Source organism: Agarivorans sp. QJM3NY_33 (genome assembly GCF_050870865.2).
Classification (GTDB): domain Bacteria; phylum Pseudomonadota; class Gammaproteobacteria; order Enterobacterales; family Celerinatantimonadaceae; genus Agarivorans.
Window position 1 is genome coordinate 4,412,438 of record NZ_CP194039.2, and the last position, 56,580, is coordinate 4,469,017.

Sequence of the window (56,580 nt, forward strand, 5' to 3'; positions counted from 1 at the left end):
ACCCTACCGAGCTGGACCTGCAACAAAAGTCAGGCGATGACAAACAAGCTTTGCCGGCCCAACCCGAAAACATTATTCCGATAGTTGTTGGCAACGATCCGCTCTCGAGCAAAACTCAGAAAAATTTAGCCGAGCCGCCCCCAGAGCAAGCGACATGGGGACCGCTTCATTTACTCAATACCGAGCTCTCACCGAACAGCAAAGCCACCCTAGATTGGTTTTCCGGTCACCTGCCTGGTGGCTTCGAAATGGCCACCCCGGTCGTGGTATTGCATGGTAAAGAAGCAGGGCCAACCGTATGTTTAACTGCCGCGATCCATGGTGATGAGGTCAACGGGGTTGAAATTGCCCGCCGAGTCGTACAAAACCTAAAACCAGAAAATCTCAAAGGCAGCATTATCTCGGTTCCAGTGGTCAATATTGACGGACTATGGCGCAAAGATCGCTATATGTCAGACCGACGTGATCTTAACCGCGCCTTTCCTGGTAATGCTAACGGCTCAACCGCCTCTCGCGTCGCTTATAGCTTATTTACCAGCATTATCCGTCACTGTGACAGTGTCATTGATCTGCATTCTGGCTCAATGTTTCGGGAAAATGTGACCCAATTACGGGCCGATATCACTCTAACTTCGGTTGCGGAATTAACCAAACAATTTGGTGCGGTTTCGGTACTACAAAGCATTGCTCCCCCAGGCAGCTTACGTGGCGCAGCAACCGCCGCTGGGATCCCCGCGGTGGTGATGGAAGTGGGAGGTCCTTTCACCGTTGATGTAAAAATGGTTGAAACTGGCGTCAAAGCGCTACGCAGTTATTTAAGTTCCATCGGTATGTTGCCGCGCTCTTTCTTTTGGTCTTCACCACAACCGGTATTTTATGCCTCCGAGTGGCTGCGCTCTCGCCAAGGCGGGATCCTGATAAACAAAGTCAACCTAGGGCAAAAAGTAAACAAGGGGCAACTGTTAGGTGAAATTAGCAACCCGATTAATAATGAAATCGAGAATCTATACGCACCTTTCAATGCCGTCGTTCTTGGCCGTGCTCAGGACCAATTTGTCAGCGCTGGTTACGCTGTGTTTAACCTTGGTGAACGCCGAAGCATAGAAGCTCTTGAACAACAGGGTGAACAAGTGAAGAAAAAAGTTGTCGAGAATAATGCGGAACAGATGGGGCTAACACCCAGCCTAAACCAGAATGATGCCACCCCCCAAGTTACAGATGATGAGGCGACCACGCTGCCACCTAAACCCGAGAGCCCCTCGCGGCCAACACCAACGGGGCATCAAATCCCCGATATGGATGATGTTCCAGAAGATTAGCCAAGCCTTATCAAGGCGAGCAATAGCCAAGAATTCTTTTAAGGAGTAATCACGATGACCCAAGAGGCTTTAATCAAACGCTGCACATGGTGTGGTGACGCCCCAGATTATCAACATTATCACGACCATAGCTGGGGGCGGCCAGTTTATGACTCAAAAGAACTATTTGCTAAGCTCTGTTTAGATGGACAACAAGCCGGTTTGTCGTGGATAACCATTCTGCGTAAACAGCAAAACTACTATCAAGCCTTTGCTCAATTCCAACCAGACAAAATCGCTCAATACCAAGACCAAGACTGCGCCCGCTTAATGGAAAACAAAGGGATCGTACGCAATAAGCTTAAGATTAATTCCATTATTAAGAATGCCAGAGCCTATTTAGCGATAGAGGCACAAGGCCAAACTTTTAGCGACTATATTTGGAGCTTTGTAAACGGCAAAACCATTGTAAATCGCTATACCCATATGCAAGACATTCCAGCTGAAAGCCCAGAATCACAAGCAATGTCGAAAGCCTTAAAAAAAGCAGGATTTAATTTTGTTGGACCCACGATTTGTTATGCCTTTATGCAAGCGGTGGGTATGGTGAACGATCACCTGGTGGATTGCCATGTCTATCGAGAGTGTGTCGAGTTAGCCAAACGTTAAGCTGCTTCATACTGGCCAGAAGATGTTATAGCAATCTAATTAATTTACCGATAATCAGCCAGGAAGTGCAGTAGCTAGTGGCTCTAATGACAAGATACATCACGCAGTTAGCGGTGATCTAGGCTAGCAAAAATAGACCAGTAATGGTTAGATTAGTATTCGATGGGCTGCTCATCAGTCATCAATACGGTGAGTCGTAAGTGATTCGACCAAGGGCCTTATTCGCTCGCTGTTGAGCGCATGTGACTGGTTTCAGTCAATCTAAATAGAAGGTGATTTAGGCCACCCTGAACGGGGAAGCTTTCGCCTGATCGGCGATGATCTCTGTGTGACAATTATTGAGTGTTAGTATAACTGAACGAAGTCTTACAAATTAACGAGTTAACTCCGCGAAACGTTGTTCTTCAGTCTTTTTGTTTTGTAAGTAGCTTAATGCCACCAAACCCATTAATTCCATCATAATTTTTCTCTCTTTAGTAAAAGTTTAACTCAGTTGATCAACCAGATTAACGATTCAGTTGCTTAACACTGGCGTCATCGTGTTTTTTGTAACCTAGGTAGCTAAGGGCGACCAATCCAAATAAATCGTACATAATATTTTCCTTTTGCTTGTAAATGACTAGCGATTACGTTGCGCTTGGCTTTGTTGATTATTGTTTGCTTGTGATTGTAATGCGTAAAATAAACCAAATAATTCCATAATATGTTCACCTATTGTTTTGTTTGCTTCAATCTTAAAAGTCGCTAACTATGTAAAGTGTTTTTGTTAGTAACTTTCTCTCTTGGGATTAATATTATGCGACACAGCACACAATTAACATTACGTTTTTTCATTTTAGGATTACTAAATTTCACTTTAAGTAATTAAATTACCAAAAAATCATTTGAAAGGCTTTCCAAACCACAGCGCAGAGCGAATTTGTGAAAATTGTTAACTATTGTTTGATAAAAAATTTCGCAAGTATTTTCTTAAACCGTTACAAATGAGAAAACTTCGGTATGCTAATCCACTAACCGTCACTGCTATATAAGGGAGAAACGATGCAGGCAATACAAGCGCAATTCCATGGCGACCAACTGAAGCTCAATCAACTGCCAGACCTTGTTGCAAATCAACAACAAGTGCTAATCTCAGTCAAGGCTGCTGGGGTCAACCCAGTAGATACTTATATCGTAGCCGGTAGTAATAACTACACCGCCAACTTCCCACACACGCCTGGAAAAGATGCCGCAGGCGTGATCATTGCCGTGGGTGCTGACGTCACAGGCCTAAGTCCAGGACAACGAGTTTATTGCGCAGGAACACTCAGCGGTGCTAGCGCTGAACAGTGCTTGGCCAGCCCGCAACAGGTTTATCCTCTATCGAATCACTTAAGCTTCGAACAAGGTGCCTGTTTAGGTACACCATATGCTACAGCTTGGCGAGCTCTGTTTATTCGAGCCCATGCTCAAGCCGCAGAAACGGTGTTTATTCACGGCGCGAGCGGAGGCGTGGGGCTCGCCGCAATTCAACTCGCCAAAGCTGCGGGTTGTCGGGTTTTTGCCAGCGCTGGCAGCGAAGCCGGTTTAGCACTACTCAAACAACAAGGTGCCGATGTGGTGGTAAACCACCATCAAACGCAACACTACCAACAACTGCAACAAGCCGGTGGGGTGGATGTAATATTAGAGATGCTAGCCAATCAAAACTTAGGCGATGATCTACCGCTACTCAATGCAGGAGGACGCGTGGTTGTGATCGGTAGCCGAGGCAGTGTAGAGATTAATCCTCGAGATCTCATGGCTCGAGATGCTTGTATTATGGGAATGGCCTTAGCGCACGCCGATAGCGCACAGCTAAAACAGATCCATACGGCCCTTTATGCAGGTGCCGAAGCGGGATTTGTTCGCCCTGTGATAGGACAAAGTTTTGCTTTGGCCGAAACCAGCGCCGCTCATCAAGCCGTGATGCAAGCAGGCGCTCACGGCAATATTGTGATCGACACCCAGCAGACTAAGGATACCGTTAGTCACCAGTAACTCGACGACATAAATAGCCCGTCTCTCAATGGGTCCCGCTGCGACCACTCTCGATGCGCAGCGGCTCTAGAAATAAGGTAAACCTTGAGGGCTATTTTATAGACTCGAGGCGTGAGGCGAAAAAGTAAGCCTAAGAAATATTGCTTCCCCTACTCCCTCGACAACCAAAATCTGTTGATCCTTGGAATAACATGAGTGATGAAGGATCAACAGCCCAAGTCAAGTTCATTCTTTCTTCGCCGCAATTTGTTTATACATCAAACCAGCACAAACCGCCCCAACGAGTGGCGCAAGCCAAAACAACCATAATTGACTTAAGGCAATCCCACCTTCGATTAAGGCAGGCGCAGTGCTACGAGCCGGATTCACCGAGGTATTACTCACCGGAATAGATATTAAATGGATTAAAGTTAATCCCAAACCAATCGCCAAGGGTGCGCCCCCCACTGGTGCACGCTGATCAGTAGCCCCTAAAATGATGAATAAAAACATAAAGGTCATCACTATTTCACAAATAAAGGTTGCGACTAAACTATAGCCTCCTGGTGAATGCAGGCCGTAACCATTACTCGCCAAACCATGGCTAGCCAAATCATAATCAGCGCTACCACTGGCAATCAAGTACAAAATAATTGCGCCCACAAATCCGCCAAGTAACTGGGCACAAATATAAGGAAATACATCAAACTTAGAAAAACGCCCTGCCACCATTAAACCGATGGTGACCGCAGGATTAAGGTGACAACCAGAGATATGCCCAATGGCATAAGCCATGGTGAGAACGCTCAGACCAAAGGCTAGTGATACCCCAACCAGGCCAATCCCTACCTCAGGAAAAGTCGCCGCTAATACAGCACTACCACAGCCCCCTAAAACCAACCAAAAAGTACCAATCCCTTCTGCAACTAAACGATTGAATAACGGCATGTTTGCTCTCCTTTTCAAACATAGGCTTCACAGTAGCAACTTGCCACTGTCGCCTAAATATAGGCCACTCCTGCCAAGCCTACCGAGTTTTTACTCCCCTGCCCGTTCAGTTCGATACAGTTTCTCGCTTAACAGATACAAGACGAGAGAAATCGAAACAAATACAAAGAACTAAAAAAACACAACAGTAAAGACAAATATAAAAAATATAGCTACCATTGCCACACTTTAATCCGAAAAATAATTCATTAATAGGACGTTTATGTTTAGAACTTATATTTTAGCGGTTTACATCACCATACTCACTATTCCTACTGTCTATGCAAGTGAATTTAACTTTGAACTGAATGATGATGCCTTCAGAGCTGGTTTTACCAGCGCGATAGGGCCTGCAGCTGAGGTGTCGGCAAACTATATGTACTCTCGACCTGAAGGCGATTTAGCAGAGCTAGGGATCAAGGCAACCCACCAGCAGGACAATCATAAATTTGCAATTGGCACTAAGTTCAACAAATTGTGGGCAAATCATCACGCGAACGCGCATGCCGTAACCATTGGAGGAAACTACGCCATTCTCATTGCCCCAGATTTAACAATTTCAGGAAGTGCTTACTACGCACCTTCGGTGTTAGCCAGTCATGAATTAAGTCGTTACTACAACTTAGATGCAAGAGTGGCTTATTCGCTGATGCCCCATGCTAACGTGTACTTAGGTTACCGTAGCATTCAGTTTCACTATCGTTCTGCAAACGATTTAAGCTTTAATAAAGGTTTCTATATCGGCGCAGTAATTAAGTTCTAGTCCTCAGAGGCCTGTTATGTTCAGCTCTGAGATGAAAAACAGGCCAAGTGCGACGCCATTCCTGATGTTTCTTGATTCACCATCTAGTCCGTATCTATCTAGCCACAGCGCCTTCACTCGCGCCTAGCTCTTTTCAGCGTCGACAGTGAAGCAGAGCCCCCAAAACAAATGCCATAGCTTTAAAATTCAAGCAAAAGCTTGTAGAAGGGATAATAAAATCAAAAAGGCGTTATAAATTGAAATAAATAACCCTAAATCAACTTTATTAAACCATAACTCGCAAACACTCACTCAGCAGATCTCCTTATACTTTGTTCATCACTCTCCACTTGAGAATTTTAAATGAAATTACCATTTGCCATATTTCGATTAATTAGCCGTCAGCGCACTCTCTTGCCTCGCGCTGGCGGTCCATTGGGCTAAATTCATTCAATTCAACTGTAGAGATAAATCATGTCCACTTTTAATTATAAAAAATACCAAGCCTTTCAGAAGGTTCACTTACCTAATCGACAATGGCCCAATAACAGTATCAGTCAAGCACCACAGTGGTGTAGTGTGGATCTTCGCGATGGCAATCAGGCCTTGATTGAACCGATGTCGGTGGAACAGAAAAAAACCTTGTTTGCGCTTTTGGTGAAGCTCGGCTTTAAACAGATCGAGGTTGGTTTTCCTGCCGCATCAACCACCGACTACGATTTTGTGCGATGGTTAATCGAGACCAATCAGATCCCGGAAGATGTCTCCATTCAAGTATTAACTCAGGCCCGTTCGGGCTTAATCGAGCGCACATTTGAAGCACTAGCCGGAGCGAAAAACGCGATTGTGCACCTCTATAATTCAACCTCGAGAACACAGCGCGAGAAGGTATTCAAACTGGATAAAGCGGGTATCATTAACATAGCCGTCACTGGTGCAAAAGAACTACAGCGGCAGGCCGAATGTTACCCGGAGACTAATTGGCAATTTCAATATTCACCTGAAAGCTTTACTGGAACCGAACTCGATTTCTCGGTGGAAATTTGTAATGCGGTGGTTGCCCAGTGGCGTCCTTACACCAACAATAAAATAATCATTAATATTCCAGCCACAGTTGAAATGTCGATGCCTAATGTTTACGCCGATCAAATAGAATGGTTTATCCAGCACATCGACCATCGCCAAGATCTCGTGATTAGCCAGCATACCCACAATGACCGCGGCTGTGGGATCGCCGCAGCTGAATTGGGGCAACTTGCCGGAGCCGACCGAGTGGAGGGCACCTTACTCGGCAATGGCGAGCGCACCGGAAATATGGATATCGTGACGATGGCAATGAACCTATACAGTCAAGGGATAAATCCGGAGTTGGACTTGGCTAATATCGATGAAATAGTACAAGTGGTCAAACACTGTACCCAGTTGCCAGTACATCCACGTCATCCCTATGTTGGTGAATTGGTATTTACCGCTTTCTCTGGCAGCCATCAAGATGCCATTAAGAAATGTTTAGAACAGCAGCAAGCTGGCGCGCCTTGGGATGTGGCCTATTTACCGATCGATCCTAGTGACTTAGGTAGAGATTATCAGGAAGTGATCCGTATCAATAGCCAATCAGGCAAAGGCGGGATCGCCTATATCCTTGAGCGAGACTACGGCATTCAACTGCCTCGTTGGGCGCTCATTGAGTTTAGTGCAGTGGTACAACAAGACGCCGAAAAAACGGGTGAAGAAATCACCCCAGAAAAAATATGGCAGCTATTCCAGCAGACTTATTTAAAGCAAAGCCATGCCTATCAACTTGGCCACTACCAAATCAGCTACCAACAGCAAGAACATTTACAGGTTGTATTACAACGGGATGAGCAAACCTGCAGGATTGAAGCCAATGGCAATGGCGCACTGGCCGCCTTTGTCAACGGACTACAGCAGGAATTTGGCTTCACTATCGAGGTTCTCGACTACACTGAACATGCCTTAAGTAGAGGAGCTGAAGCGGAAGCGGTATGTTACATTCAAACTAAGATCGCGAATAAACGCTATCTTGGGGTCGCCATCGATAAAGACATTCTCACCGCAAGCTTAAAAGCGATGTTATGTGCCTTAAATCAAGAGCTGAGCATATCCGCTCAGCTGGAAATGGTCTAGTTAGCTGCGCCATCTGATGTACGCTCAGCCATAAGACTTAGTGGTGATGCCCACCCGCACCGTGGGCATGACCATGCGCCAATTCTTCAGCGCTTGCTGGACGAGCCTCAATTAATTTGATAGCAAAGTCGAGATGTTTACCCGCGTAGGGATGATTGGTATCAACGGTCGCCATAAACTTCCCAACCTTAACCACGGTTACCTGACGAGGGCCTTGCTCAGTTTCCAAGAGCGCAGCCATCCCAGCTTTCCAATGCTTAGCGCCTTGCAAGTGTTTTACCGACACGCGCTGCTTTGCATTTTCATCACGCACACCGTAGCCATCTTCAGGCGCCAAACTTAGCTTGATTTCTGCGCCAGCTTCTAGGCCTTCTAAGGCCTGTTCAATCGCAGGAATCATCGAATTATGGCCGTGCAGGTAAGCGACCGCATCTTGGTCGGTCGCTTCCAATAACGCGCCGTCGGTTTCATGCAGAGTATATTCAAAACGCACCACACTATCTTTTACAACTTTCATGGTCTTCTCTCAAGATGGAAATGTTGCGCTACTACAGCAGAATCGGCGGAGTTTGCCAAGTATTATAGTTATCTTAGGGAAAATGGAAGTAAACAATAGCGAAACGTATTTGTGTACAGCTCAACAAATTAATGTATAACTATTGACCAGCATTCACCGATCAGCCAGTATATTCATAGGAAGCCTATACAATGTCGTAAATCAACAAGGAGGTTACTACCGAGAGAAGTTGATTGTGAGTATAGATAGCAGCATAAACACCCCAGACGATTACAAATTTCAGTGCTCTACATCTAACGAGTTAGCTGAAGCCCTATTTTCTCTACATTCCCTCCCTAGCCAAGCGAATATCGATGAATTGGCTCAACTGAGTTTACAAGTCAGACAATTAAGCCCAGTAAAGCAGCTCAAGCGACTGCATCATGCAGCAGAGCAACAACAACTATTTAAGTGCTTCACTGCTAGTCCTTGGTTTTTTCAAGAAGGTGCCGACTATTTATATCGCCCAGAGCTATTGCTGAATGCGCCACTGACTCAAGTAATTTTGTTGCTTAAAGAAACCTTAGGTCATCGCCATTGGCACAACTTATTACAAATGGCACATCCTCATTATGTTCCGCAGTTACTGGCACGCTTACGTCAATTTGCCACGGATTGTTCTAGGGATTGACACACAAATGTAGCTAAGCCATCAAACCCTCCCAAGTGTGGTAACAAGGTGATGTTTAAGCCCGCATGACTTGCTTCAGCTTGCTGAATAATTCTTGGTAAATCATTCACCACATGCGTACCCGCAGCCAAAAAATGAGGATATAAGGTAATGTTAACAATACCGGCAGCGACACACATATTGATCTGCTGACTAATTGATGGTTCGACTAATTCTAAAAATGCCGCATGAGTTTGCTGATAGCTAGGCAGCTGCCCTGCCATTTGAGCCGCTAAGTCAATCACTTCTTGATTCGATTGCTGACGGCGGCTGCCATGAGCGACAACTAATAACGCTTTCATATACTTCCTTAATTTAGAATTCAACGATGCCAAAGATTCATCACCGCCAGAAAGAGATACCCAATAATACCAATCTGATTCACTATATGAACAACTTATTGCGTAGAATAAATCTGCCGATAACGAGGCATCGAATGCAGTAACTAGTGGCTCTAATTACAAAATACATGACGCAATTAGCGGTGATTTAGGCCAGCAAAAATCAACAAATAATGACTTAGATTGATATAAGCCTTCACTGAAATAAACAGAAATGCCAATGCAGCTAAGACAGCTAAGACAGCTAAGACAGCATGACTATATTGGAAAAGGTCGTGGAGAGGAAAGTCTAAAGGAGAGCGGTGAGAAAAGAAACACTAGCCCTTAAAGGGCTAGAGCTAGGGGTTAAACTTTCGAGATCCATCATCAGCACTTAAAGCTTTATGGAGCGCTATTGGCTTAGCGGCCTAAGCTAGATACCGCTCGTCGTGACGAAAATGTTTTTATCTCGAACAAAAATCAAGCACGAAAGCTCAACATGCCCTAGTGTCAAAGCGCTATTATTTAACAGCTTCTTTTAAAGCTTTACCAGCGACGAACGCAGGTACATTAGCAGCAGCAATTTGGATCTCAGCACCAGTCTGAGGATTACGACCGGTACGTGCTGCACGGTGGTTAACTTTGAATGTACCAAAGCCGATTAGCTGAACTTGATCGCCTTCTTTAAGTGCGTCGGTCACAGCACCTAAAGTTGATTCCAAAGCCAATTTAGCTTGAGCTTTTGATAGGTCAGCTTTTTCTGCAATCGCATCAATGAGTTCAGTTTTATTCATAATATCTAAATCCTTTACGTTCGTTTAAATAATCCAGCTTCACTTTAAGAGAAAAAAAAACCCTGCGCAAAGAATTTTTCCACTTTCACGCCTTATTTGACGGGGCTTTAACCAATTTATGCGTAAATAGTCACAAAATCATCCATAATCTTGGCGACGACACCATTTAATTGTCTTCTAAACAGATCCCCAGATTACTCACACCTTGGTTCAACGCGAAGGTTTTCAAAATTTCTACCCCCGATTTCCCTTTCTCTAAATGGTCGATCATATCCAGTAAATCAGTTTGAAATTCTAGCTCTTGTTGGACTAAGTCTTGCCGCAGCATCGCATCTTCATCGAGTTCCCCCAACTGCAATTCTAAGAGGCTCAAAACACTCGCTAAGGAAGTCTGACTAGCTTGTTCTGCTTCCTGGCCTGTCGGCTCAAGTAAACAACTCAATAAGCATTCAACCACCACACAACAATCTAACGCTGGATATACTCCATACATGTCAAACAATTGAGGATCTGGGATCAGCGTTTCGAAGCGCTCTCGCTGAACCGAAAAGTTAATTTTAGTTTGCGGGTGCAAAGCACTTTCCCAAAATAACGCCAGTAAACGACGAAAATCAGCCTCATGAACTTGTTCTGTCGCCTGACAAAACAATAAATAATTAGGCGACATTCGCTGAAGTAGGGCCAAACAATATAAGGATTGCTGCTTAGTCGATAACTTCGCTAAGCGGTCGAGATCACAAGGGGTTAGCATTATTTGCTCCACACTAAGTAAAACGATTAAGGTCATCAAATGCTGATTAGCTTACCATCAACCGCCCTGGTTCACTAAATTTTGAGCCCCCGGTGAGGCTCGATAATACAGATGACAATAAGAAAATATGAGCTGAAAATCATCCGCAGAGGAATTGACCTAGCCACTTCTGAAAGCGTAATTTTTTGCGATATGCCCCTTGGGACATAAAATATGCAGCAAGCCCGCAAGCGATGAGCTCGTAACTGAACGGAATAAATGGCTAGGAGATTAACTTAACAACTCAGACCAAATATTGAGAGCGACTATTTGGTAAATTGCTAGTTTTTGCAAGAGTATAAAAAACAATGAACCGCGATAGTCACTCGCGGTTCATCTACGGTGGAATAGATTTATTCCCCTCCATCATCAAAGGCAATTTGCTTCTCTAAGTCAAAAGCCGCGAAAGCCCGGTCTCCTAAAGAGTTCAGAACCTTCACCTCACCTTCCAAAATAGCGATAATAATCTTCCCAGCTTTCTTTTCGTTAGGGATAACCACTCGACCTTTTTCACTCTGACCTAAATCAGACAAAACCTGCTGCTGTAACAACAAGGGATTATCTTCGTCGTAATACAGCATCGTTACTTTCATAGCTTATCCCTAACAATTGAGGGTTAATGAATTCAATTTGAAACCCCATATGGCAATCGCAGTATTATATAACAAATATGTAACGTCAACCAAAGTAGTCTCATTCTCTCGCCCTGCTTCACGGCACAAGGGCCCCCTTTCGAGCAAACTTAACCCACACTTGTGATTGAACTATAACTATGGTTTTGACTATAAGCTTAGCTTATAGTCAGCCAATTACTATTTTAGATTAGGAATCATCATGGCTTATCAAGAATACAAAGTTATCGCTATTACCGAAGGTGCCTTAGGGACCTTATTTCTTGGCGCTTCCGGTATGCCCTTGCAAAAAGTAGAGGCAACGCTTAACAAAGAAGCCAGCAATGGCTGGCAATTAGTATTTCAAGTAATTGAAAATAGACGATTTTGGCTATTTTGGTCTAGAGAAACAGTGATCGTCACCTTAGGTCGCTAAACGAATGACCCGACGTGATGATTTAGAAGTACAACAAGAACAACTACGCGCAGAAATACGCCAGCTGTCCGCCCCCTTACGCCAACAATTTTACCAATTGTGGGAAAAACAAGTAAAAGATCCCGACAGCTATGCTGTTCTCAACTATCTATTTATCGCGGGTTTACATCATTTCTATTTGGGTAAATGGCAACGAGGCCTAATCAATTTAACGATATCATTAATGGGACTAAGTATATTGTTTAGTCCCTACTGGATATGGGGGGTGAGTCTATTGTTGCTGGTCAGTCTAATTGAACTTCCAGCATTATTTAGAGCCGAGCTGATCTTATTAGAACATAACAATAAGAGCATGCAGACTCTATTGAAACAAATCGTTAAGCGCTAATCCTTGGGGCCTTTAAACAGCCACAGTAGCAAGCCAAGTATCGGTAATAAGCAAATTAAAAATACCCACAAGTATTTGCGTCCGACTTCGGCGCCACTTTTTAATGTACGAATGATAGCGAACACGTCGCCGATTAAAATCAGCATCGCGATTAGCAATGACAATGACATTGTGATTCCTCTATTTTCAATTTGAAACGTTTATCATAATACTCGCGCTGATTGTGATTGACCCAGCGCATTCTAAATCAATTTGTTGACGTCACTCTATCACGATTTGCGAACATGGGCTGGCCATCATATCTTAGGGATGCAACTGCAATTGCTAGACGAGTAATTACGGCTCACAATAAATCCAACGACAGACAAATACACCATAACGTATCTCTAAACCATTCGTGACTAGGCGGGAATAACGTCATCTGATTGCTCAGCCAAAGCTAAGTACTCAATAGTTTGATTGCCATCAGTAATAATAACACAGCAAAAGCTTGTTTTAATCGCTTCGCTGGCAATCGATACGCCAGGCGACTCCCCACTCGAGCAAACACCGAACTCGTCAATACAATGCCCAACCACGCCGGTAAATAAACATAGCCAATGCTTCCTGGCGGTAGTTCAGCCAGTCCCCAACCGTTGTAGATATAGGCTGAAGCCCCGACCAAAGCAATAGGAATACCACATATCGCAGAAATCGCTACCGCTTTTGGCGCAGCTAAGCCGTACCAGCTTAAGCAAGGAAACAAAATAGTCCCCCCGCCGATGCCAAACATCGCAGAAATGCCGCCAACAAGCGCACCCAGCACACTGGTCCCCCACTGCTGAGGAAGACTTCGTTGTGCCTTAGGTAAACGCCCAAAGCCCATATACCATGCCATGAGTAACAGAAATCCGGCAAAATAATAGCTTAAATGCCGAGCTTGAAGCTGCCCGGCAAGCCAAGCCCCCGCGCCAGCACCAAGCAGCAGCCCCAGCATTAAACGGCGAGCGATCAACCAATCAATCGAACCTCGACGATAGTGAGCATAACTAGCGCTACTCGCGGTAAACAAAATCGTCGCCAAGGAGGTGCCTATCGCTAAATGAATTGCCGATTCGCTAGCAAAGCCCATCGCAGCAAAACTACTGATAAGCACTGGCACAATCACCAAGCCACCACCGATCCCAAACAACCCCGACATCAGCCCAGCAACCGCACCAATCAATAAAAAACTAATGAACGTCACGACCTAACCAACACTCCACCTGATAATGCCGCATAGTCTGCTTGAAACAATGCAGTGGCGCAAAGTTTTCTAAAGATTTCGGAGCGAAGTGAGCGTTCGGAATGAATTTTGAGCATCGTTGCCGCGATGTACTCGCTGTTTTGCAACCTTAACCAACTTCATCTTACCCATATTCGTTTGGATAAGTCGCGCATCGCGATCTGGTTTTAATATCAAATCAACCCAGAGCCTATCTCGACAGATCGATAGGTTCCTGATCTAAATATTTTGGTAGGTAAGATAATACTTGAGGCTCACCAATGCTTTTCAGTTTTACCATGGCAATCACGAGTAACACCAGCATCAGTACGACGATTAATTGAAAGGGTGATTTCATAACAACAAATTCTCTATTACGACCTATAAACCACTTCATCCGTAAAGAGTTCCACGACAGCGGCTACTATAGCAAAATCCGTTACTATGGCATAGCGAAACAAAATAGCAGCTGCGCGAAGCGCATCTGCTATTGGCTGATTCATTCCCGCGAATCAAACATAAACCGTTATTGGTGATAACCACGACTCAGTTCGTGTACCGCATCGATAAACGCCCCCGCATGCTCGGGATCAACATCTGGGTGAATACCATGTCCCAAGTTAAATACATGCCCAGAACCTTCACCAAAACCGTCTAAAATATGCTGAACCTCTTGTCTAATACGAGAAACCGGAGCATATAACATCGATGGATCCATATTGCCTTGTAAAGCGACCTTATCTCCCACACGTCGCTTAGCATCGGCGATATTAATCGTCCAGTCTAAACCAACTGCATCACAACCAGTCGCCGCGATCTGCTCTAACCACTGCCCACCATTTTTGGTAAAGAGAGTCACAGGAACCGCCCGGCCGTCGGCTTGACGGGTCAAACCATCGACAATTTTATGCATATAACGCAATGAAAATTCATGGTAGTCGCGCTCCGATAATACGCCGCCCCAAGTATCAAAGATCATTAACGACTGAGCTCCGGCCGCCACTTGGGCATTCAAATACAAGATCACCGAATCGGCTAGTTTGTCGAGTAGCAAATGTAGCGTTTGTGGCTCACTGAAGGCCATCTTTTTAATACCACTGAAAGACTTAGTTGTACCACCTTCCACCATATAAGTGGCGAGCGTCCAAGGGCTACCAGAAAAGCCAATCAACGGCACCTCACCCTTTAGCTCACGCTTAATGGTACGAACTGCATTCATTACATAAACCAGCTCTTGCTCAGGATCGGGGATCGGTAAGGCTTGAACAGCGGCAAGGCTGGTCACTGGCCGTTCAAACTTCGGCCCCTCACCACTGGAAAAATACAAACCTAAACCCATCGCATCAGGAATGGTTAGAATATCGGAGAATAGGATCGCAGCATCCAGCGCAAAACGACGTAAAGGTTGCAACGTCACTTCACAGGCCAAATCTGCATCACGGCAAACCGTCATGAAATCACCAGCATCCGCTCGTACTGCGCGATACTCTGGCAGATAACGACCCGCTTGACGCATCATCCACACAGGGGTGGTATCGACAGGTTGCTTCAACAGAGCTCTTAAATAGCGATCGTTTTTCAATGGCGACATTGGCTTTTCTGATTCCTTATAATTTTTAGCTAGAGCATTGTAACGAGCTACTTTAACAACTCAAGACATTAGTTTAACAATTCAAACACTCCCATGAATCACATTTAAAGTGAAGTTTGGGCTAACCAATGTTCAATCATATCGCGAGCAACCGTTCCAAGAGGCGGCAAATGAGGTAAATCGTTCGCCTCAAACCACTGGGCATCAGCTAATTCTCGGCGATCAATCTTTAGCTCACCATCGGCATATTCTGCAAAATAAGCCGCCATCAATGAATGAGGAAATGCCCAAGGCTGACTCTTCCAATAACGCAAATTTTTAAGTTTAAGCCCGGTTTCCTCATGAGTTTCACGATGTACAGTTTGTTCTAAGGTTTCTCCCGCTTCGACAAAACCTGCAATCGCGGTATACATCGGTTGGGCTTGTTTTTGATGACGACGATGATTAGCCAGTAATAACTGAGAACCATGACTAATTAATACGATAATGCAGGGCGAAACCCGCGGATAGGCGCGAAATCCACACGCCGAGCATAACATGGCTAACTCCCAATCTACTCGTGTCATCGCATGACCACAACAACCGCAAAATTGATGAGTTTTTAAAAACAAAGCAAACTGCTGCGCCTTACCGACGAGGTTAAATAGTTGCGAGTTAAGCAGCGACATGCTGCTACGCAGATCAACCCACTCGCCCATCCCGAGATCCTGAGAATGCTCGAGTTCTAAACGCAAGCAGGGCTCACCTTTATAGCTAGCAAATTGCTCTACTCGACTAAACTCTAATGCAGGTAACGGCAAATCATCAATATCTCCATAGGGCAAGCGTTCACCCTGCGCAATCACCAAAATTTGCTCACCACAAGTGAAAAACCACCAGCCAAATTGCTTACTCACACCACGTTCCTTGCTCTTAAATTTGCTTTATTAGCAAATAATGAACAAGCTTAAACAACTTAACAAGCTTTCCCTGCAGCAAATGTTTAGCCACTCCGCAGTTAAACTAAATATCAGTTGACGAAAGCTTCGATTTTCTTTAGTTATAGAGCTAACGTTAATAGTTTCAGGAGCCATGCCAATGCTAAGAAAACTAGAACAAGCCCAAGCCAAATGGGGCGGTGCGAGTCAAGTCATTGATGCTTGGTTACTCGCCAGAAAGCAATTACTTATCACTTATTGTAATCTCGCGGGGCTACCTCCCTATGAAAGTAAGGAGCGTTCACTGCCGAGTCCCGAAACAATTAGTCATTTTTGCGAACAACTCGTTGATTATGTTTCCACGGGCCACTTCGAAGTTTATGAGCAAATTGTGAGTGGATGTGCTGGTGAAGGCGATAGCCAACCCGCTGAAAAATTACTGCCACAGATCAGCGCAACCACCGAAACCGCGCTCCGTTTTAATGATCAGTATGCCGAGGTCAATGAAGACTTAGAGTTTGCCAGCTTTGATAGAGATTTATCAGAACTTGGGCAGGAAATGGAAGAGCGTTTTGCCATTGAAGACCAATTACTGGACCATTTATATCAGCATAGTCAGCAAAGTGCTGCGGCCAAATAATCAAGTTGCTCACGATTTAAATACGACAAGTTTTAACTCTAAAAACAAAAATGCAGTGCTAGGCACTGCATTTTTAGTATTGCTCAATGCTTAATTAAACTTAACTTGCTGGTTGCTCTTTCGCAGCAGGAGCATCAGCTTTTTCAATATCAAGCAACTCAACTTCAAATATTAAAGTAGAATTTGGCGGGATACTGCCTGCACCATTTTCACCATAACCTAAGTCTGAAGGGATAAAGAACTTGTATTTCGCGCCCTTAGACATCAATTGAACGCCCTCGGTCCAACCAGGAATCACTCGGTTTAATGGGAAGGTTGCTGGCTCGCCACGATCATAAGAGCTATCGAAAGTTGTGCCATCGGTTAGCGTCCCTTTGTAATGCACAGTCACCGTATCTTCTGCGCTCGGTTTATCACCTTCAGCGGCGGTCAAAACTTCATATTGCAAACCAGACTCGGTCACAGTCACGCCTTCACGCGCGGCATTGTCAGCTAAAAACTTATCACTCTCAGCTTTTGCCACAGCAGCGTCTGCTGCCGTCTTCTTCTCGACTAAACCGGCTAGTTTTTCGTCTAATTCTTTTAAAGTAGTTTGAATGTCTTCTTCAGACATCAAAACTTCACCGCCTAAACCATCTTGCATTCCTTTGAGCACTAAAGCGTTATCTAACTCAAGGCCTAGCTCTTTCTGCTGCTCTAAAGTACTCGCAATATAGCGTGATACTGATGCACCGATCGCGTAGGCTTGTCGCTGCTCGGCACTTTCAAAGGCAGCTTTAGCTACCGTGCCCGCGTCAGTTTTCTCGAGGGAAACTTGCTCTACCGCGGGCGCTTCAGCTTTTTCGTCTTGACAACCAGTAACAGCAAAAATAGAGGCGGCCAAAACCGACACGGCAAAATACTTTTTCATTCAATTTCTCCAATAGAATCGCATTAATCTGCGGCTTAGCGAACAAGATCACTATGAATTATTAAACACTTAGCCTACAAAACTCTTATACTAACCCTATTAGTCAACACAACCTAGCGACAGTTCCGTAAAAAACAAAAAATGACATTACTTAAGTGGTTTGTGATTTTCAGCTTTTCTATCCTGACAGCGGCTTGTAGCGAAGAGGCTCCGCCTTCGGCGAGTTGGCAACAAGCGCTGGATGGAGCCTATGCCGCCGATATTTCAGCGGATGGGCAACTGAGCCTAGTGTCTTCAATACACCATGGTTTGACTCTTTGGAATATTAAACAACAACGCCAATTGTTTCAGTGGAACCATCAAAACCAAGAGAATAATCAAGTATTCTTAGTCAAAATCGCCGATGGTAATCGCTATGCGATTAGTGCCAGTCGCGATGATTTTGTGATTTGGGACATCGCCACTGGCCAGGCTCAGGGCTATTGGAAGATCAGTGAATCTAGTATCAGAGATATTGCCCTATCCAGCAACGGCAAGCAGGTCCTGATCGGCCTTGGTGATGGTAAAGTGATTCACCTTGATCTAGTCACTGGCCGACGGTTAGAGTTTCTAGGGCATAGCGAAAAAATCAACTCAGTTGCCTTATCGGCTAACGGCCGCTACGCCTTGACTGGTGGTAACGATTATCAAGCCTTGTTTTGGGATACCCAAACGGCGCAGGTATTACTGCGCTTTCCTCAACAGGGGCGCGTATCGATGGTCGCTCTAGAACCCGATGGAAAATATGCCTTCACCGCAGACAATGGCAAACTTGCCCGAATATGGGCACTTCCCAGCGGTGAGCGAGTCAGCCAACTGAAACTCACCGCCCGACAAAGCCTATTTTCCTATGTTCGTTTTGCCAAACAAGGCGAATGGCTTATCACAGGTTCTGCGGCCCGAAAACTGAGCCTCTGGCATGTAGCCAGCGGCCAAGCCCTGCAGCAATGGTTGGTCACTGCGAAACAAAAAACCCGACCGAAAAGCGCTGTTGTGTATAGCGCGGCGATGCTTGATAATAGCCAGCTGGTGAGCGCAAGCTCTAGTGGTTTCGTTGAAATTTGGGATATAAAGAATTAGCACTATGGATCAGCAAGAACTATTTAGCATGATTGAGCGTCTCGAAACAAAATTGGCCTTTCAGGAAGACACCATTGAACAGCTCAATCTTGCGTTGCAAAGTCAACAACAACAGTTGGATACCCTACAGCACCAATTTAAGCTGATCCGCGGCAAACTCTTCGAGACCGACAATGGCTCGGCGGTGGCACCGCTAGAACAAGAAACTCCGCCGCCTCATTACTAAGCCCTAGGTTTGGATTTGAGCATGTCTTTTCAATTTCGTTTAGCGCTAGAAAGTGACCTTCCCTGTATTGTTGATATCTACAATTCGATCATTGAATCGCGCCAAGTCACCGCCGATACCAAACCACAAACGGTAGCTTCGCGCTTAGACTGGTTTAAGCAACACCAAAAACCTCAACGTCCTTTGTATGTAATAGAACAGCATGGTGAAACCATTGCCTGGTTAAGTTTTAGTGATTTCTATGGCCGCCCCGCCTATCAACACAGCGCCGAAATTAGCCTTTATTTAGCCGAGCAGCATCGCGGTAAAGGCTTAGGAAAAGCCATATTACAAGCCGCCGAACCGATCGCCAAAACATTGGAGATTGAAATTTTACTGGCTTTCATTTTTAGCCATAACACACCAAGCCTGGCTTTATTCGATAAACTCGCTTACCAACTTTGGGGCCAGCTACCCAGCGTCGCGAGGATGGACCAGCAAACCTATAACCTCACAATTTTGGGTAAACAATTATAAATCGGTTTGCCACTAGGATGCTTAGGGCTTAAACAAACCAATTAGCTCAGCATCTGTCGACTCACTCGCTTGCCCTTCTGGACGCTCGGCATGATAGCCACAACTAACACATTCCACCGACTCTAACGTGAGCCCTTGCTGCTCCACGATGATCAGTTTTAAGGAATCGAGTTCTCCGCACTCGGGACATACCGCACCCGCGATAAAACGATGTTTTGCCATAATTCACTCTACTTTGTTCTGCGCTGTCGCTATGCGCCATAAGCTGCATCAGGTATCATAGCGGCATTATTGCACATTTTTAGTAGCGCATAGCAACAACCATGATCGTAGCCAACAGTATTAGCCTTCAACGCGGTAGCAAATTTCTTTTAGAGGAAACCAATCTCACCATCCATCCCGGACAAAAAGTAGGTTTAGTCGGCCAAAATGGTTGCGGTAAATCGTCTTTATTTGCTTTGCTAAAGCAGCAACTGCATGTCGATGCTGGAGAATTGAGTGTCCCCAGCAAATGGCAAATTGCCAGCGTTGCGCAAGAAACCCCTGCGCTAAACCGCAAAGCCATCGATTACGTAATTGATGGTGATTTTGAGTTCCGCAAAGTGGAGCAACAAATTGCCGATGCCGAATCTGCCGGGAATGGTGAACTCATCGCGACCCTACACAATAAATTAGATACTATTGGTGGTTATCAAATCCGCGCCAGAGCGGCCGAATTATTGGCCGGCTTAGGATTTAGCGAAGCAGGACAACAGCAGAGTGTCAGCGATTTCTCCGGTGGATGGCGAATGCGACTCAATTTGGCTCAAGCTTTATTGGTACGCTCAGACTTATTACTACTCGATGAACCAACTAACCACCTTGATCTAGATACCGTTGTCTGGTTAGAACAGTGGTTAAAGCGCTACCCCGGCACCCTCATCTTAATCTCGCATGACCGTGACTTTCTAGACAACATCATTAACCGAATTGTGCACATTGAAAATCGCCAGCTAAATGAATATACCGGCAGTTATTCTGATTTCGAACAAATGCGAGCAACACACTTGGCTCAACAGCAGGCAATGTTTGAAAAGCAACAACGTGAGCGCGCCCACATGCAAAGTTTTGTGGACCGATTCCGTTACAAAGCCAGTAAAGCCAAACAAGCACAGAGCCGACTAAAAGCCTTAGAAAAAATGGAACTGATTAGCCAAGCGCATGTGGATTCACAGTTTAGTTTTCGCTTTAGAGAGCCCGACAGCCTACCTTTACCCTTGTTAACGATGGAAAAAGTAAGTGCCGGTTATGCCGACAAAACCATTCTTGAACAAGTCGAATTCAATTTAGTACCGGGCAGCCGGATCGGCCTACTGGGGCGCAACGGTGCTGGTAAATCCACCTTTATCAAGTTGTTATCCGGTGAGCTTAAAGCTTTAGCTGGCGATGTTGAAATTAACAAAGCAGCTAAAGTGGGTTATTTCGCCCAACACCAATTAGAAACATTGCGCCCCAACGATACCCCAATGCAGCATCTACAACGACTCGCGCCCACCACCACCGAAGCCGATCTGCGTAAATATTTAGGTAGTTTTGGGTTTCAAGGCGACCAAGCCCTAGAGCCTGTAGCTCCTTTTAGCGGCGGCGAAAAAGCCCGCTTGGTTCTCGCTTTAGTCGTATGGCAAAAGCCAAATTTGTTACTACTCGATGAGCCCACCAACCACCTCGATTTAGAGATGCGTTATGCGCTCACCCTCGCCTTACAAGAATTCAATGGGGCAATGATCATCGTCTCTCACGATCGGGCACTACTACGAGCCACAACCGATGAATTTTACTTAGTCGATAGCCAACGAGTTTCTCCTTTTGCTGGCGATTTAAACGATTATCAGCAATGGCTAAGCCAAGCCAACCGCGCAGAGAACACCAGTAGTACCGGCACCGCTGGAACGAATTCGATTGCTCAACGCAAAGAACAAAAACGTAAAGAGGCTGAGTTTCGCCAGCAAACCCGCGGTATTCGCAAACAGTTGGAAGTGCTTGAAAAGCGCAGTCATAAAGCCCAGCAAGCCTTAACTGAAATAGAGCAACGGATGGCCGATCCTGAACTGTACACCGCCGACAACAAACAACAACTGCAACAGTGCTTACAACAACAGGCAACACTAAAAATTGAATTAGAAGAAACGGAGCTGCAATGGTTTGATCTACAAGAACAGTTGGAACAGCAGCAACAAGCCTTTGGGATCAGTGCCGAGGAATAACTTTACTTGACCGATTACACCACTCAGGTAAGGTTAACAACAATACTATTAATAATAAATCAAGGATGTCTATGAATGCCACGCAAGATCGCCCCAGTTTATTGATTGGTTTATTGCTGATCATTGTCGGTATTGGGGTAATTGCTTACGTACTACCGCAGGCCGTCAACCTCATCACCCTACCGCAAGATGCCCCCTTTATGCAGCATTTCTTTAGCTGGTTAATGGCCGATACAAATGCGATTAACAGTCAAGTGAGTGAAGAGTTTTTCGAAATATTTCAAACGTTTATTAAGGTGATTGTGCTCATCGTATTTTTATATGTTTGCTTAAAACTAGTCAGTATTGGCTTATTAATTATAAAAGAAGGGGTGAGCCTGATTCGATCTCAACCGCAAACCAGTAAAGATAAAAACTAAACGGCTTCTCTTTGGCAGGTCATCGTGACCCGCCAGATTTTCTTTTGCTACCAATGCAACAGAACACTGGCTAAGCTAAAGTACACTAATACCCCAGAGACATCGGCAATAGTGGCAACCAATGGCCCAGAAGCGGTGGCAGGGTCTAGCTTCATTTTGTTTAATAAAAACGGCAAACTAAGACCGACCAAAGATCCGACCAATACGATAACCACCATCGACATCGATACTATCAACGCCACCTCTGGGCCGCCACGATATATACCCACCCCATAGACAGCAATCGCCATCGTCATACCAAGCGCCAAGCCAACCAGCAATTCGCGACTAAATAACTTCGCCCAGTCACTTTTATCAACTTCACCAGTAGCTAAGGCTCGCACCATTAAGGCTGCGGCTTGAGAACCGGCGTTACCGCCGCTACCGATTAATAAAGGTAAAAAGAATACTAAGGCCACATGGCTGGCAATGATGTCTTCGAAATGCGCAATTCCTGCGCCGGAAAACATCGCACCAAATACTAATAATACTAACCACAGCACTCGCTTACGGTACAGTTCCCAGATGCTCACTCGGTCGACGGTTTGATCCAGCTTCCCCACTGAAGCACTCTTTTGCGCATCCTCGGTGGCTTCTTCCACAGCCGCATCCATGGCATCGTCATAGGTGACAATACCCACCAGTTTGTGCTGCTCATCTACCACTGGTAATGCCAGCAAATCATAATGACGGATCTGCTGACTGGCGTGCTCTTGACTATCCTCGACCGCCATTGCAACCACTTCGGTACGCATCAACTCACTTACCTGCTTATCTGGCGAGGCTAGAATCAATTCACGTAAGGAGATCGTCCCCAACAAGCGACGTTGCGCATTAATCACGTAGGTTTGATAAATGGTTTCCTTATCGGGCGCTTCTAAACGCAACTGCTTGAGCGCTCGGCTCACTAACCAATGCTCCTTCAGCGTAGCGTAGTCAGAAGTCATAATCGCACCAACCGTTCCCTCCGCATAACTGGCGAGTTGACGTAGATCTTCACGTTCAGCCTGCGCTAAACCAGGAAGCACCATCGCCTGTTGTTCTTCATCTAGATCATTGTACAAATCAGCTCGTTCATCAGCATCCATTCGGGAAAACAAAGCCGCTAATTTATGTCGTTTCATCAAGCCTGCAACTTCAGCTTGCAAATAAGGAGGAAGATAAGAAAAAACTTTGGCTCGATCTGCCAAAGAGAACATCGAAATTAACGGAAGCGCTTCTTTAGGGTCAAATTCAGCGAGTGCTTTACCAATATCGGCAAGGTGGTAATCGTCTAAAGTTGCACGCAAACTTGATTTATCAAGACTAACTAAGGCAAGCTCTAATTTTTGGTGAAGATGTGCCATTAACTGCTCCAGCTATCGCATAGAGCTCGGCGAAAAATGACCGACTACGCGATTAAAAACGGTGATAGAAAATAGGAAAAAGAATTTAAATGTCGACTGTCGGGGTCAGGGGTCATAAACAAATCTCGATGACAAAATCGGCGCAAATTGTAGGAGGGTTATGCTTTTAATACAAGGAATTTATGCCGCTTATCAGGCGAAATAAGCGGCAGGAAAACAAATGACTAAACGCTAGTAACCCAAGTTAGGCGCCAGCCAACGCTCGGCTTGCTCTAAACTCATATTTTTACGTTGCGCATAATCCGCTACCTGATCGCGTTGGATCGAAGCCACTGCAAAATAGCGACTATCAGGGTGAGAGAAATACCAGCCAGACACAGCGGCTCCAGGCCACATCGCATAGCTATCCGTTAACTGCATCCCAATCCGTTGCTCAACCTCTAACAGCTCCCAAATCAAGCCTTTTTCAGTATGTTCCGGACAAGCAGGGTAACCCGGCGCAGGGCGGATCCCTTGATAGTTTTCACGGATTAGCTCTTCATAAGCGAGCCTTTCATCGGCCGCATAGCCCCAAAACCTTTTACGTACCTGAGCATGCAAGTATTCAGCAAATCCCTCCGCCAAACGATCAGCTATCGCCTTCACCATGATCGCGTTGTAATCATCGCCTTCTGCTTTATAAGCCTCCGCCAATTCATCTTCACCAAATCCACCAGTGACCGCAAAACCACCAAAATAATCGGCTTTACCGCTAGATTTAGGTGCGATGAAATCAGCCAAACAATAGTTAGCCGCTTTCGCCTTCTCGGTTTGCTGGCGAAGTTGGCAGCTTAGCCCCAATAACTCAGAGCGAGATTCATCACGGTAAATTTCTATATCATCACCCACACTATTGGCTGGGAACAAACCAAATACACCAGAAACTTTAACCTCACGTTTTTGTTTAAATCGCTCTAACATTGCTTTGGCATCGGCAAATAAGCGTTTGGCCTCTTCGCCAACTACTTTATCTTCTAGAATACGTGGATATTTTCCGGCCAAAGACCAGGTCATGAAGAATGGCGTCCAATCAATGTAAGGTTCAATCTCTGAGATAGCGACGTCTTCGAAATGCTGGATCCCCAATTGCTTCGGCACTGGCGGCGTATAATTTTCCCAATCAAGCTGCAACTTATTGGCGCGGGCGACTTCAAGGCTGACAGGTGGGGTACGCGGACGTTTGCGCGCATGTTGCTCTCGAACAATCTCATAATCTTTGGCTAACTTTTTAACAAAATCCGGCCGCTGTTCATCAGATAATAAACTTGCACATACCCCAACCGCTCGTGAGGCGTTGGAAACATAGACCACCGGATGTTGGTAGTTTTGCTCGATCTTCACCGCTGTATGCGCCTTGGAGGTTGTTGCACCACCAATCAGTAAAGGGATATCCATGCCTGTACGTTGCATTTCTTTAGCGACATGCACCATTTCATCTAGCGACGGAGTGATCAGCCCTGATAGACCGATCATATCCACATTTTCTTCTTTAGCGACTTTTAAGATCTTATCGCAAGGCACCATCACCCCGAGATCAATAACCTCAAAATTATTACACTGCAGCACTACTCCAACAATATTTTTACCAATATCATGCACATCACCTTTTACGGTGGCCATCACAATTTTACCGTTAGAGCGCTTCCCCTCACCTTTCTCCGCTTCAATAAAGGGTTGCAGATAAGCCACCGCTCGTTTCATCACTCGCGCCGATTTAACCACCTGCGGTAAAAACATTTTCCCTTCACCAAACAGATCTCCGACCACATTCATGCCATCCATCAAGGGCCCTTCAATCACATGTAAAGGGCGCTCTGCAGCTTGACGGGCTAATTCGGTATCATCTTCGATGAATTCTGTGATCCCCTTCACCAAGGCGTGCTCAAGACGTTTGTTAACCGGCCAACTACGCCATTCTTGGTCTTGACTATTCTCTTGCTGACTCCCGTCACCACGATACTTCTCGGCAATTTCGAGTAGTTCTTCAGTCGCATTGTTATGCGTATTAAGAACAACTGCCTCGACTTTATCTTTTAGTTCCTTAGGAATGTCTTCGTAAATGGCCAGTTGACCTGCATTAACAATCCCCATGTCCATGCCATTTTTAATGGCATAATACAAAAACACCGCATGAATCGCTTCTCGAACTGGATTATTCCCGCGGAAGGAGAAACTAACGTTAGACACTCCACCTGAGATCATCGCGTGGGGTAGATTTTGTTTAATATCTTTGACCGCTTCGATAAAATCAACGGCATAGTTATTATGCTCATCAATACCGGTCGCAACCGCAAAAATATTGGGGTCAAAAATGATATCTTCCGGTGGAAAACCCACCTGATTCACCAAAATATCGTAGGACTTGCTACAGATCTCAAACTTACGCTCACGGGTATCTGCCTGGCCCTCTTCATCAAAGGCCATAACAATCACCGCAGCACCGTAGCGACGTAAAATTTTAGCCTGACGAATAAAGGGCTCCACGCCTTCTTTCATGGAAATGGAGTTCACGACGGGTTTGCCCTGGACACACTGCAGACCCGCTTCAAGAATCTCCCACTTAGACGAGTCGATCATCACCGGTACCTTAGCGATATCAGGCTCACCGGCGATCATATTCAAAAAGCGCACCATCGCAGCTTTTGAATCCAACATCCCCTCATCCATGTTGACATCAATGATTTGCGCGCCGTTTTCCACTTGGGTCAGTGCTATTTCAATCGCTTTATCGTAATTTTCCTCGACGATTAACCGTTTAAACATCGCCGAACCGGTCACGTTATTCCGTTCACCAACGTTCACAAATAGTGTTTCAGGCGTGATCGTGAGCGGTTCCAAACCAGACAAACGGCAGGCCACTTCAATTTCAGGTCGTTGACGCGGCGCAACCCCTTCAACAGCCTCAGCCATCGCCTTAATATGCTCCGGCGTGGTCCCACAACATCCACCGACAAGGTTTAGGAAACCGGCACGAGCCCATTCACCAATGTGTTCCGCCATTTCGGTCGCTTCAAGATCGTATTCACCAAAAGCATTCGGCAGGCCGGCATTCGGATGAGCCGATACATAGCTTTCACTCACCCGGCTAAGCTCTTCCACATACTGACGCAGCTCATCAGGCCCCAATGCACAGTTAAGTCCCATACTAATCGGTTCTGCGTGGCGTAAGGCATTATAAAATGCTTCTGTGGTTTGACCGCTCAAGGTTCGACCAGAGGCGTCAGTAATGGTGCCAGAGATCATAATCGGCAGTTCGATAGACAATTCATCAAAGACGGTTTTAACCGCGAATACCGCAGCTTTGGCATTTAAGGTATCAAAGATCGTCTCGATAAGAATTAGGTCACAACCCCCTTCAATTAACGCGATAGTCGATTCCTTATAGGCTTCGACTAACTCATTAAAAGTGACATTACGAAAGCCGGGATCATTCACATCAGGAGAGATAGAACAAGTACGGTTAGTTGGCCCTAATACCCCAGCTACAAAACGTGGGCGCTCAGGCTGAAGGGCCGTCACCTCATCGGCCACCTGCCTAGCTAAACGTGCGGCTTCGCGATTGATTTCAGCAGAATAATCCTGCATATCATAATCAGCCATGGCGATAGTGGTGGCATTAAAGGTATTGGTTTCGAGAATATCGGCGCCCGCTAACAAATACTCACGATGAATATCTGCAATAATCTTCGCTTGGGTCAGCACCAACATGTCGTTGTTGCCTTTTACATCGGTATGCCAATCAGCAAAACGCTCCCCACGATAGTCAGCCTCTTGCAACTTATAAGACTGGATCATGGTGCCCATACCACCATCAATAATCATGATTCGTTGCAATAATTGTTTTTCTAGTTCAAGCCTTACTGACACGGGAACATCCTATTGGTATTGCAGAGATTTAAAAAAAGGCAGTGTAGCACACTGCCTATCGGGGCTTTGCTGGCTTAAAGTTATATGAAATTATTTCAAGATATTATCGGATTTAGGCTGCAGTTCAGCCAAATTGTAAGGGGTGATTTGATAAACACAGTAATTCAACCAGTTGTTATATAAAAGATGCCCATGACTACGCCAAGTCGCACAAGGCGTGGCTTGGCAATCATCATTAGGGTAATAATTTTCTGGTAACATCGGCGCGAGCCCTTCTTGCAAATCTCTCAAATACTCATTATGTAAAGTATCTGCGGCATACTCTGGATGACCCGTAATAAATACTTGACGAAAATCCTCACTGGCAAATAGATAACTTCCCGCCAGCTCACTATCGCCTAACACCTGCAAATCTGTATCTTCGGTGATCCTATTTGAATCAAAATGAGCAAAACGCGATAGCGGGGCGAGAAAAGCATCGTCAAAACCACGAACCAAAGGATTGTGTTTGTGTTTGGTCTGATGCCAATAAACGCCCGATAACTTGTCTTCACGAGTTTGCTTTTCCAAACCATACAAATGATATAAGGCAGCTTGTGCAGCCCAGCATAAAAACAGAGTCGAGGTAACGTGGGTGGTAGACCAATCGATAATTTCCTTGATTTGGTCCCAGTAATATACCTCCTCAAAGGGAACTTGGCCCAAAGGGGCCCCAGTAATAATCAAGCCATCGAAATTACGTTCTCTTAACTTATCAAAATCTCGATAAAACCTATCGATGTGCTCCTGCGGAGTATTCTTAGAGACGCGATGGTCAATACGCAATAACCTTACATTCACTTGCAACGGCGAGTTCGATAACAAACGTAGCAACTGATTTTCAGTCTCAATTTTCTTCGGCATCAAATTAAGTAGGAGCACCTCTAAAGGACGTATATCTTGATGCGCTGCGCGACTCTCTGGCATCACAAAAATATTTTCATTGCGTAACACCTCCGCGGCGGGCAACTGGTCCGGAATGCATATTGGCATGATTTACTCCACTTTAACTACAAGTTTGAATGTCTAGACATCTAGAGGCCTATTGTAATTGGATCTATCTATAAGTCTAGAACTTGTTAAAATCAGCTGCTTTTGTGTTGATATTTATTCATAATGCAATAAGTATTTTTTGAGTTGTAAAGGCAAATGGCCGAAATAAAACTAAGTGTAGAACGTTTACAAACAGGTGTTTTCGTTAAACTTCCCGTAAAATGGGGAGAACACCCTTTCATGTTCACTAGTTTCAAAATAAAAAGCCAAGACCAGATCGAAGTGATTCGAAATCTGGGATTAAAACATGTCATCGTAGTTCCTGAAAAAAGCGATAACGCCCCCTTACCTGTCGACCAGAGTAAAGAGCAGGGAAATAATGATAACAAGGACGCATCAAATAAAGCTCAGGAAGCACTTTGGCAGGAAAAGCGTTCTCGTATCGAGGAGCTGAAAAACTATCGTCGAAATTTAATGAAGGTGGAGAACGAGTTCGACCGTTCTATGGCTCAAGTTCGAGCGGTGATGGGAAAATTAAAAAATAGACCGCTCAATGCGGTGAACGATGCCACCGCGCTTATTGACAATCTAGCGGAAGATCTACTCTCCGGTGAGAACGTCGTCTTACATTTAATGAATGACAGCAAAGATGCTGATAGCTTCTATTATCATAGCCTCAACGTTTCCATTTTATCAATGATGCTAGCTAAAGCTGCGGGTTTTTCTGAGCGAGACATCAAAGTTCTGGGTATAGCAGGCTTATTTCATGATGTCGGGAAAATGAAGATCCCTGATAAAATTCTACGTAAACCCGGGAAACTGACCCCTCAAGAAGCAAATTTATTAAAACTGCATACCAAGTACGGTGCCGATTTTTTAAAACTATCTTCGACCCTTCCTCCGCAAGTAAAAACAATTGCCTTCCAGCATCACGAATATCTCGATGGCAGCGGTTACCCACAGAAATTAAAGGGCGATGAAATCGATCGTCTCGCCCAATTAATCGCGGTCGTCAATGATTACGACAGCCTCTGTCATCCCCGAGATCCGCGACTGTCACGTATTCCATTTACGGTTATTGCTTATATGTATAAGCAACGTAAACAACAACTTAACAACGCTGATTTAGGGGTGTTGATCCGTTTATTAGGGATCTATCCACCAGGCAGTGTTGTGCAATTAAGCTCTGGGCAGTTTGGTCTAGTCATGTCAGTCAATTCAGAACGTTTATTGTATCCAACGGTGCAAGTATATGATGCCAATATTCCTCGTACCGAAGCCCCCATTATCGACTTGGAAGCTGCGGGCCTCACCATCGAAAAAGCGGTAAAACCTAGCGCATTACCCGAAGAAATATTTGAATACTTAAATCCACGTGCTCGGATCTCCTACTTTTTTGACAACAACAAGCACCTATAGAGCAGACACCATGAGATAAGCGATGAAGACGACGCCGCAAATATACACATGGCTTTGCTAAGTCCCTTTGGAGTCTGTAACTAAGCTAACATTTGTCAGCTTACGACTGATACCAGCCCAATCCATTATCTGTTGATTGTTGCTGGCCAAAATCAGTGCGAATAGGGTTATCTATCTTGTAATTAGAGTCACGAACAACTGCACTTTATGTCTGGTTATTGACAGAGCTATTCAGCGCAATAAGTTGAATATATAAGTAATCAATTAGTATGAAATAGATTTGTGATGAATGTCGGCCGTTTAAAATCAATAGCAGACAGAGGCTAAAAAACTGTCAATCGGCAGAGTGACTCGCTCGAGTGTCAGCCATATTGAAGGCAAAAAAAAGCCGGACCTAAGTCCAGCTTTTAAAGCGTTGTCCGAGTTTACTCAGCTGCTTCTTCAGCAACTTCTTCAACTTCTGGACGGTCTAGCAATTCAATGTATGCCATAGGGGCATTGTCGCCAGCACGGAAACCACATTTTAAAATGCGAGTATAACCGCCTGCACGTTCTTTGAATCGTGGACCAATTTCAGCAAATAACTTACCAACCACTTCTGCATCACGAGTACGAGCAAAAGCTAAACGACGGTTGGCAACACTGTCATTCTTAGCCAATGTAATCAATGGCTCAACAACACGACGAAGCTCTTTGGCTTTAGGCAATGTTGTCTTGATAACCTCATGGCGAACCAATGAACTGGCCATATTCCGGAACATAGCCTGACGATGGCTACTATTTCGGTTCAATTGACGACCACTCTGACGATGGCGCATGACCTTATCCTTCTATAATAAGACGTTAAAACTAGTGACTTTACTTATCAGCGATACTAGCTGGCGGCCAATTTTCTAGGCGCATACCTAGAGAAAGACCACGTGATGCTAGAACATCTTTGATTTCTGTAAGCGACTTTTTGCCTAAGTTAGGCGTTTTAAGTAGCTCAACCTCGGTACGCTGTACCAAGTCACCAATGTAATGAATCGCTTCTGCCTTCAAACAGTTAGCAGAGCGAACTGTCAACTCTAGATCATCGACAGGACGAAGCAGGATTGGATCAAACTCTGGCTTCTCTTCTTTTTCTTCTGGTTCACTTACATCACGTAAGTCAACGAAGGCATCCAACTGCTCAGCAAGAATTGTTGCGCTGCGGCGGATGGCTTCTTCTGGATCAAGAGTACCATTGGTTTCCATATCGATAACCAATTTGTCCAAATCAGTACGTTGTTCAACACGAGCAGCTTCCACAGTATAAGCAATACGCTCAACTGGGCTGTAAGCCGCGTCAACAAGCAAACGACCGATAGGACGCTCTTCATCTTCAGAATGAACCCGAACTGAAGCTGGTACGTAACCGCGACCACGTTCTACCTTGATACGCATGCTGATTTCAGCGTTGCTGCTCAAGTGACAAATAACGTGCTCAGGATTAGTGATTTCGACATCAGCATCATGCTGAATGTCGCCTGCAACCACAGGACCTGCTCCAGACTTGGTAAGACTAAGGGTAACTTCGTCTTTACCTTCTAACTTCACAGCAATACCTTTGAGGTTTAGCAAGATCTCCAAGATGTCTTCTTGAATGCCTTCCTTACTGCTGTACTCATGCAGCACGCCATCGATTTCCACTTCCGTTACCGCACAACCAGGCATAGAAGATAAAAGAATACGACGAAGAGCATTACCTAAAGTGTGGCCAAAGCCACGCTCTAATGGCTCAAGCGTAACCTTTGCACGAGTTGGGCTAACTTGTTCGATCTCAACTAGCCTTGGTTTTAGAAACTCTGTTACAGAACCCTGCATTGTGTCCTCTCTATAATTCAACTTTACTTAGAGTAAAGTTCGACGATCAGCTGTTCGTTAATTTCCGCAGACAGGTCAGCGCGCTCAGGTAAGCGTTTGAAAACACCTTCCATCTTAGTTGCGTCTACTTCTACCCACGTTGCCGCTTCACGTTGTCCGGCGATTTCTAATGAAGCAACAATACGCGCTTGCTTCTTAGATTTTTCACGAACACTAACAACGTCTTCAGCTAATACCTTGTAAGAAGGAATATTAACCACTTTACCATTAACTAGGATAGCTTTATGGCTAACTAGTTGACGAGCTTCAGCGCGAGTTGCACCAAAACCTAAACGATAAACAACGTTGTCTAAACGACTTTCCAACAATTGCAGCAAGTTTTCACCGGTGTTGCCTTTTAAGCGAGCAGCGGCTTTATAGTAATTGCGGAATTGTTTCTCAAGAATGCCGTATAAACGACGAACTTTTTGCTTCTCACGAAGCTGTAAACCGTAGTCTGAAAGACGCGCTTTACGAGCACCATGTTGTCCAGGTGCTGTATCCAGCTTACACTTTGTGTCGATCGCACGGACACCACTTTTCAAAAAAAGATCGGTACCTTCACGACGGCTAAGTTTAAGCTTTGGACCTAAATATCTTGCCATTTTTCTTTCTCCAATCTATCCAGAAACTACACGCGGCGTTTCTTCGGTGGACGACAACCATTGTGTGGAATCGGAGTCACGTCGGTGATGTTAGTCACGCGGAAACCAGCAGCATGTAATGCGCGGATTGAAGACTCTCGACCAGGACCTGGGCCGTTTACAAACACTTCTACGTTCTTAAGGCCGTAGTCTTTAGCTGCTTCCGCAGCACGTTCAGCAGCAACCTGTGCAGCAAACGGAGTAGACTTACGAGAACCACGGAAACCTGAACCACCTGCGGTAGCCCAAGAAAGCGCGTTGCCCTGACGATCAGTGATAGTCACGATAGTATTGTTGAAAGAGGCGTGGATATGAGCCATGCCATCAGCAACTTGTTTTTTTACGCGTTTACGAGCGCGAGTCGGAGTTTTAGCCATTTTCACTCACCCCTTATTTCTTAATAGGTTTGCGAGGACCTTTACGGGTACGCGCATTAGTTTTAGTGCGCTGACCGCGAAGGGGCAAACTGCGACGATGACGGAGTCCGCGGTAACAACCGAGGTCCATCAGGCGCTTAATGTTCATGGAAACTTCACGGCGTAGATCACCTTCAACGGTGAATTTAGCCACTTCGTCACGAAGTTTGTCGATCTGTGTTTCGTCAAGTTCTCTGATCTTAACATCTTCAGCAATACCAGCTGCCGCACAAATTTTTTGTGAACGGGTTAAGCCGATGCCGAAGATTGCAGTTAAAGCGATAACTGCATGCTTCTGATCAGGAATGTTAATGCCGGCTATACGGGCCATTGGCACACTCCTATTTTTTCGTGTAAACGAAGGCCATCTGTGAAAAGCCCGTAAGGATACTCAACAGATGACCACATTGCAAATAATATTGTCTTGAAATCTACTAACTAGCCTTGGCGCTGTTTATGCTTTGGCTCACTGCAAATTACCCGCACAACACCGTTGCGCTTGATAACTTTACAGTTACGGCAGATTTTCTTAACGGATGCACGTACTTTCATTGCTATCTCCGTAAAAGTTAAAGTCCAATCCCAAGGGAGCCTAACGGCCGTAACCTTTAAGATTAGCTTTTTTCAGAACCGAACCATATTGATGAGACATCAAATGGGTCTGGACCTGAGCCATAAAGTCCATGATGACCACTACAACGATAAGTAACGAAGTACCACCGAAGTAAAACTGAACATTAAGTCCAAGCATCATAAACTCAGGAATTAAACATACAAACGTGATGTACAAAGCACCAGCTAGGGTTAAACGAGTCATCACCTTGTCTATGTATCGCGATGTTTGTTCACCAGGGCGAATACCCGGAATAAACGCGCCACTCTTCTTCAAGTTGTCTGCTGTCTCACGAGGGTTAAATACCAACGCAGTATAGAAGAAACAAAAGAAGATAATGGCTGATGCATACAAGAACACATATAACGGTTGCCCGGGTTGTAGCGTCAGTGATATCTCAGACAAAAACGACAAGCTTTCGTTTTGACCAAACCACTGGGCGATAGTTCCAGGGAACAGAATAATACTTGAAGCAAAAATTGCTGGGATAACCCCGGCCATGTTTACCTTAAGTGGTAAATGTGTACTTTGCGCAGCAAACACCTTGCGACCCTGTTGACGTTTAGCGTAGTTAACAACGATACGACGTTGTCCACGTTCGATAAACACCACCAAGAAGGTCACAGCGAACACTAGAGCAATGATTAACAAGAGTAACAATAGGTGTAACTCTCCTTGACGCGCCTGTTCAGCCGTCTTACCGATCGCTGCAGGCAACCCTGCCACAATACCAGCAAAAATCAGAATCGAAATCCCGTTGCCAATACCACGTTCGGTAATTTGCTCACCTAACCACATCAGGAACATTGTTCCTGTAACCAAACTAACCACCGCAGTGAAATAGAATGGTAGACCTGGGTGAATCACCAGACCCGCCATCATATTTGGTAAGCCTGTGGCAATACCAACAGCTTGGAAAGTTGCTAAAACCAGCGTGCTATAACGCGTGTACTGACTAATTTTACGTCGACCCGACTCGCCTTCCTTTTTAAGTTCGGCAAGCGTTGGGTGAACCACAGTCAATAACTGGATAATAATCGATGCCGAAATATATGGCATGATTCCTAACGCGAAAATAGAAGCACGTGAAAGTGCACCACCTGAAAACATGTTAAACATTTCCAGAATGGTACCCTTTTGCTGATCAAACAACGCGGCCAGTACAGCGGCATCAATCCCAGGTAGCGGCACAAAGGAGCCGGTTCGGAACACAATAATGGCCCCGAGCACGAATAGTAAACGACTCTTAAGCTCGCTTAAGCCACCTTGTGCACTTGCTGATGCTGTTCCTGGATTCTTAGCCATGTTTTGTACTTATTCCTCGATTTTACCGCCAGCAGCTTCAATTGCTGCTAGTGCGCCTTTAGTTACACGCAGGCCACGTAAGGTAACTGGTGCTTTTACTTCGCCAGATAGTACTACTTTTGCAAACTTAATGTTGCGAGTAATAAGACCAGCCGCCTTCAAAGCGTCCAAATCTACCACGTCAGCGGTAACTTTAGCTAGCTCGCTAGTGCGAACTTCTGCTGTTACCATTGATTTACGTGAAGTAAAACCAAATTTAGGCAAACGTTGTTTCAATGGCATTTGACCGCCTTCGAAACCTGGACGCACACTACCGCCAGAACGAGATTTCTGACCTTTGTGACCACGACCACCGGTTTTACCTAAACCAGAACCAATACCACGTCCTACACGTTTAGCAGCTGGCTTAGAGCCTGCCGCTGGAGAAAGAGTATTCAAACGCATGATTATTCCCCCTCAACCTTAACCATGTAATAAACTTTATTAATCATACCGCGAATACAAGGAGTATCCTCAAGTTCAACAGTATGATTAATACGGCGAAGACCTAAACCAGTTAAGGTTGCGCGGTGCTTAGGCAAACGCCCAATACTGCTTTTAGTCTGTGTTACTTTAATTTTGTTCGACATGGCTTTATTACCCCAGAATTTCTTGGACGCTTAGGCCACGCTTCGCAGCAACGTCTTGTGGAGAATGCATATTCTCAAGAGCGTCGATAGTAGCGCGAACAATGTTGATTGGGTTAGTAGAACCGTATGCTTTTGACAATACGTTCTGCACACCAGCAACTTCTAGAACAGCACGCATCGCACCACCGGCAATAATACCAGTACCCTCTGATGCAGGTTGCATGTAAACACGCGACCCAGAGTGGCGACCCTTAATAGGATGCTGCAGTGTAGTGCCTCTCAGCTGTACACTAGTAAGGTTACGACGCGCTTTTTCCATTGCTTTTTGAATCGCAGCTGGAACTTCACGTGCTTTACCATAACCAAACCCTACGCGACCGTTACCATCACCCACTACGGTTAACGCAGTGAAACTGAAGATACGACCACCTTTAACTACTTTTGACACACGGTTTACGGCGATAAGCTTTTCGTTCAGATCACCACCGGCCTGTGCTTCAAATTTAGACATGACTCACTCCTTAGAACTGAAGACCAGCTTCACGTGCAGCTTCTGCAAGCGCAGCAACGCGGCCGTGATACTTAAAGCCAGAACGGTCGAAAGCTACGCTTGTAATGCCTTTCTCAACAGCACGCTCAGCAATTGCTTTGCCCACTGCTGCAGCGGCAGCTACATTACCTAAACTTTCAAGCCCTTCACGAACGGCTTTATCTACTGTAGATGCTGTGGCAAGAACCTTAGCATCAGGTGCAATCACCTGCGCGTAAATATGGCGCGGAGTACGGTGAATCACCAGGCGGGTTTTACCCAACTCTTGCATAGCTTTGCGAGTGCGTGTTGCACGACGCAGACGAGCAATTTTCTTTTCCATAGTGTTAACCTACTTCTTCTTAGCCTCTTTACGGCGGACATTTTCATCTGAGTAACGAACACCTTTACCTTTATAAGGCTCTGGTGGACGGAACGCACGAATGTCTGCTGCGACCTGACCAACGACTTGCTTATCAGCACCTTTCAGTACGATTTCAGTCTGTGATGGACACTCTGCTGTAACACCTTCTGGTAAGGTGTAATCTACAGGATGAGAAAAACCTAAAGTTAGGTTTACAACGTTGCTTTTAACAGCAGCACGGTAACCTACACCTAATAATGTAAGTTTTTTCTCAAACCCAGTTGTAACGCCAACAACCATGTTGTTGCTTAGAGCACGAGCTGTACCAGCTTGAGCTGTTGAAGCGCCTTCAACAACTGCAAACTTAAGTTCGCTCTCTTCTTTGGTTACAACTACCGCGTCATTAAATACGCGAGTCAATGTACCTTTGCTACCTTTAACCGTTAATTCTTGGCCGTTGAGAGTTACTTCAACGCCAGCAGGAATTGCAACGGGAGCCTTGGCTACGCGAGACATATTACCTACCTCCGGTTAAGCTACGTAACAGACGATTTCACCACCCATGCCGGCTTTACGCGCCGCACGGTCAGTCATCACGCCTTTTGATGTAGAAATGATTGCAACACCAAGGCCACCCATAACTTTAGGTAGGTCTTTAGCACCTTTATAAATGCGTAGACCTGGACGGCTTACACGTTCAATCTTTTCAATAACTTTTTTACCTTCAAAATATTTGAGGGTAACTTCTAATGACTTTTTCACGTCACCAGTCACAGCGTAGCCAGTGATATAACCTTCTTCTTGTAACAAGTTAGCAATCGCCACTTTTACTTTAGATGAAGGCATAACAACAGATACTTTATTTGCCGATTGACCGTTGCGAACGCGAGTCAACATATCCGCAATAGGATCTTGCATGCTCATAATCGTTTACTCCGTAATTAAGTGGATTACCAACTGGCTTTCTTAAGACCAGGAACCTCACCGCGCATCATAGCTTCACGCAATTTAATACGGCTTAAGCCGAATTTGCGTAAGAACCCATGAGGACGACCGGTTACGTTACAGCGGTTACGCTGACGAGACCGACTTGAATCACGAGGTAACGATTGCAATTTTAGAACTGCGTCCCAACGCTCTTCATCTGAGCTGTTCACGCTGCTAATAATCGCTTTAAGCGCTGCGCGCTTTTCTGCGAAACGAGCGACAGTTTCTGTGCGCTTAGCTTCACGAGCTTTCATTGATTTTTTAGCCATAACTAACTCTACCTTACTTACGGAATGGGAAGTTAAAGGCAGCCAGCAGAGCGCGGCCTTCCTCGTTGGTTTCGGCTGTCGTAGTGATAGTAATATCCATACCACGAACCTTATCAACTTTGTCATAGTCAATTTCAGGGAAGATGATTTGCTCACGCACACCCATGCTGTAATTACCACGGCCATCGAATGACTTAGCATTCAAACCACGGAAATCTCGAACACGAGGAATTGCGATTGAAATCAAACGCTCTAAAAACTCCCACATACGCTCACCGCGTAGAGTCACTTTACAACCAATCGGGTATCCATCACGGATCTTAAAGCCTGCTACAGATTTACGAGCTTTGGTAGTAAGTGGTTTTTGACCAGAGATAGCAGCTAGATCAGCAATCGCGTGCTCTAGTACTTTCTTGTCATTCACCGCTTCACCCACACCCATGTTAAGGGTGATTTTCTCAATCCGAGGGACTTGCATGATGGATTTGTAACCGAACTCCTTTACGAGTTCAGGCGTCACACTTTCCTTATATAGGTCATGCAGTTTCGCCATCGTTAACTCCAGTTACTTTACAATTTCATTAGACGATTTGAATACACGAACTTTTTTGTCGTCTTCAAATCGAAAACCAACGCGATCACCCTTGCCTGAGGCTGGGTTAAAAATCGCTACGTTTGATGCATCAAGGGCCGCTTCTTTCTCAACAATACCGCCTGCAACACCCAATTGAGGGTTTGGCTTTTGGTGTTTCTTGATTAAGTTGACGCCTTCAACGAATAGTTTACCGGTTGGTAAAACTTTGGTTACGCTACCGCGTTTGCCTTTGTCTTTACCTGCAATAACTATTACTTCATCGCCTTTTTGGATTTTATTAGCCATTTTGGACTCCTTAAAGTACTTCTGGCGCTAGAGACACAATTTTCATGAACTGTTCGTTGCGCAGTTCACGTGTCACAGGACCAAAGATACGAGTACCAATAGGCTGATTGTTTGCATTCAGAATAACCGCAGCATTGCGGTCAAAACGAATTACAGAACCATCAGGACGACGTACGCCTTTTCTAGTACGCACTACCACTGCATTCATTACGTCACCTTTCTTAACTTTACCGCGTGGAATTGCTTCCTTTACAGTAACTTTAATGATGTCGCCAATTCGTGCATAGCGGCGGTGCGAACCACCTAGGACCTTAATACACTGTACACGGCGCGCGCCGGAATTATCCGCCACGTCCATAGTAGATTGCATTTGGATCATTTCAGTGCTCCGCTATATGTTACAACTGATCCCAACAATTAGCGCTGAGATCTCTGGCTGCCTAATTAAAGGGCGCGAAATTATAACACCCTAGATTTTGAATTGGTAGGATTGTCTAAAATTTGTTTAAAAATATAAATAAACAGATAAAAAACAATAGGTTACTAACAAAAAACCCACCTAAAAAAGGTGTTTCATGGGCGTAATTTCACTTGAATCGCTAGATATCCTGTCAAGAAACATTTATCTAACGGCTAAACTCGGTTAATAATTAAACCGATAGAAACAAAAAAGCCCAGCTTAATGCCGGGCTTTTCTGAATATGGTGCTGATAGGCAGATTCGAACTGCCGACCTCACCCTTACCAAGGGTGCGCTCTACCAACTGAGCTATATCAGCGAAATAAAAACCCAGCACATAGCTGGGTTTTTAAAATAGGCGCCTGGCAGTGACCTACTTTCACATGGGGAGACCCCACACTATCATCGGCGCAGTTGCGTTTCACTTCTGAGTTCGGCATGGGTTCAGGTGGTTCCACAACGCTATTGCCACCAGGCAAAAACTTGTTGTCTTTAACATTCGAAAAAACTGATATATCCCACGAGCATAACAAGCACTCTTGGTTTCTAAAATAAAGTATCTATAAGCAACACCCTTTAGGTGTTGTATGGTTAAGCCTCACGGGTAATTAGTACAAGTTAGCTCAATGCCTCACAGCACTTACACACCTTGCCTATCAACGTTGTAGTCTCCAACGGCCCTTCAGAGGACTTAAAGTCCTAGTGAGAATTAATCTCAAGGCCTGCTTCCCGCTTAGATGCTTTCAGCGGTTATCAGTTCCGAACGTAGCTACTGGGCAATGCTATTGGCATAACAACCCAAACACCAGCGGTTCGTCCACTCCGGTCCTCTCGTACTAGGAGCAGCTCCCTTCAATTCTCAAACGCCCACGGCAGATAGGGACCGAACTGTCTCACGACGTTCTAAACCCAGCTCGCGTACCACTTTAAATGGCGAACAGCCATACCCTTGGGACCGACTTCAGCCCCAGGATGTGATGAGCCGACATCGAGGTGCCAAACACCGCCGTCGATATGAACTCTTGGGCGGTATCAGCCTGTTATCCCCGGAGTACCTTTTATCCGTTGAGCGATGGCCCTTCCATACAGAACCACCGGATCACTATGACCTACTTTCGTACCTGCTCGACGTGTCTGTCTCGCAGTTAAGCTGGCTTATGCCATTGCACTAACCGTACGATGTCCGACCGTACTTAGCCAACCTTCGTGCTCCTCCGTTACTCTTTGGGAGGAGACCGCCCCAGTCAAACTACCCACCAGACACTGTCCGCATCCCGGATAACGGGACAACGTTAGAACATCAACACTACAAGGGTGGTATTTCAAGGTCGGCTCCACATCATCTAGCGACAACGCTTCAAAGCCTCCCACCTATCCTACACATGTAGGGTCAATGTTCAGTGTCAAGCTGTAGTAAAGGTTCACGGGGTCTTTCCGTCTAGCCGCGGGTACACCGCATCTTCACGGCAATTTCAATTTCACTGAGTCTCGGGTGGAGACAGCTTGGCCATCATTACGCCATTCGTGCAGGTCGGAACTTACCCGACAAGGAATTTCGCTACCTTAGGACCGTTATAGTTACGGCCGCCGTTTACCGGGGCTTCGATCAATAGCTTCGCTTGCGCTAACCACATCAATTAACCTTCCGGCACCGGGCAGGCGTCACACCGTATACGTCATCTTTCGATTTAGCACAGTGCTGTGTTTTTAATAAACAGTTGCAGCCAACTGGTATCTGCGACTGCCGTCAGCTTAGGGAGCAAGTCCCATCACCAACAGCAGCGTACCTTCTCCCGAAGTTACGGTACCATTTTGCCTAGTTCCTTCACCCGAGTTCTCTCAAGCGCCTTGGTATTCTCTACCCAACCACCTGTGTCGGTTTGGGGTACGGTTTCGTATAATCTGAAGCTTAGAGACTTTTCCTGGAAGCAGGGCATCAACCACTTCATCACCTTAGTGACTCGTCATCAATCCTCAGCCTTAGACACCCGGATTTTCCTAAGTGTCCAGCCTACAACCTTAAACGCGGACAACCAAACGCCGCGCTGGCCTAGCCTTCTCCGTCCTCCCATCGCAATTATACGAAGTACAGGAATATTAACCTGTTTCCCATCGACTACACTTTTCAGTCTCGCCTTAGGGGCCGACTCACCCTGCTCTGATTAACATTGAACAGGAAACCTTGGTCTTTCGGCGAGGGGGCTTTTCACCCCCTTTATCGTTACTCATGTCAACATTCGCACTTCTGATACCTCCAGCAATCCTTACGAATCACCTTCAACGGCTTACAGAACGCTCCTCTACCGCACTTGCAAAGCAAGTACCCGTAGCTTCGGTGCATAGCTTAGCCCCGTTACATCTTCCGCGCAGGCCGACTCGACCAGTGAGCTATTACGCTTTCTTTAAATGATGGCTGCTTCTAAGCCAACATCCTGGCTGTCTAAGCCTTCCCACATCGTTTCCCACTTAGCTATGACTTTGGGACCTTAGCTGACGGTCTGGGTTGTTTCCCTTTTCACGACGGACGTTAGCACCCGCCGTGTGTCTCCCGGATAGTACTTAGTGGTATTCGGAGTTTGCAAAGGGTTGGTAAGTCGGGATGACCCCCTAGCCTTAACAGTGCTCTACCCCCACTAGTATTCGTCCGAGGCGCTACCTAAATAGCTTTCGAGGAGAACCAGCTATCTCCCGGTTTGATTGGCCTTTCACCCCCAGCCACAAGTCATCCGCTAATTTTTCAACATTAGTCGGTTCGGTCCTCCAATTGGTGTTACCCAATCTTCAACCTGCCCATGGCTAGATCACCGGGTTTCGGGTCTAATCCCAGCAACTATGCGCGCAGTTAACACTCGGTTTCCCTACGGCTCCGCTATTCGCTTAACCTTGCTACTGAAATTAAGTCGTTGACCCATTATACAAAAGGTACGCAGTCACCTCACAAAGAGGCTCCCACTGCTTGTACGTATACGGTTTCAGGTTCTATTTCACTCCCCTCACAGGGGTTCTTTTCGCCTTTCCCTCACGGTACTGGTTCACTATCGGTCAGTCAGGAGTATTTAGCCTTGGAGGATGGTCCCCCCATATTCAGACAACATATCACGTGTGCCGTCCTACTCGTTTTCACTTCAAATCACCTTTCGTGTACGGGGCTATCACCCGCTACGGCCAAACTTTCCAGCTTGTTCCACTAAATTATAAGAAGCTTAAGGGCTAATCCGGGTTCGCTCGCCGCTACTACCAGAATCTCGGTTGATTTCTTTTCCTCCGGGTACTTAGATGTTTCAGTTCCCCGGGTTCGCCTCGCAACGCTATGTATTCACGTTACGATACTGCATAAAATGCAGTGGGTTTCCCCATTCGGAAATCCATGTCTATTGCGTCTTTTATCGACTCAACATGGCTTATCGCAGATTAACACGTCCTTCATCGCCTCTGACTGCCAAGGCATCCACCGTATACGCTTAGTCACTTAACCATACAACACCTAAATGTTGTCGCTTAAATCACTTGAATGGTCAGGCTGTATAAATCCTGCCACTCGAGTACGATCACCTTATTTTTTTGAATACCAAAAACACTTGTTATTTAACTCGTATTTTTGAGATATTTTTTTATCAGCTTTTCCAAATTGTTAAAGAGCATTGGTTCATAAAAAAACCAAAGCTAAATGGCCATCTTTTGGCGACTTATCTTTGGTTTTTAGGTAAGAAGTGGTGGAGCTATGCGGGATCGAACCGCAGACCTCCTGCGTGCAAGGCAGGCGCTCTCCCAGCTGAGCTATAGCCCCATTTCTTACTAAAAGTTGCACCTTGGTAGGTCTGGGCAGACTTGAACTGCCGACCTCACCCTTATCAGGGGTGCGCTCTAACCAGCTGAGCTACAGACCTAAACAGGTGTCAACTTCTCTCTACTTTCTATCAAGCAATCTGTGTGAACACGTCACAAAACATAAACGTTCATAATAAGGAGGTGATCCAGCCCCAGGTTCCCCTAGGGCTACCTTGTTACGACTTCACCCCAGTCATGAACCACAAAGTGGTGAGCGTCCTCCCGAAGGTTAAACTACCCACTTCTTTTGCAGCCCACTCCCATGGTGTGACGGGCGGTGTGTACAAGGCCCGGGAACGTATTCACCGTGGCATTCTGATCCACGATTACTAGCGATTCCGACTTCACGGAGTCGAGTTGCAGACTCCGATCCGGACTACGACATGCTTTCTGGGGTCCGCTTGCTCTCGCGAGTTCGCATCCCTCTGTACATGCCATTGTAGCACGTGTGTAGCCCTGCCCGTAAGGGCCATGATGACTTGACGTCGTCCCCACCTTCCTCCGGTTTATCACCGGCAGTCTCCCTAGAGTTCCCACCATCACGTGCTGGCAAATAAGGATAAGGGTTGCGCTCGTTGCGGGACTTAACCCAACATCTCACGACACGAGCTGACGACAGCCATGCAGCACCTGTATCTAAGCTCCCGAAGGCACCAATCCATCTCTGGAAAGTTCTTAGTATGTCAAGGGCAGGTAAGGTTCTTCGCGTTGCATCGAATTAAACCACATGCTCCACCGCTTGTGCGGGCCCCCGTCAATTCATTTGAGTTTTAACCTTGCGGCCGTACTCCCCAGGCGGTCTACTTAATGCGTTAGCTGCGTTACCCACGGGTTAAACCCACAGACAACTAGTAGACATCGTTTACGGCGTGGACTACCAGGGTATCTAATCCTGTTTGCTCCCCACGCTTTCGTACATGAGCGTCAGTTTTTGTCCAGGTGGCCGCCTTCGCCACTGGTATTCCTTCAGATCTCTACGCATTTCACCGCTACACCTGAAATTCTACCACCCTCTACAAAACTCTAGCTTCCCAGTTCCAAATGCCATTCCCAGGTTGAGCCCGGGGATTTCACATCTGGCTTAAAAAGCCGCCTGCGTACGCTTTACGCCCAGTAATTCCGATTAACGCTCGGACCCTCCGTATTACCGCGGCTGCTGGCACGGAGTTAGCCGGTCCTTCTTCTGTCGCTAACGTCAAACAATATACGTATTAAGCATATTGCCTTCCTCACAACTGAAAGTGCTTTACAACCCGAAGGCCTTCTTCACACACGCGGCATGGCTGCATCAGGCTTTCGCCCATTGTGCAATATTCCCCACTGCTGCCTCCCGTAGGAGTCTGGGCCGTGTCTCAGTCCCAGTGTGGCTGATCATCCTCTCAAACCAGCTAGGGATCGTCGCCTTGGTGAGCCATTACCCCACCAACTAGCTAATCCCACTTGGGCTAATCTCTACGCGAAAGGCTCCGAAGAGTCCCCTCCTTTGGTCCGAAGACATTATGCGGTATTAGCAGTCGTTTCCAACTGTTGTCCCCCACGTAAAGGCATATTCCCAAGCATTACTCACCCGTCCGCCGCTCGTCATCTTCTAGCAAGCTAGAAATGTTACCGCTCGACTTGCATGTGTTAAGCCTGCCGCCAGCGTTCAATCTGAGCCATGATCAAACTCTTCAATCAAAGTTTTTTCGCTCAAAGTAAATACTGAAATTATTACTGTTAAAACAGTGTGTCACTCCAGTCCACTTAAGCTAATTTTTTTCGCTTAGTGCTCTGTGAGTGCTCACACAGATTGCTTGATAAATTGTTAAAGAGCGTTGCTTCTTGCGAAGCGAGGTGCGCATTCTACGCCATCCTCGGTGACTGTCAACCGCTTTTTTCAATCTTTTCCGAAGAAGTTTCCTAAGGAAAGTTTGAAGCGTTTAACCGTCGCTAATAAAGCCTCAGGCCTTACCAACCCTGACCGCTTGCTGCTGCGCTATTGCGTGCTGCCCGCCGTGTCAGTGGAGTCGCATTATAGGGATCCGCGCTTACGGTGCAAGCCTTTTTTGAAGAAAATTGCAGTTATTTTGAGATATTTTGATTGCCCCCAACAAAGCCACAGAATATCCACAAACTTATCCACAAAACTGCACCTTTTGGGTAAAACAAGGCTATGAATTAAAAGTAATTGTGTCATTTAGCATGTTTCTGCTAGAGAAATTGTACATTTTCTAGCTTATCCGATAAAAGCTGGCTAACATGATGTCGCAATTTTGTTAAATTAAGTTGCTTTCCATTATTTCGAATACATTGAGCATTGAATTTATTATGAAAAATCCTAGTCTATCCATCGTGTTTCTAATTGCAGTCGCAATTGCAGCCTATTTCGTCGCTGGCGCGGTAGCACCTCTCCAACCTTTATATTTGTCAGTCGCAGTGATTGTTGGAGGAGCCATTGTATTATTAAGCTCCGCTGGCCCATCAAACAGTGAACCACAAACTGATTCAACTGAAGACAACTTAGGCGAAGCCATTGATACCCAAACGCTATACGTCGGCAATCTGCCTTATCGTGCTAACGAATCAGCTATCCGCAAGTTATTTTCCGAGTATGGTCAAGTAGTCTCAGTTCGATTATTGAAAGATAAACAAACTGGCAAACGTCGTGGCTTTGGTTTTGTGGAAATGGCTAGCGAAGATGCAGGCAAAGCGGTTGCAGCCTTAAACGAATACGAGTTTCAACAACGTACCTTAAAAGTTCGCGAAGCCAACGAACGTAAAGAAGCTTAGTCTATTAACTGTAAAGAATTGATCCCATAAGCAGTTAATTGGTCAACTAGGCCTGTATTAGCGGAAGTTAAAGTGCAGTAAGCACTAACTTCCGCTTTTTTATGGTCGAATACAATGCGATTGCAATCACCAGCTAAGTGTTGCACTCGTTTGGCGATGGCTGGACCAGAATCAATTAATTGAACCTTTTCACCTAATACTTGGCTTAGCTCGTCTCTTAGTAGAGGGAAGTGAGTGCAACCGAGTACCACTGTATCTAAATCTTCCATGGCTAACCATGAAGCAACAATGTCATGCACTGCTCTGCTGTCGATGAACTCTCCCGCTAACTTACGCTCTGCCAATACCACCATTTCAGTACTGCCTATCAGTTCAACTATACAATTCGCTGCAAAGTCCTGAATTAGCTGTGCCGTATATTGACGCTCTACCGTTCCCGGCGTTGCCAATATGCCAAAGTGTCCCGTTTGACTCATACTTGCCGCTAATTTTATCGCTGGCACCACCCCAACGATTGGAATGGCATGCTGCGAACGCAATTTGGGTAGCGCTAAGGTACTGGCCGAATTACAGGCGATCACCACCATATCTATCTGTAGTTTCGCCACTGCGACCGCAACTAGCTCACAAACCCGTTCAATTAACTCCGGCTCGCTCAGTTCACCGTAAGGAAAATAACGGTTATCAAACAAATAACTATATTGCAGATGTGGATTAAGTAATTGAACAGACTCAAGGACCGAGAGACCGCCGACTCCGGAATCGAAAACAAGCACATGCATCGCGTAAATAAACCCAATTCGTAAATCACCAGCGCTAGTGTAATCACGCTAACGCTGGCTGGCAATGCGAAGTGTTTAGCAAAGCACTAGTCGTTTACTTTAGAACTGATAGCTTGCTGCTAACTCAAAGCTGCGACCTTGGGCTTGATAATTGCGCACTGTGGCATATTGCTTATTAAATACGTTGGCTAACTTGGCATCGAGCTTAAAGCCATTCGCAAAGCGATAATTCGCACCAATATCCCAAGTACTATAACTATCCAACACAAGCGTATTTGCGTCGTCATTATAAGACTCGCCTCGCCATAGATAATCCACCACCACTTGCAAAGCATGCCACTGCGCATCTAGCTTGTACTTGACTTGCTCCTGTGGACGACGCACCAAGTATTTATCGCTTTGACGATCTTTCGCGTCAAGATGCTCGAGAATAACCCGATGATTCAGCCAGGCGGTCGAAAAATCGCCCTGTACTTCAATGCCTTGGATCCGAGCATCAGAGACATTTCCTGGTTTCCATAAACCACCTTCCCCCGGCGCCCAAGCAATCAAATCGTCAACATCATTACGGAAGATATTAAACTGCCACTGACTTTGAATTAAATCTAAAGCAAAACCAAATTCCGAATTACTGGAAGTTTCGGCTTTAAGATTGGGGGTTTCACTGCCCGGGTAGTATAGATCGTTAAAGGTTGGCGCTCTAAAGGCAGTGCCATGCAAGGCATTAAAACGTAAATTGTCCTGTAACTGCCAAGCCCAAGCCAGGTTATAGGTGGTGTGTTCACCATAGTGCTGATTGTTATCCTGGCGTAAACTGGCTTCCAGTAAATGGCGGATGTAATCGGCACGAACCCCGAGGTAGGCGGCTTTATTATTACGAGTACTTTTTAAATATGTAGTTTTGGAACCTGAGATATCATCTTTTTGATAATCTAAACCACCTTGTAACAACCAGTTGTTGTTCAATTGACGCGCTAACAACCAATTCGCACTATGCCGCTCCGTCACATAACGATAAACCACCGCATATTGATCGGCGGGGCCGTCATTGGAACGGTTTTCGGTATAATTCAGTGCTAGATGGCTAAACCAAGCGTCATCACTGTAATCAAGATTCACAGCATATACTTTCTGCCTTTGTTTGGTTTGCCATTTTTCATCGTAGGGATTATAAGATGAATCGTACTGCGTGGAGATATACTCATTTTCGCCATCATTCATCAATATCATGGCCCCGCCCGACCAAGCTTCACTGAACTGATGCTCGATGCTCAGTAAGCCACCGAAGGATTCATATCCATAAACCTCGTCCAGTTCGCTGCTTGGTCTAAAATTATAACCTTCACTACGCTCACCATTGAGGATCGCATTCAACTGAGTCGACTCACCAATCGGGGTATTAACTCGCCCAGCTAAACGTCGACTCTCATGATTGCCAAGCGCAGCTTTTATCCCAAAATACTGACTACCAAACTCCGGCCGCGTGATAATGTTGATGACCCCACCCACAGCATCTGCGCCATATACTGACGCACGAGCCCCTCGTATAATCTCAATGCGCTCAACGAATTCTAATGGCAGTAATGACATTTGAGCGCCACCACTAGTGGCAGTATTAATACGTACGCCATCGATGAGGTACAAAGATTGTGCAGAGCTTGAGCCGCGAATAAACACACTCTCGTTTTGTCCTTTACCGCCATTACGGTTGACACTAATACCAACCTGTTGGTTGAGAATACCAACAATATCTTGCGCACCACTACTTTCTATTTCACCGCGACTGATCACCGTGAGTGGCGCGATTACGCTAGTAGCACTTTGCTGTATACGGTTGGCGGTCACCACCATGGTCGTTTGTTCTGGAGGGGTTTCTTGGGCATAGCCGAAAGCTGGCGCTACTGCGGCCAGTAATATGAACTTCTTCATCGATATAATCCTAATTCTCGCGTCGTAGTTTGCTGCTAAATAGCATGTGCGATGTGGCAGGTATTCGGACTTAGAGGCGGGGGGACTTTATTTACTACGGCTACGACTTCCCGTTTGCGGGGCAAACAGTGTCTGGAGATCCTTGGAAAAGGCCAATCCTTGAGCTTTCGTTCCTCTTTACCGCTGCGCGTCAGTTCTGGACTTTAACCAGATTCCCTATTAAGCCTGAACTTCGCTAGCTCAGGCACCACAGCGGGCGAGAGTATAAGCCAGCACTTGGCGAATGAACAGCCTATTTCATTTACTTTATGCAAACATGAAATTAACTAATAGTGCCGGATGTCGCTTCATCCGCCGCGCGTTTTTGATTATATTCAGCAAGCACATCGGCCATACGCTCAGCGAAACCTTTAAACCGTTCAACATCGGCTTGTTTCGCTTCTCCTTCCGAAGGGCTAGAAACAGGTAAAACCCCATTAAGTAGGGTTTCGGTCGCGGATTCTGGTTGAGTAAACAAAGCGCTCATTTTGGCTTGAATGTCCTGCCAAGCACCTAAAAACTCACTTAAGTCGGGGACTAGCTCTGAACCAGCAGTGCTATTCTCGGCGCTTTTCTCCGCTGTTTGTTGGTAGGCCTGAGTCACCGCCACCGTTTGTTGTTGCTGGTAGTTCACCGCAAAACCAACTAACTGTTGCTCATCAAACCCAATGTTTAAGGCCTGATCAAACGCCTGATCCAGATTCCCCGAGAAAAACTGCTGCCCCACTTTATCCACTTGTTTCACTAAATCGGCGATTGCAGCCAACTCATCATCATTCAGGTCGCCTTCAACGGAAAAACTAAACTGCTGCTGTGAAGAAAACGATGCCTGAAAAGATGACTGTTCTTCTCGGTAACTGGCTGCCAACTGACTCCCATAACTAATGGTAACTTTGTCACCCTCTGCCGTTTCCAACTCCATGCTTGCCGATTGACGATTTCCCATGGCGAGTTGACTAAATATTGGAGAATTTTGTATCTCGTAGTCACCCGCTTCGATTTTTTCTAAACCGTCTTGGATCAAGTCATAACTCTTATCAATGCCTTTTTCTAACTCTTCATTAAGGATCCCTGAGTCACTAAGGTCTTCACGGGCTCCGGCAAACCCCATATCCACACCCTTACGCGCTTGAGCCATCATTTCTTGTAACTGGTCTTCTGGCATCCCAGCCTGCTTGGCACCATATAAGGTCGTTGCAACAAAATTAAGCACATTCTTCGCCACTTCTTCGGCATCAAATATACTGGGTTGTTGTGGTTTGGCTAAACTAACCCCACCACCAGCAATCGATAAGGTATGCTTTTCAATCGAACTCAACAATACATGGCTGGCCACCAGGTCCTGCTGATTAAAACTAGCCTTATCATTAGCTAATTGATTGCCCTTTGCGATAGTCGGCGTGGACTGCTGCAATAAGCGCTCAGCATATTGCTGGATTGGCGAATTGCCTATGCCTTTAAGTTCGTTCATAACGCCCCCTGGATTTACCCTAGTCACAACTTATCGGCGACTGTATTTAAAACTTTAGAAATAATCTCACTATTATTGTAGATAAACTGGACAAGCAAGCAATGCGCCTTTAAATTGCGCTCCTTGCTAAATTTGAGGAGCGGTCATGAGCGCAATTGCATACTATCCAGAAAAATACCAACAACTGTTGGCCGAAAAGGTCGCTAAACGCCGCGAACAATTTGCTGAATTTAATCCTCCTGAACCTAGCATTTTCAGCTCAGCCAGCAAACATTATCGGATGCGTGCCGAATTTAGAATGTGGCACGAAGGTGATGACCTCTACTACATCATGTTTGATCCAGCAACCAAGCAAAAATTCAGAGTCGACAGCTTTCCGCCAGCAAGCGCGTTAATTAACCGCCTAATGCCGCTATTAATCGAACAGCTCAAATCTGAGCAAGTTTTGCGTCATAAACTATTCCAAGTCGACTTTCTTTCCACCCTTAGTGGCGAGATAATCGTGAGCTTGCTTTACCATAAACCGATTGATGAAGCATGGCGGACCGCCGCCGAGCAGCTAAAAGCAGAACTATCGAAGCTATTTTCACTACAACTGATCGGTCGCTCACGTAAGCAAAAAATATGTTTGGAACAAGATAGGGTTAACGAAGTACTTGAAGTTGCCGGTGAGCAGCTCATTTACCAGCAAATTGAAAATAGCTTTACCCAGCCAAATGCCGTCGTCAACCAACATATGTTGGAATGGGCGCAACAGGCAACTGCCAACAGCCAGGGCGATCTGCTCGAACTCTACTGTGGTAACGGCAATTTTTCACTGGCACTTGCGAAAAACTTCCAACGCGTTTTAGCCACCGAGATAGCCAAGCCCTCAGTTGAAGCCGCACAATACAATATCAAAGCCAATCACATTAATAATGTGAAAATTCTTCGTCTATCCGCCGAAGAATTCACTCAGGCCATGTTAGGTGAACGTGAGTTTCGCCGCCTAAAAGAAGCCCAAGTAGACTTAAGTGATTATCAGTGCGACACCATATTAGTTGATCCACCTCGTGCCGGTTTAGATGACGCCACCTTAAGGATGGTGCAGGACTACGACAACATCGTCTACGTATCTTGTAATCCCAATACTCTATATAACAACCTGCAAGTCTTAAGTCGTACCCATCAGATTAGCCATTGGGCTCTATTTGACCAATTTCCTTACACCGATCATATAGAGGTGGGGCTCTATCTGCAGCGTCGTTAGGCATATTAATGAAAGCGCTTCTTAAGCAGCCCGGTCTATCAGATATAGAGCTGATAGGGGGGCTTATGTTTCATTCAATTATTACTGGAATTATTTTTGTAATTAGCTTGAATTGCTATGCTGGCGAGCCAGTAAGTAAAAGTTTTTGGAGTGATAAGGCTATCGGTGGTGTCGATGTGCTGAGCCAACACCGCGCCCACCAGCTTGGCGCGCGCCGTATTTTACAGGGTAAACAAGATTATTTAGTCCGTTGGAATAATGCCGATTGGTATTTTGCAAGTCAGCAAAGTGCCAATAAATTTGCCGAAGATCCAGAACGATATCGTCCTCGCTACAATGGCTTTTGCGCTAACGCCCTATCAACGGGCGAAGGTTTAGTCGCCACTAATGGGCAAGTCTGGGAATTTTTTGACGACGAACTGCACTTATTTTATGCAGAGAAAGGCCGCCAACGTTGGCTAAAGGGACACTGGCAGACCTATCAAGCCACCGCAGACAAAGCTTGGCAGCAACAATTGAACCATTAGTTGCTGTAGATTAGCGCTTAAAACCGCCCAATCTAAACATCAACCAAAGACCGATCGCAAGACATAAAATCAATACTAACAAGTTACTCCCGATTTCCGGGAATTGAGTTCGTAACATTGCAGAGTAAGCCAACGCCCCCAATAAAAATGCAGCCACACTCGTTAGAGGAGAGTCTTCACTCAGATCTTGATGTAGATAAATCTGGTACAGTTGCGTCACCGCCAATATAAACGCAATAATAGGAAATATCGAAAATGCTTGCTCGGCAACAGTAAACAGAGCAAGACTAGCATTACCACTCACACCAGCAATAAACGACAACAATAATAAAGTTTTACTGACTTGCATATGCACCTCTTAACTCAGTGTTTGAGAACGATTATACAAAGCGGCACCTTTTGCCACAATCCGAAGTTGTTTGATGGTTTTCTCGGCCAATTGTTGGCGATCAAACTCAGCTAAATCTAAAGCTGAAGCCCCAGCATTAAACACAATAATCACCATCGCTTCGGCTTGCATCTGCGCGTCTTCTCTTGGACAGCGATATTGATGTTCTAAATAGTCAGTCAGCTCTGCAATAAAATGCGCTATTTCTCGCGCTACGGCAGCCCGAAATGCTGGCGACGTTCCCGAACGCTCACGTAACAACAAGCGGAATACATTGGGGTTATTGTAGACAAATTCCATGAAAGTCGCGACCGAGGTTCCAATAACACTACCTCCGGTGGCAATAATGCGTTGCCGGGCTTGGCGCATTAACTGGCGTAAGGTTAAGCCCCCCTCATCAACCAGGGTTAAACCCAACTCTTCCATATCAGAGAAATGACGATAGAAAGAAGTCGGTGCAATCCCCGCTTCTCGAGCGACTTCGCGCAGACTTAAACTGGAAAAACTGCGCTGCGCACTTAATTGGCTAAACGCGGCTTCGATAATCGCTCTGCGTGTTTTTTCTTTTTGCTGTGCCCTAACGCCACTCATAGCTTCCCCTCTACTTATATGCTGCATCATACCTAGCACTGAAAAAAACCCAAGTTGAAACTGATTAAAAACATCACATTTCGTCTCCACAGACAAGCGTAACTTGTTTACCTGACATGAAAACCCTTTCAAAAAATTCTTTATTTATCAATAACAAAAAAGATGCGAGCCAGCTCAATTTTCTATTATCTTGAAAACGTTACCGAGTATCTAGTCATGCAAAGCTGTGATTAACTTGCCCTATCCCCTTATGGTATTTATCAAGGAAGTAAAATGAGTTGGTTAAAAAGCATTTTATCGATCTCTATCATCGTCGGCTTAAGTGCTTGTGGTGGTGGCAGTGATGCTGGAAATGGAAATAGCACCACACCAACCAATGACGCCATCAACATCACCAGCTCGGCCGAGAGTGCTCAACAACGCCTGCCCTGTGAAAACGCCACTGGTGAATTTTGTGATTTGCGCATTTATCAAGTCATGACCGAATCCTTTGTTGATGGAGATAGCTCGTTTGATTATGGTGCTGGTTATGGCACCAGCCATCACAACGGCGACTTGCAGGGAATTATTGATTCTCTTGACTACATTAAAGCCTTAGGCATGAATGCCATCTGGCTCACCCCGATCTTTGAGTCTATTGCGACCAACGGCCAAGATGAATGGACAGACAAACTAGATGCTACAGGTTACTTTGCCAGTAACTACTTTAAGATTGATCCTAATTTCGGGACCAAAGCGCTGGCTGAAGAGTTAGTCACGAAAGCTCATGAAAAAGGCTTATACGTATTCTTTGATGGGGTTTTTGGCCACCATAAAGGCAACCTTGTCACTTCTCCAAAAGGGCTCAGCCCTGCCGGTGGCTCAAACCCTGTGGATTATACCAACAGCGATACCCTCGCTTTTTACCAGGAAGTGGCGGAGTACTGGACCAGCGAATTATGTTTAGACGGATGGCGTTTAGACCAAGCCTATCAAGTCCCGCTCAGTGCCTGGCAACAAATTCATCAAACCGTCAAAGATGCCAGTGCCAACAATGCCAAGGCCAGCAAGTGCCAGATCAACGGAAATCAATGGGGCACCCTAGGCTATATGGTTGCCGAGGTATGGAATGGGAATAGTGAAATCGTAGCTAGCGCTTATGGCAGTAATTCGTCTCCAGCCCTGCCCTCGGCCTTCGATTTTAACCGTCGTTATGCGCTCGTACAGACCTTAGCGGTAGAAGAAAGTGGCTCAGGGGATCACGATGCCAGCACCTTAACCGCCAGCTGGAACGATCATCATTCTTATCCTGATCACGCCCAAGCTAATTTAATGCTCGGCAACCATGATTTAGTTCGCTTCGGCGATCTGATTCAGCGTGGTGGCTTAAGCCATTATTGGGAGAGACATAAAGCGGCTTTCTCTTATATGGCCGCCTATAGCGGACCGATTACCTTGTACTACGGTGATGAGATTGGTGATGAAGTTGCCAACTTTGCCGCGAAAGTAGACAACAGCGTATGCGCAGCACAAGGTTTATGTGACGACCATGTTGCTCGCTCCAGCGCTCATATAAAAGGGGTCACCGATGGTTTCACCCCAAGTCGTGAACAGCAAGCGCTGATGGACTATGTTAGTCAATTGATGGAAGTTCGGCAAAATAATCCAGCACTATATCAAGGTAGCGTACAGAACCTCTACGCCGACAAAGATCTATTAGCCGTATTAAAAACGACTAAAGAACAGCAAGTTGTGTATTTATTAAACGTTTCATCAGATGAAAAAAAGGTCCGTCTGGCCGCTGATTTACTGGATGATACCCGTACCCTTATCGACTTAATCACAGGCGCAGAGATCGTCATTGATATAGACCATTTCGAAATAGCAGTAAGTGGATTGAGTGGGCGCTTGCTGCTAGTTAAATAGCACTTTACCTTCTCACGTTTGTACACCCTTATATACCCTGTTTGGCCTCCTGTTTAGGAGGCCTTTTTTATGTGAGATTTCAATTCTCTAATCTAAGCGAAACAGCTCGAGCAAAGCCACAATGCTAAATTCACTTAAGCCAAATACTGACAAAGACTCACTAAATCGGCTTGCAGCGCTCCTGCGGTCACGGCTCTGCCTGCTCCGGGACCTTGAATGACGAGAGGATTTTGCTGGTACCACTGACTTTCAACCGCAAAAACATTGTCACAGGGTTTGAGATTGGCAAATGGATGCCGTGCATCTATCGCCTGTAAACCGACCTCAGCCTTGCCCTGATGGTCGACTCTGGCGAGATAGCGGATCACCTTGCCTTGACGCTGGGCATCCTGCACCGCCTGCAACATCGGCTCATCTAAATCACTCAGCTGTTCAATAAACTGCTCAAGTTCTAATTCTGCTAAGGCTGCTGGCACCAGAGAAGCTAATTGAATATCCGCTAACTCAAGCTTGAGACCAGCCTCTCGGGCTAAGATCAGTAATTTTCGCTGCACATCCTTACCCGAAAGATCATCTCGAGGATCGGGCTCGGTCAACCCTTGATTGAGCGCATCCACCAGCAACTCAGAAAATGGACTAGAACCATCATATTGTTGAAATAACCAACTTAAAGTACCGGAAAATATTCCAGAAATAGCAAGGATCTGATCCCCCGCTTGCCGCAACTGCTGAATACTCGACTGGATTGGCAGTCCCGCACCAACCGTGGCATTGGCTAACCATTTGCAGCCATGGTCACGAAAACTCTGACTGAGCTGCTCAAAATTCGCTGAAGCACTGGCTCCGGCAAGTTTATTGGCGGTAATCAGATGCAGACCAAGCTTGGCAAACTCATGATAATACGCGCTTAAGGATTCACTGGCGGTAATATCCAACACCACTAGTTCATTAAAAGGATGCCGCTTCAGTTGCGCCAATACTTCCGGCCATAACAAGGGCTTAGCTAAACTATCATCGAAGGCTTGCGCAAGGCTCAAGCCAGCAAAATCGAGTTGTCCTGATTGGCTAGTAAACACTCCAGCGAGACAAAGCTCGAGTTTATATTGTTGCTCCAACAAACTTTGTTGCTCGTTAAACAAGCTCAGCCACTGAGCCCCAATGTTGCCTTTGCCAAACACCACCACACCAACCTTACGGCGCTGTTTAAATAAGTTACTATGAAGCTCGATTAATACCGGCTCCAAGGTAATTTTACGTACCACCGCACACAGGCTCATTTTATCGGAGCTGGAATGAATAAACTCTAAAGGTTGCTCGGCTAGTTGCTGAAAGAACAAGTAACATTGTTGAGGATTATCACAAACCCCAGCGCCGACTAAGGCCACTAAACAATAACCTTCGGTACGTTCGACTTGTTGCACCTGATACTGCACCGCCAACTGGTCAATCTTGGTCAATGCCTCCGCAACTAGCTCGCGCGTGTAGGCCATCCGTAGCGAGCCAGTTTCAGTATGTTTATGACGCGTGGTCGGGGCCAGCTGCACACTTGCCAACGCACTTAACAGCGCGCTGGCATTTTGCTGGAAATGTTCAGTAAATGTCAGCTCTAACAACACCACGTCATCCACCGAGGTGACTATTTTTGCGGCGGTTTTTTTGGCTTCTTTTCGATGGATTTGAGTTTGTCCATCATTGGGAGCATAACTACAACGTAAGCTTAAGCGTTGCCGAGAGCGAGCCAGCGGCTCTAGCGTTCGAGCATGAAGTACCGAGGTACCAATCCTTGATAATTCAGCTGCTTCATTTAAAGCTAAATGATCTAACAAATGAGCATCTTTCACTAAGCGCGGGTCGGCACTGTAAATTCCCGCAACATCACTCCAAATCGTGGTCGAGACAGCATCGGCTAAAGCCGCCAATTCGGTTGCAGAGTAATCACTGCCATTACGCCCAAGCGTCACCGTGCGTTGTTCGCTATCACTGCAAATAAAACCTGTCACCACAATTCGGCAAGCGGGTTTATCCGCTAAACACGCCGCCAACAAGGGGGTGCTGCGCGCAACATCTACCTGCGGTTGGGCCGCTAATTCGGCTTTGAAAAACTGTCGTGAATCCATCCATTCCGCAGCACAGTCTTGTTCACTTAAAAG

Annotated in this window: 58 protein-coding genes, 3 tRNA genes, 3 rRNA genes and 1 riboswitch (2 of these 65 only partly in view); of the genes, 19 read left to right on the forward strand and 45 right to left on the reverse strand. The window is 45.7% G+C overall.

What is annotated here, in order from left to right:
* From ACRRSY_RS19840 to ACRRSY_RS19850, 3 genes are all read left to right on the forward strand, one after another.
* On the forward strand, positions 1 to 1,319 hold the 3' portion of the coding sequence (locus tag ACRRSY_RS19840; RefSeq protein WP_432455834.1) for a succinylglutamate desuccinylase/aspartoacylase family protein. 205 nt of this gene lie to the left of the window's left edge; only the last 1,319 of its 1,524 coding nucleotides appear in the window; its start codon lies off the left edge, out of view; the stop codon is at positions 1,317 to 1,319.
* Between the two features lie 54 nt (positions 1,320 to 1,373).
* Positions 1,374 to 1,967 carry a DNA-3-methyladenine glycosylase I gene (locus ACRRSY_RS19845; RefSeq protein WP_432455833.1) on the forward strand — a complete coding sequence of 198 codons (594 nt, stop codon included), beginning with the start codon at positions 1,374 to 1,376 and terminating at the stop codon, positions 1,965 to 1,967.
* A gap of 1,041 nt (positions 1,968 to 3,008) precedes the next feature.
* Positions 3,009 to 3,986 (forward strand): NADPH:quinone reductase, encoded by a 978-nt coding sequence (locus ACRRSY_RS19850; protein ID WP_432455832.1) that lies wholly within the window; start codon positions 3,009 to 3,011, stop codon positions 3,984 to 3,986.
* A gap of 225 nt (positions 3,987 to 4,211) precedes the next feature.
* On the opposite strand, the gene aqpZ is transcribed toward ACRRSY_RS19850, so the two are convergent.
* Positions 4,212 to 4,913, reverse strand: a complete 702-nt coding sequence (gene aqpZ / locus ACRRSY_RS19855) for an aquaporin Z (RefSeq protein ID WP_432455831.1) — start codon at positions 4,911 to 4,913, stop codon at positions 4,212 to 4,214.
* 262 nt (positions 4,914 to 5,175) lie between these two features.
* On the opposite strand from aqpZ, the gene ACRRSY_RS19860 reads away from it, so the two are divergent.
* Positions 5,176 to 5,715: a YfaZ family outer membrane protein gene (locus ACRRSY_RS19860; protein WP_432455830.1), complete on the forward strand. Its 540-nt coding sequence runs from the start codon at positions 5,176 to 5,178 to the stop codon at positions 5,713 to 5,715.
* A gap of 453 nt (positions 5,716 to 6,168) precedes the next feature.
* Positions 6,169 to 7,842: a 2-isopropylmalate synthase gene (leuA, locus tag ACRRSY_RS19865; RefSeq protein ID WP_432463874.1), complete on the forward strand. Its 1,674-nt coding sequence runs from the start codon at positions 6,169 to 6,171 to the stop codon at positions 7,840 to 7,842.
* 37 nt (positions 7,843 to 7,879) lie between these two features.
* Here the strand turns inward: leuA and ACRRSY_RS19870 are convergent, their stop codons facing one another.
* A complete protein-coding gene (locus tag ACRRSY_RS19870; protein ID WP_432463875.1) occupies positions 7,880 to 8,359 on the reverse strand; it encodes an FKBP-type peptidyl-prolyl cis-trans isomerase in 480 nt (159 codons plus the stop codon).
* 235 nt (positions 8,360 to 8,594) lie between these two features.
* Here ACRRSY_RS19870 and ACRRSY_RS19875 point away from each other — a divergent pair, with 235 nt between their 5' ends.
* Entirely contained in the window at positions 8,595 to 9,029 is a 435-nt protein-coding gene (locus ACRRSY_RS19875) for a hypothetical protein (protein ID WP_432463876.1), read from the forward strand.
* Here ACRRSY_RS19875 and ACRRSY_RS19880 read toward each other — a convergent pair.
* From ACRRSY_RS19880 to ACRRSY_RS19895, 4 genes are all read right to left on the reverse strand, one after another.
* The gene (locus tag ACRRSY_RS19880; protein WP_432460246.1) at positions 8,999 to 9,370 is read right to left on the reverse strand and encodes a sirohydrochlorin chelatase; all 372 of its coding nucleotides are present in this window, start codon (positions 9,368 to 9,370) and stop codon (positions 8,999 to 9,001) included. The genes ACRRSY_RS19875 and ACRRSY_RS19880 overlap by 31 nt on opposite strands.
* Positions 9,371 to 9,909: 539 nt before the next feature.
* Positions 9,910 to 10,182, reverse strand: coding sequence for a nucleoid-associated protein HU-alpha (gene hupA, locus ACRRSY_RS19885; protein WP_432455825.1), 273 nt, complete (start codon positions 10,180 to 10,182; stop codon positions 9,910 to 9,912).
* A gap of 166 nt (positions 10,183 to 10,348) precedes the next feature.
* The gene (locus ACRRSY_RS19890) at positions 10,349 to 10,933 is read right to left on the reverse strand and encodes a YjaG family protein (RefSeq protein WP_432460247.1); all 585 of its coding nucleotides are present in this window, start codon (positions 10,931 to 10,933) and stop codon (positions 10,349 to 10,351) included.
* Between the two features lie 392 nt (positions 10,934 to 11,325).
* A complete protein-coding gene (locus tag ACRRSY_RS19895; RefSeq protein ID WP_432455822.1) occupies positions 11,326 to 11,565 on the reverse strand; it encodes a TIGR02922 family protein in 240 nt (79 codons plus the stop codon).
* Positions 11,566 to 11,806: 241 nt separating this feature from the next.
* On the opposite strand from ACRRSY_RS19895, the gene ACRRSY_RS19900 reads away from it, so the two are divergent.
* Together ACRRSY_RS19900 and ACRRSY_RS19905 are read left to right on the forward strand one after the other, a co-directional pair.
* Complete coding sequence (locus tag ACRRSY_RS19900; RefSeq protein WP_432455821.1) at positions 11,807 to 12,019, forward strand: DUF4177 domain-containing protein; 213 nt, start codon at positions 11,807 to 11,809, stop codon at positions 12,017 to 12,019.
* 4 nt (positions 12,020 to 12,023) lie between these two features.
* A complete protein-coding gene (locus ACRRSY_RS19905) occupies positions 12,024 to 12,407 on the forward strand; it encodes a TM2 domain-containing protein (RefSeq protein WP_432463877.1) in 384 nt (127 codons plus the stop codon).
* Here the strand turns inward: ACRRSY_RS19905 and ACRRSY_RS19910 are convergent.
* The 5 genes from ACRRSY_RS19910 to nudC form a co-directional block, all read right to left on the reverse strand.
* Positions 12,404 to 12,577, reverse strand: a complete 174-nt coding sequence (locus ACRRSY_RS19910) for a PLDc N-terminal domain-containing protein (RefSeq protein WP_432455819.1) — start codon at positions 12,575 to 12,577, stop codon at positions 12,404 to 12,406. The two genes, ACRRSY_RS19905 and ACRRSY_RS19910, sit on opposite strands and share 4 nt — an antisense overlap.
* 269 nt (positions 12,578 to 12,846) lie before the next feature.
* The gene (locus tag ACRRSY_RS19915; RefSeq protein ID WP_432455818.1) at positions 12,847 to 13,632 is read right to left on the reverse strand and encodes a sulfite exporter TauE/SafE family protein; all 786 of its coding nucleotides are present in this window, start codon (positions 13,630 to 13,632) and stop codon (positions 12,847 to 12,849) included.
* 229 nt (positions 13,633 to 13,861) lie between these two features.
* Entirely contained in the window at positions 13,862 to 14,008 is a 147-nt protein-coding gene (locus tag ACRRSY_RS19920) for a hypothetical protein (RefSeq protein WP_432455817.1), read from the reverse strand.
* 168 nt (positions 14,009 to 14,176) lie between these two features.
* On the reverse strand, positions 14,177 to 15,241 hold the full coding sequence (gene hemE, locus ACRRSY_RS19925) for a uroporphyrinogen decarboxylase (RefSeq protein WP_432460249.1): 1,065 nt from the start codon (positions 15,239 to 15,241) through the stop codon (positions 14,177 to 14,179).
* 104 nt (positions 15,242 to 15,345) lie between these two features.
* Positions 15,346 to 16,137 (reverse strand): NAD(+) diphosphatase, encoded by a 792-nt coding sequence (gene nudC / locus ACRRSY_RS19930; protein ID WP_432463878.1) that lies wholly within the window; start codon positions 16,135 to 16,137, stop codon positions 15,346 to 15,348.
* A gap of 181 nt (positions 16,138 to 16,318) precedes the next feature.
* On the opposite strand from nudC, the gene rsd reads away from it, so the two are divergent.
* Positions 16,319 to 16,798 carry a sigma D regulator gene (rsd, locus tag ACRRSY_RS19935; protein ID WP_432455814.1) on the forward strand — a complete coding sequence of 160 codons (480 nt, stop codon included), beginning with the start codon at positions 16,319 to 16,321 and terminating at the stop codon, positions 16,796 to 16,798.
* Positions 16,799 to 16,898: 100 nt separating this feature from the next.
* On the opposite strand, the gene fkpA is transcribed toward rsd, so the two are convergent.
* The gene (gene fkpA, locus ACRRSY_RS19940) at positions 16,899 to 17,708 is read right to left on the reverse strand and encodes an FKBP-type peptidyl-prolyl cis-trans isomerase (protein WP_432455813.1); all 810 of its coding nucleotides are present in this window, start codon (positions 17,706 to 17,708) and stop codon (positions 16,899 to 16,901) included.
* 141 nt (positions 17,709 to 17,849) lie between these two features.
* Between fkpA and ACRRSY_RS19945 the strand changes: the two genes are divergently transcribed.
* From ACRRSY_RS19945 to ACRRSY_RS19955, 3 genes are read left to right on the forward strand one after another with little or no spacing between them, the layout of a single operon-like run.
* On the forward strand, positions 17,850 to 18,827 hold the full coding sequence (locus tag ACRRSY_RS19945; RefSeq protein ID WP_432455812.1) for a WD40 repeat domain-containing protein: 978 nt from the start codon (positions 17,850 to 17,852) through the stop codon (positions 18,825 to 18,827).
* A gap of 4 nt (positions 18,828 to 18,831) precedes the next feature.
* A complete protein-coding gene (locus tag ACRRSY_RS19950; protein ID WP_432463879.1) occupies positions 18,832 to 19,053 on the forward strand; it encodes a SlyX family protein in 222 nt (73 codons plus the stop codon).
* A 21-nt stretch (positions 19,054 to 19,074) separates the two neighbouring features.
* Positions 19,075 to 19,569, forward strand: a complete 495-nt coding sequence (locus ACRRSY_RS19955) for a GNAT family N-acetyltransferase (protein WP_432460250.1) — start codon at positions 19,075 to 19,077, stop codon at positions 19,567 to 19,569.
* A gap of 21 nt (positions 19,570 to 19,590) precedes the next feature.
* On the opposite strand, the gene ACRRSY_RS19960 is transcribed toward ACRRSY_RS19955, so the two are convergent.
* The gene (locus ACRRSY_RS19960) at positions 19,591 to 19,791 is read right to left on the reverse strand and encodes a YheV family putative zinc ribbon protein (protein WP_432455809.1); all 201 of its coding nucleotides are present in this window, start codon (positions 19,789 to 19,791) and stop codon (positions 19,591 to 19,593) included.
* A gap of 101 nt (positions 19,792 to 19,892) precedes the next feature.
* Between ACRRSY_RS19960 and ACRRSY_RS19965 the strand changes: the two genes are divergently transcribed.
* Positions 19,893 to 21,812, forward strand: a complete 1,920-nt coding sequence (locus ACRRSY_RS19965) for an ABC transporter ATP-binding protein (RefSeq protein WP_432460252.1) — start codon at positions 19,893 to 19,895, stop codon at positions 21,810 to 21,812.
* Positions 21,813 to 21,883: 71 nt separating this feature from the next.
* A complete protein-coding gene (locus ACRRSY_RS19970; protein ID WP_432463880.1) occupies positions 21,884 to 22,231 on the forward strand; it encodes a hypothetical protein in 348 nt (115 codons plus the stop codon).
* Between the two features lie 47 nt (positions 22,232 to 22,278).
* On the opposite strand, the gene mgtE is transcribed toward ACRRSY_RS19970, so the two are convergent.
* The 3 genes from mgtE to metA form a co-directional block, all read right to left on the reverse strand.
* On the reverse strand, positions 22,279 to 23,616 hold the full coding sequence (mgtE, locus tag ACRRSY_RS19975) for a magnesium transporter (protein WP_432455806.1): 1,338 nt from the start codon (positions 23,614 to 23,616) through the stop codon (positions 22,279 to 22,281).
* 231 nt (positions 23,617 to 23,847) lie between these two features.
* The gene (gene metH, locus ACRRSY_RS19980) at positions 23,848 to 27,477 is read right to left on the reverse strand and encodes a methionine synthase (protein ID WP_439033358.1); all 3,630 of its coding nucleotides are present in this window, start codon (positions 27,475 to 27,477) and stop codon (positions 23,848 to 23,850) included.
* A 135-nt stretch (positions 27,478 to 27,612) separates the two neighbouring features.
* A complete protein-coding gene (gene metA / locus ACRRSY_RS19985; protein WP_432455805.1) occupies positions 27,613 to 28,554 on the reverse strand; it encodes a homoserine O-succinyltransferase MetA in 942 nt (313 codons plus the stop codon).
* A 156-nt stretch (positions 28,555 to 28,710) separates the two neighbouring features.
* On the opposite strand from metA, the gene ACRRSY_RS19990 reads away from it, so the two are divergent.
* Entirely contained in the window at positions 28,711 to 29,973 is a 1,263-nt protein-coding gene (locus ACRRSY_RS19990; RefSeq protein ID WP_432455804.1) for an HD-GYP domain-containing protein, read from the forward strand.
* Between the two features lie 425 nt (positions 29,974 to 30,398).
* Here the strand turns inward: ACRRSY_RS19990 and rplQ are convergent, their stop codons facing one another.
* From rplQ to ACRRSY_RS20105, 23 genes are all read right to left on the reverse strand, one after another.
* Positions 30,399 to 30,791 (reverse strand): 50S ribosomal protein L17, encoded by a 393-nt coding sequence (gene rplQ, locus ACRRSY_RS19995; RefSeq protein WP_221075767.1) that lies wholly within the window; start codon positions 30,789 to 30,791, stop codon positions 30,399 to 30,401.
* 40 nt (positions 30,792 to 30,831) lie between these two features.
* Complete coding sequence (locus ACRRSY_RS20000; RefSeq protein WP_432455803.1) at positions 30,832 to 31,818, reverse strand: DNA-directed RNA polymerase subunit alpha; 987 nt, start codon at positions 31,816 to 31,818, stop codon at positions 30,832 to 30,834.
* A gap of 23 nt (positions 31,819 to 31,841) precedes the next feature.
* On the reverse strand, positions 31,842 to 32,462 hold the full coding sequence (gene rpsD, locus ACRRSY_RS20005) for a 30S ribosomal protein S4 (RefSeq protein ID WP_432455802.1): 621 nt from the start codon (positions 32,460 to 32,462) through the stop codon (positions 31,842 to 31,844).
* Positions 32,463 to 32,488: 26 nt separating this feature from the next.
* A complete protein-coding gene (rpsK, locus tag ACRRSY_RS20010) occupies positions 32,489 to 32,878 on the reverse strand; it encodes a 30S ribosomal protein S11 (protein ID WP_016402131.1) in 390 nt (129 codons plus the stop codon).
* A 13-nt stretch (positions 32,879 to 32,891) separates the two neighbouring features.
* Entirely contained in the window at positions 32,892 to 33,248 is a 357-nt protein-coding gene (gene rpsM, locus ACRRSY_RS20015; protein WP_016402132.1) for a 30S ribosomal protein S13, read from the reverse strand.
* 107 nt (positions 33,249 to 33,355) lie between these two features.
* Positions 33,356 to 33,469, reverse strand: a complete 114-nt coding sequence (gene rpmJ / locus ACRRSY_RS20020) for a 50S ribosomal protein L36 (protein WP_000868186.1) — start codon at positions 33,467 to 33,469, stop codon at positions 33,356 to 33,358.
* Between the two features lie 40 nt (positions 33,470 to 33,509).
* Entirely contained in the window at positions 33,510 to 34,835 is a 1,326-nt protein-coding gene (gene secY, locus ACRRSY_RS20025) for a preprotein translocase subunit SecY (RefSeq protein WP_432455801.1), read from the reverse strand.
* 9 nt (positions 34,836 to 34,844) lie between these two features.
* The gene (gene rplO / locus ACRRSY_RS20030; protein WP_248713124.1) at positions 34,845 to 35,279 is read right to left on the reverse strand and encodes a 50S ribosomal protein L15; all 435 of its coding nucleotides are present in this window, start codon (positions 35,277 to 35,279) and stop codon (positions 34,845 to 34,847) included.
* 2 nt (positions 35,280 to 35,281) lie between these two features.
* The gene (gene rpmD, locus ACRRSY_RS20035) at positions 35,282 to 35,464 is read right to left on the reverse strand and encodes a 50S ribosomal protein L30 (protein ID WP_248713125.1); all 183 of its coding nucleotides are present in this window, start codon (positions 35,462 to 35,464) and stop codon (positions 35,282 to 35,284) included.
* Between the two features lie 7 nt (positions 35,465 to 35,471).
* Complete coding sequence (rpsE, locus tag ACRRSY_RS20040; RefSeq protein ID WP_432455800.1) at positions 35,472 to 35,975, reverse strand: 30S ribosomal protein S5; 504 nt, start codon at positions 35,973 to 35,975, stop codon at positions 35,472 to 35,474.
* A 10-nt stretch (positions 35,976 to 35,985) separates the two neighbouring features.
* A complete protein-coding gene (gene rplR / locus ACRRSY_RS20045; protein WP_432455799.1) occupies positions 35,986 to 36,336 on the reverse strand; it encodes a 50S ribosomal protein L18 in 351 nt (116 codons plus the stop codon).
* A 9-nt stretch (positions 36,337 to 36,345) separates the two neighbouring features.
* Positions 36,346 to 36,873: a 50S ribosomal protein L6 gene (rplF, locus tag ACRRSY_RS20050; protein ID WP_432455798.1), complete on the reverse strand. Its 528-nt coding sequence runs from the start codon at positions 36,871 to 36,873 to the stop codon at positions 36,346 to 36,348.
* 15 nt (positions 36,874 to 36,888) lie between these two features.
* A complete protein-coding gene (gene rpsH, locus ACRRSY_RS20055; RefSeq protein ID WP_137673761.1) occupies positions 36,889 to 37,281 on the reverse strand; it encodes a 30S ribosomal protein S8 in 393 nt (130 codons plus the stop codon).
* A 26-nt stretch (positions 37,282 to 37,307) separates the two neighbouring features.
* The gene (gene rpsN / locus ACRRSY_RS20060) at positions 37,308 to 37,613 is read right to left on the reverse strand and encodes a 30S ribosomal protein S14 (protein ID WP_432455797.1); all 306 of its coding nucleotides are present in this window, start codon (positions 37,611 to 37,613) and stop codon (positions 37,308 to 37,310) included.
* A gap of 13 nt (positions 37,614 to 37,626) precedes the next feature.
* On the reverse strand, positions 37,627 to 38,166 hold the full coding sequence (gene rplE, locus ACRRSY_RS20065) for a 50S ribosomal protein L5 (protein WP_432455796.1): 540 nt from the start codon (positions 38,164 to 38,166) through the stop codon (positions 37,627 to 37,629).
* Positions 38,167 to 38,178: 12 nt separating this feature from the next.
* Positions 38,179 to 38,493, reverse strand: coding sequence for a 50S ribosomal protein L24 (gene rplX, locus ACRRSY_RS20070; protein ID WP_432455795.1), 315 nt, complete (start codon positions 38,491 to 38,493; stop codon positions 38,179 to 38,181).
* A 10-nt stretch (positions 38,494 to 38,503) separates the two neighbouring features.
* Positions 38,504 to 38,872, reverse strand: coding sequence for a 50S ribosomal protein L14 (gene rplN, locus ACRRSY_RS20075; protein WP_137673757.1), 369 nt, complete (start codon positions 38,870 to 38,872; stop codon positions 38,504 to 38,506).
* Positions 38,873 to 39,195: 323 nt separating this feature from the next.
* Positions 39,196 to 39,271 (reverse strand) — tRNA-Thr (locus ACRRSY_RS20080).
* 41 nt (positions 39,272 to 39,312) lie between these two features.
* Positions 39,313 to 39,428: ribosomal RNA gene (rrf, locus tag ACRRSY_RS20085) — 5S ribosomal RNA — on the reverse strand.
* 111 nt (positions 39,429 to 39,539) lie between these two features.
* Positions 39,540 to 42,427 (reverse strand): 23S ribosomal RNA (locus ACRRSY_RS20090).
* 236 nt (positions 42,428 to 42,663) lie between these two features.
* A tRNA-Ala gene (locus tag ACRRSY_RS20095) sits at positions 42,664 to 42,739 on the reverse strand.
* Between the two features lie 23 nt (positions 42,740 to 42,762).
* A tRNA-Ile gene (locus ACRRSY_RS20100) sits at positions 42,763 to 42,839 on the reverse strand.
* A 75-nt stretch (positions 42,840 to 42,914) separates the two neighbouring features.
* Positions 42,915 to 44,457, reverse strand: a 16S ribosomal RNA gene (locus tag ACRRSY_RS20105).
* The 16S, 23S and 5S rRNA genes sit together here with 3 tRNA genes alongside, the layout of an rRNA operon.
* Positions 44,458 to 45,087: 630 nt before the next feature.
* Here ACRRSY_RS20105 and ACRRSY_RS20110 point away from each other — a divergent pair.
* Positions 45,088 to 45,549, forward strand: a complete 462-nt coding sequence (locus tag ACRRSY_RS20110; protein WP_432455794.1) for an RNA recognition motif domain-containing protein — start codon at positions 45,088 to 45,090, stop codon at positions 45,547 to 45,549.
* Here ACRRSY_RS20110 and murI read toward each other — a convergent pair.
* From murI to ACRRSY_RS20125, 3 genes are all read right to left on the reverse strand, one after another.
* The gene (murI, locus tag ACRRSY_RS20115; RefSeq protein WP_432455793.1) at positions 45,546 to 46,331 is read right to left on the reverse strand and encodes a glutamate racemase; all 786 of its coding nucleotides are present in this window, start codon (positions 46,329 to 46,331) and stop codon (positions 45,546 to 45,548) included. The two genes, ACRRSY_RS20110 and murI, sit on opposite strands and share 4 nt — an antisense overlap.
* 99 nt (positions 46,332 to 46,430) lie before the next feature.
* Entirely contained in the window at positions 46,431 to 48,260 is a 1,830-nt protein-coding gene (locus ACRRSY_RS20120; RefSeq protein WP_432460257.1) for a TonB-dependent receptor domain-containing protein, read from the reverse strand.
* A gap of 38 nt (positions 48,261 to 48,298) precedes the next feature.
* A riboswitch (cobalamin riboswitch) is annotated at positions 48,299 to 48,527 on the reverse strand.
* 55 nt (positions 48,528 to 48,582) lie between these two features.
* Positions 48,583 to 49,770: a DUF5610 domain-containing protein gene (locus ACRRSY_RS20125; protein WP_432455791.1), complete on the reverse strand. Its 1,188-nt coding sequence runs from the start codon at positions 49,768 to 49,770 to the stop codon at positions 48,583 to 48,585.
* A 145-nt stretch (positions 49,771 to 49,915) separates the two neighbouring features.
* On the opposite strand from ACRRSY_RS20125, the gene trmA reads away from it, so the two are divergent.
* Positions 49,916 to 51,019, forward strand: a complete 1,104-nt coding sequence (trmA, locus tag ACRRSY_RS20130) for a tRNA (uridine(54)-C5)-methyltransferase TrmA (RefSeq protein WP_432455790.1) — start codon at positions 49,916 to 49,918, stop codon at positions 51,017 to 51,019.
* Positions 51,020 to 51,084: 65 nt separating this feature from the next.
* A complete protein-coding gene (locus ACRRSY_RS20135; protein WP_432455789.1) occupies positions 51,085 to 51,546 on the forward strand; it encodes a YHS domain-containing (seleno)protein in 462 nt (153 codons plus the stop codon).
* Positions 51,547 to 51,556: 10 nt separating this feature from the next.
* Here the strand turns inward: ACRRSY_RS20135 and ACRRSY_RS20140 are convergent, their stop codons facing one another.
* Entirely contained in the window at positions 51,557 to 51,895 is a 339-nt protein-coding gene (locus ACRRSY_RS20140; protein ID WP_432455788.1) for a DUF1422 family protein, read from the reverse strand.
* A 9-nt stretch (positions 51,896 to 51,904) separates the two neighbouring features.
* Complete coding sequence (gene fabR, locus ACRRSY_RS20145) at positions 51,905 to 52,525, reverse strand: HTH-type transcriptional repressor FabR (RefSeq protein WP_432455787.1); 621 nt, start codon at positions 52,523 to 52,525, stop codon at positions 51,905 to 51,907.
* Positions 52,526 to 52,798: 273 nt separating this feature from the next.
* Between fabR and ACRRSY_RS20150 the strand changes: the two genes are divergently transcribed.
* On the forward strand, positions 52,799 to 54,430 hold the full coding sequence (locus tag ACRRSY_RS20150) for an alpha-amylase family glycosyl hydrolase (protein ID WP_432463882.1): 1,632 nt from the start codon (positions 52,799 to 52,801) through the stop codon (positions 54,428 to 54,430).
* A gap of 134 nt (positions 54,431 to 54,564) precedes the next feature.
* On the opposite strand, the gene metL is transcribed toward ACRRSY_RS20150, so the two are convergent.
* Positions 54,565 to 56,580: the 3' portion of a bifunctional aspartate kinase/homoserine dehydrogenase II gene (gene metL / locus ACRRSY_RS20155; RefSeq protein ID WP_432463883.1), read on the reverse strand. It continues 399 nt past the right edge of the window; only the last 2,016 of its 2,415 coding nucleotides appear in the window; its start codon lies off the right edge, out of view — the gene reads right to left on this strand; its stop codon occupies positions 54,565 to 54,567.

Excerpts from the sequence above, each read along its gene's own strand:
- ACRRSY_RS19845 (WP_432455833.1), top strand. The coding sequence starts at position 1,374 with ATGACCCAAGAGGCTTTAATCAAACGCTGCACATGGTGTGGTGACGCC.
- ACRRSY_RS19850 (WP_432455832.1), top strand. The coding sequence starts at position 3,009 with ATGCAGGCAATACAAGCGCAATTCCATGGCGACCAACTGAAGCTCAAT.
- aqpZ (WP_432455831.1), bottom strand. The coding sequence starts at position 4,913 with ATGCCGTTATTCAATCGTTTAGTTGCAGAAGGGATTGGTACTTTTTGG.
- ACRRSY_RS19860 (WP_432455830.1), top strand. The coding sequence starts at position 5,176 with ATGTTTAGAACTTATATTTTAGCGGTTTACATCACCATACTCACTATT.
- leuA (WP_432463874.1), top strand. The coding sequence starts at position 6,169 with ATGTCCACTTTTAATTATAAAAAATACCAAGCCTTTCAGAAGGTTCAC.
- ACRRSY_RS19870 (WP_432463875.1), bottom strand. The coding sequence starts at position 8,359 with ATGAAAGTTGTAAAAGATAGTGTGGTGCGTTTTGAATATACTCTGCAT.
- ACRRSY_RS19880 (WP_432460246.1), bottom strand. The coding sequence starts at position 9,370 with ATGAAAGCGTTATTAGTTGTCGCTCATGGCAGCCGCCGTCAGCAATCG.
- hupA (WP_432455825.1), bottom strand. The coding sequence starts at position 10,182 with ATGAATAAAACTGAACTCATTGATGCGATTGCAGAAAAAGCTGACCTA.
- ACRRSY_RS19890 (WP_432460247.1), bottom strand. The coding sequence starts at position 10,933 with ATGCTAACCCCTTGTGATCTCGACCGCTTAGCGAAGTTATCGACTAAG.
- ACRRSY_RS19895 (WP_432455822.1), bottom strand. The coding sequence starts at position 11,565 with ATGAAAGTAACGATGCTGTATTACGACGAAGATAATCCCTTGTTGTTA.
- ACRRSY_RS19900 (WP_432455821.1), top strand. The coding sequence starts at position 11,807 with ATGGCTTATCAAGAATACAAAGTTATCGCTATTACCGAAGGTGCCTTA.
- ACRRSY_RS19905 (WP_432463877.1), top strand. The coding sequence starts at position 12,024 with ATGACCCGACGTGATGATTTAGAAGTACAACAAGAACAACTACGCGCA.
- ACRRSY_RS19910 (WP_432455819.1), bottom strand. The coding sequence starts at position 12,577 with ATGTCATTGTCATTGCTAATCGCGATGCTGATTTTAATCGGCGACGTG.
- ACRRSY_RS19920 (WP_432455817.1), bottom strand. The coding sequence starts at position 14,008 with ATGAAATCACCCTTTCAATTAATCGTCGTACTGATGCTGGTGTTACTC.
- hemE (WP_432460249.1), bottom strand. The coding sequence starts at position 15,241 with ATGTCGCCATTGAAAAACGATCGCTATTTAAGAGCTCTGTTGAAGCAA.
- rsd (WP_432455814.1), top strand. The coding sequence starts at position 16,319 with ATGCTAAGAAAACTAGAACAAGCCCAAGCCAAATGGGGCGGTGCGAGT.
- fkpA (WP_432455813.1), bottom strand. The coding sequence starts at position 17,708 with ATGAAAAAGTATTTTGCCGTGTCGGTTTTGGCCGCCTCTATTTTTGCT.
- ACRRSY_RS19945 (WP_432455812.1), top strand. The coding sequence starts at position 17,850 with ATGACATTACTTAAGTGGTTTGTGATTTTCAGCTTTTCTATCCTGACA.
- ACRRSY_RS19950 (WP_432463879.1), top strand. The coding sequence starts at position 18,832 with ATGGATCAGCAAGAACTATTTAGCATGATTGAGCGTCTCGAAACAAAA.
- ACRRSY_RS19955 (WP_432460250.1), top strand. The coding sequence starts at position 19,075 with ATGTCTTTTCAATTTCGTTTAGCGCTAGAAAGTGACCTTCCCTGTATT.
- ACRRSY_RS19960 (WP_432455809.1), bottom strand. The coding sequence starts at position 19,791 with ATGGCAAAACATCGTTTTATCGCGGGTGCGGTATGTCCCGAGTGCGGA.
- ACRRSY_RS19965 (WP_432460252.1), top strand. The coding sequence starts at position 19,893 with ATGATCGTAGCCAACAGTATTAGCCTTCAACGCGGTAGCAAATTTCTT.
- ACRRSY_RS19970 (WP_432463880.1), top strand. The coding sequence starts at position 21,884 with ATGAATGCCACGCAAGATCGCCCCAGTTTATTGATTGGTTTATTGCTG.
- mgtE (WP_432455806.1), bottom strand. The coding sequence starts at position 23,616 with ATGGCACATCTTCACCAAAAATTAGAGCTTGCCTTAGTTAGTCTTGAT.
- metH (WP_439033358.1), bottom strand. The coding sequence starts at position 27,477 with ATGATTATTGATGGTGGTATGGGCACCATGATCCAGTCTTATAAGTTG.
- metA (WP_432455805.1), bottom strand. The coding sequence starts at position 28,554 with ATGCCAATATGCATTCCGGACCAGTTGCCCGCCGCGGAGGTGTTACGC.
- ACRRSY_RS19990 (WP_432455804.1), top strand. The coding sequence starts at position 28,711 with ATGGCCGAAATAAAACTAAGTGTAGAACGTTTACAAACAGGTGTTTTC.
- rplQ (WP_221075767.1), bottom strand. The coding sequence starts at position 30,791 with ATGCGCCATCGTCAGAGTGGTCGTCAATTGAACCGAAATAGTAGCCAT.
- ACRRSY_RS20000 (WP_432455803.1), bottom strand. The coding sequence starts at position 31,818 with ATGCAGGGTTCTGTAACAGAGTTTCTAAAACCAAGGCTAGTTGAGATC.
- rpsD (WP_432455802.1), bottom strand. The coding sequence starts at position 32,462 with ATGGCAAGATATTTAGGTCCAAAGCTTAAACTTAGCCGTCGTGAAGGT.
- rpsK (WP_016402131.1), bottom strand. The coding sequence starts at position 32,878 with ATGGCTAAAACTCCGACTCGCGCTCGTAAACGCGTAAAAAAACAAGTT.
- rpsM (WP_016402132.1), bottom strand. The coding sequence starts at position 33,248 with ATGGCCCGTATAGCCGGCATTAACATTCCTGATCAGAAGCATGCAGTT.
- rpmJ (WP_000868186.1), bottom strand. The coding sequence starts at position 33,469 with ATGAAAGTACGTGCATCCGTTAAGAAAATCTGCCGTAACTGTAAAGTT.
- secY (WP_432455801.1), bottom strand. The coding sequence starts at position 34,835 with ATGGCTAAGAATCCAGGAACAGCATCAGCAAGTGCACAAGGTGGCTTA.
- rplO (WP_248713124.1), bottom strand. The coding sequence starts at position 35,279 with ATGCGTTTGAATACTCTTTCTCCAGCGGCAGGCTCTAAGCCAGCTGCT.
- rpmD (WP_248713125.1), bottom strand. The coding sequence starts at position 35,464 with ATGTCGAACAAAATTAAAGTAACACAGACTAAAAGCAGTATTGGGCGT.
- rpsE (WP_432455800.1), bottom strand. The coding sequence starts at position 35,975 with ATGTCTAAATTTGAAGCACAGGCCGGTGGTGATCTGAACGAAAAGCTT.
- rplR (WP_432455799.1), bottom strand. The coding sequence starts at position 36,336 with ATGGAAAAGAAAATTGCTCGTCTGCGTCGTGCAACACGCACTCGCAAA.
- rplF (WP_432455798.1), bottom strand. The coding sequence starts at position 36,873 with ATGTCTCGCGTAGCCAAGGCTCCCGTTGCAATTCCTGCTGGCGTTGAA.
- rpsH (WP_137673761.1), bottom strand. The coding sequence starts at position 37,281 with ATGAGCATGCAAGATCCTATTGCGGATATGTTGACTCGCGTTCGCAAC.
- rpsN (WP_432455797.1), bottom strand. The coding sequence starts at position 37,613 with ATGGCTAAAAAATCAATGAAAGCTCGTGAAGCTAAGCGCACAGAAACT.
- rplE (WP_432455796.1), bottom strand. The coding sequence starts at position 38,166 with ATGGCGAAACTGCATGACCTATATAAGGAAAGTGTGACGCCTGAACTC.
- rplX (WP_432455795.1), bottom strand. The coding sequence starts at position 38,493 with ATGGCTAATAAAATCCAAAAAGGCGATGAAGTAATAGTTATTGCAGGT.
- rplN (WP_137673757.1), bottom strand. The coding sequence starts at position 38,872 with ATGATCCAAATGCAATCTACTATGGACGTGGCGGATAATTCCGGCGCG.
- ACRRSY_RS20110 (WP_432455794.1), top strand. The coding sequence starts at position 45,088 with ATGAAAAATCCTAGTCTATCCATCGTGTTTCTAATTGCAGTCGCAATT.
- murI (WP_432455793.1), bottom strand. The coding sequence starts at position 46,331 with ATGCATGTGCTTGTTTTCGATTCCGGAGTCGGCGGTCTCTCGGTCCTT.
- ACRRSY_RS20120 (WP_432460257.1), bottom strand. The coding sequence starts at position 48,260 with ATGAAGAAGTTCATATTACTGGCCGCAGTAGCGCCAGCTTTCGGCTAT.
- ACRRSY_RS20125 (WP_432455791.1), bottom strand. The coding sequence starts at position 49,770 with ATGAACGAACTTAAAGGCATAGGCAATTCGCCAATCCAGCAATATGCT.
- trmA (WP_432455790.1), top strand. The coding sequence starts at position 49,916 with ATGAGCGCAATTGCATACTATCCAGAAAAATACCAACAACTGTTGGCC.
- ACRRSY_RS20135 (WP_432455789.1), top strand. The coding sequence starts at position 51,085 with ATGTTTCATTCAATTATTACTGGAATTATTTTTGTAATTAGCTTGAAT.
- ACRRSY_RS20140 (WP_432455788.1), bottom strand. The coding sequence starts at position 51,895 with ATGCAAGTCAGTAAAACTTTATTATTGTTGTCGTTTATTGCTGGTGTG.
- fabR (WP_432455787.1), bottom strand. The coding sequence starts at position 52,525 with ATGAGTGGCGTTAGGGCACAGCAAAAAGAAAAAACACGCAGAGCGATT.
- ACRRSY_RS20150 (WP_432463882.1), top strand. The coding sequence starts at position 52,799 with ATGAGTTGGTTAAAAAGCATTTTATCGATCTCTATCATCGTCGGCTTA.